This is a genomic window from Deltaproteobacteria bacterium (assembly GCA_026712905.1).
GTDB lineage: Bacteria > Desulfobacterota > Binatia > UBA9968 > JAJDTQ01 > JAJDTQ01.
The window spans coordinates 1-53,879 of the sequence record JAPOPM010000178.1 but is presented as its reverse complement, the minus strand read 5'-3'; the positions used below and the strand labels follow the sequence as shown (position 1 = coordinate 53,879).

The 53,879-nt window shown below is 66.8% G+C and carries 41 protein-coding genes and 1 pseudogene; 20 read left to right on the top strand and 22 right to left on the bottom strand.

Annotated features, from left to right (window positions below):
* The coding region (locus tag OXF11_15165; protein ID MCY4488435.1) for an integrase family protein at positions 1 to 908 on the bottom strand (908 nt) is incomplete at its 3' end.
* 556 nt (positions 909 to 1,464) lie between these two features.
* Complete coding sequence (locus tag OXF11_15160; protein ID MCY4488434.1) at positions 1,465 to 3,021, bottom strand: DUF924 family protein; 1,557 nt, start codon at positions 3,019 to 3,021, stop codon at positions 1,465 to 1,467.
* Between the two features lie 331 nt (positions 3,022 to 3,352).
* Here OXF11_15160 and OXF11_15155 point away from each other — a divergent pair, with 331 nt between their 5' ends.
* The 8 genes from OXF11_15155 (at position 3,353) to OXF11_15120 (ending at position 14,182) form a co-directional block, all read left to right on the top strand.
* Complete coding sequence (locus OXF11_15155) at positions 3,353 to 5,017, top strand: multiheme c-type cytochrome (GenBank protein ID MCY4488433.1); 1,665 nt, start codon at positions 3,353 to 3,355, stop codon at positions 5,015 to 5,017.
* 1 nt (position 5,018) lies between these two features.
* Positions 5,019 to 6,515 (top strand): hypothetical protein, encoded by a 1,497-nt coding sequence (locus tag OXF11_15150; protein ID MCY4488432.1) that lies wholly within the window; start codon positions 5,019 to 5,021, stop codon positions 6,513 to 6,515.
* An 81-nt stretch (positions 6,516 to 6,596) separates the two neighbouring features.
* Positions 6,597 to 7,115, top strand: a complete 519-nt coding sequence (locus OXF11_15145) for a hypothetical protein (protein MCY4488431.1) — start codon at positions 6,597 to 6,599, stop codon at positions 7,113 to 7,115.
* A gap of 112 nt (positions 7,116 to 7,227) precedes the next feature.
* Complete coding sequence (locus OXF11_15140; GenBank protein ID MCY4488430.1) at positions 7,228 to 8,484, top strand: 2Fe-2S iron-sulfur cluster-binding protein; 1,257 nt, start codon at positions 7,228 to 7,230, stop codon at positions 8,482 to 8,484.
* Positions 8,485 to 8,486: 2 nt separating this feature from the next.
* Positions 8,487 to 9,536 carry a multiheme c-type cytochrome gene (locus OXF11_15135; protein MCY4488429.1) on the top strand — a complete coding sequence of 350 codons (1,050 nt, stop codon included), beginning with the start codon at positions 8,487 to 8,489 and terminating at the stop codon, positions 9,534 to 9,536.
* A gap of 31 nt (positions 9,537 to 9,567) precedes the next feature.
* The gene (locus OXF11_15130) at positions 9,568 to 11,187 is read left to right on the top strand and encodes a cyclic nucleotide-binding domain-containing protein (protein MCY4488428.1); all 1,620 of its coding nucleotides are present in this window, start codon (positions 9,568 to 9,570) and stop codon (positions 11,185 to 11,187) included.
* 61 nt (positions 11,188 to 11,248) lie between these two features.
* Positions 11,249 to 12,034 carry a hypothetical protein gene (locus OXF11_15125; GenBank protein MCY4488427.1) on the top strand — a complete coding sequence of 262 codons (786 nt, stop codon included), beginning with the start codon at positions 11,249 to 11,251 and terminating at the stop codon, positions 12,032 to 12,034.
* A 327-nt stretch (positions 12,035 to 12,361) separates the two neighbouring features.
* On the top strand, positions 12,362 to 14,182 hold the full coding sequence (locus OXF11_15120; protein MCY4488426.1) for a hypothetical protein: 1,821 nt from the start codon (positions 12,362 to 12,364) through the stop codon (positions 14,180 to 14,182).
* Between the two features lie 9 nt (positions 14,183 to 14,191).
* Here the strand turns inward: OXF11_15120 and OXF11_15115 are convergent, their stop codons facing one another.
* The gene (locus OXF11_15115; protein MCY4488425.1) at positions 14,192 to 16,315 is read right to left on the bottom strand and encodes a HEAT repeat domain-containing protein; all 2,124 of its coding nucleotides are present in this window, start codon (positions 16,313 to 16,315) and stop codon (positions 14,192 to 14,194) included.
* A gap of 325 nt (positions 16,316 to 16,640) precedes the next feature.
* Here OXF11_15115 and OXF11_15110 point away from each other — a divergent pair, with 325 nt between their 5' ends.
* Positions 16,641 to 17,969 (top strand): ankyrin repeat domain-containing protein, encoded by a 1,329-nt coding sequence (locus OXF11_15110; GenBank protein MCY4488424.1) that lies wholly within the window; start codon positions 16,641 to 16,643, stop codon positions 17,967 to 17,969.
* Between the two features lie 48 nt (positions 17,970 to 18,017).
* On the opposite strand, the gene OXF11_15105 is transcribed toward OXF11_15110, so the two are convergent.
* The 4 genes from OXF11_15105 to OXF11_15090 form a co-directional block, all read right to left on the bottom strand.
* A complete protein-coding gene (locus tag OXF11_15105) occupies positions 18,018 to 20,693 on the bottom strand; it encodes an arsenate reductase (azurin) large subunit (protein ID MCY4488423.1) in 2,676 nt (891 codons plus the stop codon).
* A 12-nt stretch (positions 20,694 to 20,705) separates the two neighbouring features.
* Positions 20,706 to 21,281: an arsenate reductase (azurin) small subunit gene (locus tag OXF11_15100; protein MCY4488422.1), complete on the bottom strand. Its 576-nt coding sequence runs from the start codon at positions 21,279 to 21,281 to the stop codon at positions 20,706 to 20,708.
* A 42-nt stretch (positions 21,282 to 21,323) separates the two neighbouring features.
* Positions 21,324 to 22,418 (bottom strand): c-type cytochrome, encoded by a 1,095-nt coding sequence (locus OXF11_15095; GenBank protein ID MCY4488421.1) that lies wholly within the window; start codon positions 22,416 to 22,418, stop codon positions 21,324 to 21,326.
* Positions 22,419 to 22,534: 116 nt separating this feature from the next.
* Positions 22,535 to 23,599 (bottom strand): c-type cytochrome, encoded by a 1,065-nt coding sequence (locus OXF11_15090; protein ID MCY4488420.1) that lies wholly within the window; start codon positions 23,597 to 23,599, stop codon positions 22,535 to 22,537.
* Between the two features lie 273 nt (positions 23,600 to 23,872).
* Here OXF11_15090 and OXF11_15085 point away from each other — a divergent pair, with 273 nt between their 5' ends.
* Positions 23,873 to 24,283: a c-type cytochrome gene (locus tag OXF11_15085; protein MCY4488419.1), complete on the top strand. Its 411-nt coding sequence runs from the start codon at positions 23,873 to 23,875 to the stop codon at positions 24,281 to 24,283.
* A gap of 110 nt (positions 24,284 to 24,393) precedes the next feature.
* Positions 24,394 to 25,434, top strand: coding sequence for a hypothetical protein (locus tag OXF11_15080; protein MCY4488418.1), 1,041 nt, complete (start codon positions 24,394 to 24,396; stop codon positions 25,432 to 25,434).
* Positions 25,435 to 25,535: 101 nt separating this feature from the next.
* On the opposite strand, the gene OXF11_15075 is transcribed toward OXF11_15080, so the two are convergent.
* Positions 25,536 to 26,006, bottom strand: a complete 471-nt coding sequence (locus tag OXF11_15075) for a DUF3365 domain-containing protein (GenBank protein MCY4488417.1) — start codon at positions 26,004 to 26,006, stop codon at positions 25,536 to 25,538.
* Between the two features lie 235 nt (positions 26,007 to 26,241).
* A pseudogene (locus OXF11_15070) lies at positions 26,242 to 26,394 on the bottom strand (ammonium transporter).
* Positions 26,395 to 28,343: 1,949 nt separating this feature from the next.
* On the opposite strand from OXF11_15070, the gene OXF11_15065 reads away from it, so the two are divergent.
* The 5 genes from OXF11_15065 to cpaB all read left to right on the top strand — a co-directional run bounded on the left by OXF11_15065 (position 28,344) and on the right by cpaB (position 33,755).
* The gene (locus OXF11_15065) at positions 28,344 to 29,360 is read left to right on the top strand and encodes a tetratricopeptide repeat protein (GenBank protein MCY4488416.1); all 1,017 of its coding nucleotides are present in this window, start codon (positions 28,344 to 28,346) and stop codon (positions 29,358 to 29,360) included.
* 32 nt (positions 29,361 to 29,392) lie between these two features.
* Entirely contained in the window at positions 29,393 to 30,832 is a 1,440-nt protein-coding gene (locus OXF11_15060; protein MCY4488415.1) for a HAMP domain-containing protein, read from the top strand.
* A 151-nt stretch (positions 30,833 to 30,983) separates the two neighbouring features.
* Positions 30,984 to 32,324 carry an SPOR domain-containing protein gene (locus tag OXF11_15055; protein MCY4488414.1) on the top strand — a complete coding sequence of 447 codons (1,341 nt, stop codon included), beginning with the start codon at positions 30,984 to 30,986 and terminating at the stop codon, positions 32,322 to 32,324.
* A gap of 24 nt (positions 32,325 to 32,348) precedes the next feature.
* Complete coding sequence (locus tag OXF11_15050; GenBank protein ID MCY4488413.1) at positions 32,349 to 32,813, top strand: prepilin peptidase; 465 nt, start codon at positions 32,349 to 32,351, stop codon at positions 32,811 to 32,813.
* Positions 32,814 to 32,822: 9 nt separating this feature from the next.
* Positions 32,823 to 33,755, top strand: a complete 933-nt coding sequence (gene cpaB, locus OXF11_15045) for a Flp pilus assembly protein CpaB (GenBank protein ID MCY4488412.1) — start codon at positions 32,823 to 32,825, stop codon at positions 33,753 to 33,755.
* Positions 33,756 to 33,776: 21 nt separating this feature from the next.
* Here cpaB and OXF11_15040 read toward each other — a convergent pair whose 3' ends face one another.
* The 13 genes from OXF11_15040 to OXF11_14980 all read right to left on the bottom strand — a co-directional run bounded on the left by OXF11_15040 (position 33,777) and on the right by OXF11_14980 (position 49,775).
* The gene (locus OXF11_15040) at positions 33,777 to 34,757 is read right to left on the bottom strand and encodes a type II secretion system F family protein (protein ID MCY4488411.1); all 981 of its coding nucleotides are present in this window, start codon (positions 34,755 to 34,757) and stop codon (positions 33,777 to 33,779) included.
* Entirely contained in the window at positions 34,754 to 35,707 is a 954-nt protein-coding gene (locus tag OXF11_15035) for a type II secretion system F family protein (protein MCY4488410.1), read from the bottom strand. The genes OXF11_15040 and OXF11_15035 overlap by 4 nt, the downstream gene beginning before the upstream one ends.
* Positions 35,704 to 37,098, bottom strand: a complete 1,395-nt coding sequence (locus OXF11_15030; protein MCY4488409.1) for a CpaF family protein — start codon at positions 37,096 to 37,098, stop codon at positions 35,704 to 35,706. The genes OXF11_15035 and OXF11_15030 overlap by 4 nt, the downstream gene beginning before the upstream one ends.
* Positions 37,099 to 37,129: 31 nt before the next feature.
* Entirely contained in the window at positions 37,130 to 38,290 is a 1,161-nt protein-coding gene (locus OXF11_15025) for a hypothetical protein (protein MCY4488408.1), read from the bottom strand.
* Positions 38,291 to 38,304: 14 nt separating this feature from the next.
* The gene (locus OXF11_15020; GenBank protein MCY4488407.1) at positions 38,305 to 38,628 is read right to left on the bottom strand and encodes a hypothetical protein; all 324 of its coding nucleotides are present in this window, start codon (positions 38,626 to 38,628) and stop codon (positions 38,305 to 38,307) included.
* A gap of 25 nt (positions 38,629 to 38,653) precedes the next feature.
* Positions 38,654 to 39,961: a pilus assembly protein N-terminal domain-containing protein gene (locus OXF11_15015; protein MCY4488406.1), complete on the bottom strand. Its 1,308-nt coding sequence runs from the start codon at positions 39,959 to 39,961 to the stop codon at positions 38,654 to 38,656.
* A gap of 80 nt (positions 39,962 to 40,041) precedes the next feature.
* Complete coding sequence (locus OXF11_15010; protein ID MCY4488405.1) at positions 40,042 to 40,257, bottom strand: hypothetical protein; 216 nt, start codon at positions 40,255 to 40,257, stop codon at positions 40,042 to 40,044.
* 150 nt (positions 40,258 to 40,407) lie between these two features.
* Positions 40,408 to 41,961 (bottom strand): hypothetical protein, encoded by a 1,554-nt coding sequence (locus OXF11_15005; GenBank protein ID MCY4488404.1) that lies wholly within the window; start codon positions 41,959 to 41,961, stop codon positions 40,408 to 40,410.
* 104 nt (positions 41,962 to 42,065) lie between these two features.
* The gene (locus OXF11_15000; GenBank protein ID MCY4488403.1) at positions 42,066 to 42,695 is read right to left on the bottom strand and encodes a hypothetical protein; all 630 of its coding nucleotides are present in this window, start codon (positions 42,693 to 42,695) and stop codon (positions 42,066 to 42,068) included.
* 60 nt (positions 42,696 to 42,755) lie between these two features.
* Positions 42,756 to 43,217, bottom strand: a complete 462-nt coding sequence (locus OXF11_14995) for a hypothetical protein (GenBank protein ID MCY4488402.1) — start codon at positions 43,215 to 43,217, stop codon at positions 42,756 to 42,758.
* A 278-nt stretch (positions 43,218 to 43,495) separates the two neighbouring features.
* Positions 43,496 to 45,409 carry a sigma 54-interacting transcriptional regulator gene (locus OXF11_14990; GenBank protein ID MCY4488401.1) on the bottom strand — a complete coding sequence of 638 codons (1,914 nt, stop codon included), beginning with the start codon at positions 45,407 to 45,409 and terminating at the stop codon, positions 43,496 to 43,498.
* Between the two features lie 3 nt (positions 45,410 to 45,412).
* On the bottom strand, positions 45,413 to 47,557 hold the full coding sequence (locus tag OXF11_14985) for an ATP-binding protein (protein ID MCY4488400.1): 2,145 nt from the start codon (positions 47,555 to 47,557) through the stop codon (positions 45,413 to 45,415).
* A gap of 1 nt (position 47,558) precedes the next feature.
* Positions 47,559 to 49,775 carry a fused MFS/spermidine synthase gene (locus OXF11_14980; protein ID MCY4488399.1) on the bottom strand — a complete coding sequence of 739 codons (2,217 nt, stop codon included), beginning with the start codon at positions 49,773 to 49,775 and terminating at the stop codon, positions 47,559 to 47,561.
* Positions 49,776 to 50,071: 296 nt separating this feature from the next.
* On the opposite strand from OXF11_14980, the gene OXF11_14975 reads away from it, so the two are divergent.
* The 4 genes from OXF11_14975 to OXF11_14960 all read left to right on the top strand — a co-directional run.
* Positions 50,072 to 50,956 carry a hypothetical protein gene (locus OXF11_14975; GenBank protein ID MCY4488398.1) on the top strand — a complete coding sequence of 295 codons (885 nt, stop codon included), beginning with the start codon at positions 50,072 to 50,074 and terminating at the stop codon, positions 50,954 to 50,956.
* A 29-nt stretch (positions 50,957 to 50,985) separates the two neighbouring features.
* A complete protein-coding gene (locus OXF11_14970) occupies positions 50,986 to 52,452 on the top strand; it encodes a UbiD family decarboxylase (protein ID MCY4488397.1) in 1,467 nt (488 codons plus the stop codon).
* A gap of 23 nt (positions 52,453 to 52,475) precedes the next feature.
* On the top strand, positions 52,476 to 53,027 hold the full coding sequence (locus tag OXF11_14965; protein MCY4488396.1) for a TIGR00725 family protein: 552 nt from the start codon (positions 52,476 to 52,478) through the stop codon (positions 53,025 to 53,027).
* Between the two features lie 249 nt (positions 53,028 to 53,276).
* The coding region (locus OXF11_14960; GenBank protein ID MCY4488395.1) for a transporter substrate-binding protein at positions 53,277 to 53,879 on the top strand (603 nt) is incomplete at its 3' end.

The following is a 53,879-nucleotide window of genomic DNA, read 5'->3' as shown; positions in this document are numbered from 1 at the left end:
GCCCGCCTGCGGAGCCTCATCCAGATCGCATCGAGGTTCGCGAGACGCGTTCCGGGCTTCCGCCCCGCGATCACCCACGGGTTGTCTTTCGTCCGCGGTATCCCCGCAAGCACCGCCTCCACCGCCGGCGTGAGCGGCACGCTGCGCCATCCCGTCTTGCCGTCCCTCAGCCGAAGCTCTTCCGCCGCGTGGTCCACGTCGTCCCACCTGAGCGTCAGGATCTCGTTCCGGCGGCAGCCCGTGAGCAGCAGCAGACGGAGCGCGGGGATCGCCGGGGGGAACACCGTGCCGTCGCCTTCCGCCTCGTCGAGCACCCGGCCCAGTTCGCGGTACTCATCGGGCGTCAGAAACCGTTCACGGCGCGTCTCCCTGTAGCGGCGCACCGACCGGCACGGATTGCGCCGCGGCGGCGTCATCCCCCAGGCTTCCGCAAGCCGGAACATGTGCGCTAGCGCCCCCACCGCCGCGTTCGCCTGATAGGGCTTCTCCCGGAGCTTGTGGTGGAGCTCCGAGACTTGCGGGCGGTCCACCTCCGAGAGCCGCCGATGGCCCAGCTCCGGCACGATGTACAGGCGCAGGATGCGCCCAAAGGCCTCCACCGTCGCAGGCCGGCAATTCACCCGCACATGGGCCTCCATGTAGCGCTCGGCGAGATCCGCCACCGTCGGCTCGGGCGCCAAAGGCGGAGGGTCGGGCTCAAGGCCCTGCTTGATGCGGTCTATGGCTAACGCGGCCTTGCGGCGGGCGTCGTCGGGTGTCAGAATCCCGTAGCGGCCGAGCGCGAAGCGCTTCGGCCCCCCGGCCGGTCCCCGGGTCTGCACGCACCAGACCTTGCGGCCCGACGCGTACACGCGAATGCCGAAGCCCGGAAGGTCCCGGTCCCAGACCACGGTGTCGCCCGATTCCACGGTGAGCGTATCGACGGCGCGCTTGGTGAGCTTGACGGGTTAGCGTGTGGGCATGAGGGGATTTCCTCCGGCCTCGGAACTCGAACCGAAAACCGAAAACCGAAAACCGAAAACCGAAGAAAAAGCTATCAGGACCGTAATCGTAACGCAACCTACTGGAATCGTAACCTGGAGTGTAGGATGTCATCAGCTGGCGCGGCTTGACCGAACGGCACAGGAGGATGAGTTATACGGAATCCACTATAAGGGACTAGAATATAGGGGGTTATTGCAAGGCTGTCGTGACGAGACTTGACATGACAGCGCTTGTCCGCTACCCGAGGGAATGGTGAGAATCAGGTGAGATCAGTACACAATATATGGGTCTTTTTCGCCTTGGGCTGCGTTGCTCTTCAATACCGGATCTGGCAGGAACCCGCTACCGTCCAACCGAGTGAAGCAGTCCGTCCGAGGGGGGGTCCAGAGGGCTATCCGGCCCGTCCTCACCATGACGGGCGGCCGGATCACATTCGAAGAGAAGTAGGCCCGGGCGCGTGCGAATTAACCACACGCAACACTAGACGCCCTTGTTGAGGATCAGGTGGTTGAGGCCGTCCTGGCGCCGGTACTTGACGCCGTCCGCGAACTTGAGCACGAGTTGGACCCCGACCCCGCCTCCCTCGACCCGGTCGGCGAGAAATGCCTCGAAATCCGGCTCCAGGGACTCGGCCAACGGATCGAACTCCCGGCCGTCGTCGACGATGTGCACGACCAGATTGCGGGTGTCGTCCTCAAGCTGGAGGTATACACGGATCTCGTGCTCGGCGGCGTCGTTGTATCCATAGTTGATGGTATTCATGACCCATTCTTCGAGAGCCAATTGAATCTCGAACAGGGCCTTGCCCGCGAACCCATGGCGTTCGGCGAACCCCTCGGTCTCCCGGGTGAGACGTTCGAGTTCCGCGCTGTCGTTCTTGAGGACGAGGCTGACAGCCTTGTTCGGATCGGCGACGGCGAACTCCACGGTCTTCTCGACTTCTACCACCGGCGGAGGCGTATGCGTGACAACGGCGTGGATCGCATCTACGTCGATGACCGGCGTCACTGAATACTTGGCGCTCTTCGGCGGCCAGGGCTCGTCGGGGTCCTTCAGAATGAGCGCCTTTATCTGCTGGAACAAATCCTCAACCACCGGCGCGCGGCATACCGCCTCGAACGCCCGCTCCTTCTCCCTCAACAACATGTGACGGTAGAGGGTGGTGTACGCCACGGCGCCGTCACCGCCGAGTTCGAACACGTCCATCAGGGAATCGGGCCCGTCCAGGGGAAGATTCGCCGCCTTGTGAAGCTCCGCCAGAGGCTCCGGCCGGATGCTGTTTTCGTCGAGACCATCCTCGAACCGGCAGAGTGCTCCCAGTACGGCGAAATAGTCCGGTCTCGGCGGCTGGGTGAAGGTCCACAGCGGCCGTACCGGGTCGCTGAGGTAACGGGGCTCGCCGGCCTTGTGCCCACGGCCCAGGATGGCGTTGCGGTGGGGGAAACGGCCGAAGATGAGCAGTGCGTCCGAGTGCTCGATGGAGGCCTTGATGAACGACCAGCTTATGAACTGGTTGAGCCTGCGGCGGCCCGACGGAACCGCTGCCACCAGTACCCTGCTCCATTGAACATACTTCTCGACGCATAATTCCTGCAGGGCGAGTTCCTCGGCGTGGGACAGCGGCACGTACACCCACATGCGCTCCATGATGTTGTACTCGGTCATGTCCCAACCGGTCGTGCAGAGATGTTCGGCCAGTCGTACGGTAACGGGGTCGTTGGCGTATGCCGCCGGAGTGCCGCGGTAGACACTGCGCGGAAACTGGTCCAGGACGATCAGCTTCGCGAGCAGGCCCTTGGGAGTTTCCCATTCCGGATCGGAGAAGAAGCCGTCGATGCCCTCCTTGTGGATCTCCTCGCACCAGTCTCGCTGCGCATCGAAGAACTCCCTGTCTTCCGCGCTACGCGCGAAGGGACCCAGCCGCCACATCAACATCCGGTCGCGCCAATTGTCCCGGCTGGCGTCACCGACGGAACGCATCTGCCCCAGCCAGAAGTTGAAGACTCCCTCGGGCGTCCTCGGAGAGATTGTCGTCATCGCCCTCCCACCGCTCTATCGGAGGAGCTTCAACGTGCCTGACCCTGAAACGTGATGATGGTTCCAGAACCTGAATGACCCGTGAAGTTCACCGATCAGAGGACAATTATGGCACAACGACTCATTTAATGATATATTTTGTCATATTTCGTGGAAACTTCTAATTTACGAACAATTGCATTTAGTTAGAAATAAAATGTTTACATCGCCATCATTGCGAAGTCTCTTCCTGCTGGTGTTGATGGGGGTTGGATCGACGGTCATCGCCGCCCAGGACGTACCTTCGAGAGAAGGAGCGGCGGATGCAACCCAAGCCCGGAGTGCCGCGGATATGCACGAGGCCGTGCTCACCGGGAACCGCTTTCCGTCCGCCACCGTCTGCGCCCAGTGCCACCCCAAGCAGTTCCGGGAATGGTCGGTGTCCCCCCATGCCTATGGCCAGCTCAGCTCCGTGGTCATGGCGTTCCAGAATGCCACCAACAGAAAAATCAGCTCCACCGCCGGCGACTTTTGCCAACGTTGCCATGCGCCGATAAGCGCGGCTCTGGGCACACCCGCCGCCAGGTCCAGCCTCGACCGCTCGGCCATCGAGCGCGAGAGCATCACTTGTGTGGCGTGCCACCGGGTGCGGCGGAACTTCGGCAAGATCACCGGGCGGTTCCCGATCGTGGAGGGGGACATCTACGCGCCGATGTACAGCGTCGACGACGGCACGCGGCTGAAAGAGATCCTGGACCAGCCCGGCAAGTACCCGGTCCAGCCCAGACGCGGCGAAACCGGACGCGCCATCCATGCGGAGATCAAGCCGTTCTTCGAGTTGCGTGAACCCGGCTTCTGCGGCGGCGTCTGCCACGAGGTCATCGCCCAGACCGGAGGCCGCAGCCACGAGATGCTGACCGAGTACAAGCGCTCCCCGGCGGCGGCCAAGGGCGTCACCTGCGTCGACTGTCACATGGGGACGGTCCAGGGCAAGGCCTCGCCGTTCGAACGCGGTCCGGCCGCGGTGGTGGGCGGCGTGCCCACCCCGGAACGGCGGTTGTCCAATCACTTCATGGCCGGCCCGGACTACTCCGTCGTCCACCCCGGCATCTTTCCCCACAATGCCGATGCCGCGAAGCTGAAGACCCCGCGGGAGTGGGTACAGTTCGACCATGAGGCGGGCTGGGGCACCGAGAAGTTCGAGGACTCGGTGCCCGCGGACCACGTCTTCCCCGAAGCGTGGCAATCCGTCGACGATCGCTTCGAGGCGCGTGACATCATCGGGGAGCAGCTCAAGTTGCTGGCCTGGGCCGACGGGCAGCGTCTGGAGGTTCTGCGCAACGGGTTCGGACTGTCGGAGGTCACGGACATCCGCGCCTCGGGCGACGGCCTGGCCTTCTCCCTCGCGGTGAAGAACCTCACCGACGGCCACTACGTGCCCACGAGTTTCGACATCAAGCGCACGGTGTTCCTGGAGGTTGGCGTCACCGATTCGTCCGGTAAGGTGGTCTACCGCTCGGGGGACCGGGACCCTAACGGCGACCTTCGGGACAAGCACTCGCGTTACGTGCTGGCCGGCCTGCTGCCGCACGACGACGACCTCTTCAACCTGCAGTCTAAGACCTACGTGGGGATCGTGCGCGGACCCGAACGCTCCCAGGTCCTGTCCCCGCCCATGTCCCTGACGGCCATGCCCATGGTCCGGCCAGACGGGCGCCCCACCATGCTCTATGGCCGCACCCGGGGAAGCAGGAAACACCGGACGGGAATCCCGGCCGGGCAGTCCCGCTCCGCCGACTACCGGGTTCCGGCGGACCGGCTCCGGCACGGCGAGAGCTACCACATCGACGCCCGGCTGATCTTCCAGCCGGTGCCCGTGAACCTCATCCACGCGAGCCAGCATATGGGATTCGACTACGGAATGAGTCCACGGGAAGTCGCCGACCGCATCGTCAAGGGCGCGGCCGAAGTCTGGCGCCGGACGGCAACGGTACGCTACGCGGCGGAGGGGCGGTAACGTGGCGGCAGCCGGGACCCGACGCAAGAACCGGTATGCTCTGACACTGGCGCTCGCCCTGCTGCTGGCCTTCATCGCTTCGCCGCGGCCGGCCCCGGCGGGTGACGACCCCGACCTGGACCTGCGAAAGGAACCGGTCCCGTTCCTCGATTCCGAAGATCTGCCGAAACGCGCCGGCGCCCTCATCGAACTGGGCCGCGGCATCAACGAGGGCGGACAACTCGACGACGGCATCGAGATCCCGACCGGCGCCGTGTGGCAGCCCGCGCTCTGGATCTACGGGTCGCTCCGGACCGCGGTCCTCTCCACCGACGGCGACCGGAGAACGCGCCGAAACGGCGACGTGTCGGAGTTGAGGAGCCGCCTGGACGTGTTCGCCAACCTGCAGCTCGCGGGCACCGAGCGCATTCAGGCCCATATGCGCCCGGTGGACAAGGCCGGGCGTTTCGCCGGCCAGACCCTATCGCCGTCATCGGCAAAGACCGCCTACAAGGCCGATTGGGACGACGACTTCGAGACCCTCTTCTTCGAGGGCGACATCGGCGAGATGTTTCCCCGGCTCGACCCGCGGGACCAGGGCGGGTGGGACATCGGCTTCGCCGTCGGCAAGTTTCCGGTGGAGCTTCAGAACGGTTATCTCGTGCGGGACGAGATGACCGCCGTCGGGCTGTCCAAGAACAACATCCGGTTCCCGGGCTCTTCCGGGATGCGCGTGCTCGGCCTCTGGGCCTTCCACCACGTCAACGAATCCGGCAACGCCCGCGACCGCCGCGACGTGGACCTGTTTGCGCTGTCGGTTGAGGGCGACTTCCCCTGGGGACTGCTGGAAGTGGACATCGGCGGCACCGTCGCGGACAAGCGGCGGGGCAACCAGATCAACGGCGGCATAGGCTGGACGGGCCATTTCGGCATCCACAACACGTCGGTTCACGCCAACTTTTCCAGCCACACCAACCAGACCATCGACGCGGCCCGGGGCCTCAACGTCCTGCCCAACGGCGTGGAGAAGGACTACGACGGGACGTTGCTGGTGCTGGGCTATTCCAGAGAAATAGGGCTTCAGCATGATCTGATCTACGCCACCGGCTACTGGGCCAACGGCTACTTCGGACGGCTCGCCAGCAACGCCAGCCCGACCCTCGGTCCCATCGGGCTGTCATTCGCCGGCGTCGGGCTCGGCGCCTACCGGCCCGCGCTGTGGCCGGCGCCGCTGGACTCTCTCGGCGCGGTTGTGGGGGTGCAGAGGTTCCTGTTGGAAGAAAGAGCCAACGTGACCCTGGAGTTGGCCCACCGATACGACCTGGCGCAGGACGACCCGTTCGGCAACACCAGCGGGTTCGCCGTAACCACGCGTATCCAGTACAAGATCGCCGAACGCTTCATGTTGCAGTTGGATGCCTTCTACGCCGTCCATTCCGACGACTCCGGGCCGCCACAGGATGCGGAATCGGACGAGGACTCTTCAGCCGTACGGCTGGAGCTCAGGGTCGGCCTGTAGACCAGGCTTTGCTTGCGGGAACGGACGCCGCTCTGGTGTTCGGAAGACAAGGACGAATCAGACGAAACAGAGGAGGTTCTGATGTTGAAGCTTGTACTCATTGCGTCCATGGCACTATGGGTTGCCATGCCCGGCATGGTGGCCGGGGAGGACGTTTGGCATGTGAAGGCCTTGAGCGATGGCAATACCCTCGGGGTCAAGGCGATCGACAGCGACGGCAAGATGCACGGAGTAAAGGCGGCCGGCGCGGGACAGGTCAAGGCCGTTCAGGCCAGGGTCGATGGCGAGATCCTGCCCATCAAGCTGATCGATCAGGGCGGCAAGCACTTGTCGGTCAAGGCGATCCGCAAGGACGGGAAGCTGATGGACATCAAGGCCATCGGCGAGGGCGGCAAGAAGCTCGATGTCAAGGGCGTGGCTCAAGACGGCCACGTGTTTCACATCAAGGCCATCGATGGTGACAAACGGCTCGGCGTGAAGGCCATCGGGCCGGAGGGGACCAACTGCGGCGTGAAGGGGTTGCGCCTGTCCGCGGACGCCCATGAGGGCGAAGTGAACGGCGTGAAGTTCCATGGTCACGTCAAGGCCATCTGCCCCTGACAACCGTCCGGCGAGCCCGGTCACGGCTTCCTGGCGACTCTCGTGTCCTGTCCGGCGAATCGGCCGGACAGGACACGAGACCGCGTTTCGGATAAGAGAATCTCTCGTGAGCATGGAAACGTGGCTGACATCGGCAATCCTCGTGGGCGTCGGAGCGCTAGTCGCCGCAATGGTGGTGGACGCGTGGTCACGCGCCGCGTGGCGGCGCCGGCGTCTGGCCCTCGACGTGGCACGATACTCGGCGCTGGCGGACGTGTTGGCCCGACGCGACGAGGCCATCGTCCAGAATCTCTCCCGGAGCAGGAGTTGGGACGGTTTTCGGAATTTTCGCGTCACCCGCAAGGTCCAGGAAGCGGACAACATCGTTTCCCTTTACCTCCGTCCGCATGACGGGCGGGCGGTGCCGGCGTTTCTTCCGGGCCAGTTCCTCACCTTCCGTTTCCACGACGAAACCGGAGGAACGCCGACCATCCGGTGCTATTCCCTCTCGCAGGCGTACAGTCCGGAGCTTGACTACAGAGTGACCATCAAGCGGCTGGCGCCGCCGCCCGACGCGCCGGCGGGCACCCCATGGGGAAAGTCGTCTTCCTATTTCCACGCGGTGGAGGAAGACAACGTCGTCGAGGTGGGTCCGCCGGCCGGACAATTCACCCTGGACCTGGCCGCGGGGCGGCCCGTGGTCTTCATCGCCGGCGGTATCGGCGTCACGCCGTTTCTCGCCATGACCGAACATCTGGCCCGGCACGAGCCCGACCGCGAAGCATGGCTCTTCCACGGCGTCAAGAACCCTCGGGAACAGGTGGCCGCCGACCCGCTCCGCGCCTGGGCCGAGAAACCCAACTTCCATTTCATCACCTGCTACAGCCAACCGTTGGAAGACGGCCAATCCGCCCAGCCGTTCAACGAAGAAAGCATCGTGACCCTCGATGTCCTGCGGCAGTGGCTGCCCTCCTCGAACTATGAGTTCTTCGTCTGCGGTCCGCCGCCGATGATGGCGGCGATCATGGAAGGCCTTCGGGAGTGGGGGGTGCCGCCCGGCTCCATCCACATGGAGGCGTTCTCCTCCGAGACCGTGCGCGAGATCGGCATGGCCAGTCTGCTGGCCGGACAAACCGCGACGTGGGAGGTAGCGTTCCGGGGCAACAACAAGAAGCTGCAATGGCGCGGGGACTCCGGGACGATACTGGACCTGGCCGAACGGAACGGCATCTTCCTGCCCTCGGGGTGCCGGGCCGGGAACTGCGGCACGTGCGCCGCGCCGGTGCTCGCGGGTTCTTTCACCTATCTCTCCAAGCCCGAGGCGAGGGTGGACCAGGGCAACTGCCTGGTGTGCATTTCGGTGCCCACCGAAGACATGGAGTTCGCGTGATCATGAAGCCGACCGCGCAACGACCTTTCCACGACCCGCGTCTGATAGTCGCAGCCGCGTTCCTGGCCGCCGTGTTTTCCCTCGGCCTCACGGGTCTCGCCAAGGCTCAGGAAAGTGTCCGCATACCGGGGCCCGGCCTCGACATTGGCGCCGTCCAAGGACCCAATGCCTGCGCCGAGTGCCACAAAAAGACCGCCCAGGTCTGGAAACGCACCGTTCACCACCGCGTGATCAAGGAGACCCATCGCTCCAAGGAGGCTCGGGCCTTCGCCAAGAGCCTGCGGGTCCGGCGCATCAAGGACCCCAAGGCGTTGTGCGCCACCTGCCACTACACGGTCCAGAAGGGAAAGAAACGTCCCAAGGCCATTGCCGGGATCTCGTGCGAGTCCTGCCACGGCGCGGCCCGGGACTGGATCAAGGTCCATGGCGAGTTCAGCGGCAAGAAGAAGGAAACCGAGTCCCCCGAGGAGGCCGCGGCCCGATGGACGCAGTCCGAGAAGGCCGGCATGATCCGGCCGCGCAACCTCTACAAGCTGGCGCGGAACTGCTACTCATGCCACGCCACCGGTCATGAGGACCTGATCAACGTCGGCGGACACCCTTCCGGCGGTCAATTCGAGCTCTTGTCCTGGACCATGGGCGAGGTCCGGCACAATGTCTGGTACACACCGGCCAACGACGAGGCCTCGCCGGCACGCAAACGCATGCTGTACCTGGCGGGCCTGTCGCTGTCCCTGGAGACCTCCCTGAAGGCGCTTTCCGAGGCCCGGAAGGCCGACGGCATGTATGCCGCGGATCTGCGGGTCAGGATCGGGCGGGCCAAGGCAGGTCTCGCCAAGGCCGCCGAGCGCCTGGCCGGAGTGGTCGAGCTCAAGGCCATGGTCGACGCCGTGCCGGCCCCGGGGGCCGCCGCGGCGCAACTGGAGGCATCCGCCGCCGCCGTGTCCGAGCAGGCGCGGCGGCTGTTGGAGCGCGACGGGGGCGGCATGGAGGCCCTCGATGGGATGCTGCCGGGCACGGGCGACTACGTCGGCAAAGTCGCCAAACCCTGACCGCCTCCCCGCGACCTGAAGGCGAAGGCGTATGTTCAGACAACTCTCCGCCAGTGAGCAGGAAGCCGTCCGCCAGGCGGTGACGCAGTCCCCACTGCTGTCGAGTATCGCCGCCGACGGGAGCGCGGCGGCCCGGTTCGAGGAGATCCTGGCTCAATACGCGCGACCCGTGCGTTTCGACGCGGGAGAGGTGGTGTGCCGCGAGGGCGACTACGGCAGCGTCCTCTACTTCGTCCTGGAAGGGTCGCTCCGGGTGGTGGTCGAGGACCCGGAGGGCGTGATGGCCCTTGCCGATCCGCCCCGCCTCGTGTCCATCGGACCCAAGCGGCGTTTCTGGGAATTCTGGAAAGCCCCCGAGGAAGAGGAAATCTTCGTGGTGGACGCCAACGTCCGGCAGAAGCTCGCCAACATGGACGAGGTGCTGGAGTCCTGCGAGACCGTCCGGCTCGAACCGTCTTCGGCGGACAACGCCATCGCCGGCGCTTTCGCCGTGCTGACCCGCTCGGCGTTCCGACGCACCGTGTTCGCCGAGACGCCGGTACGGCTCCTGGCCGTGCACTGGCGTGGCATGCGCGACATGACCGCCCTCGGCGATGCCCCGCGCCGGTCCATCAATGCCCACTGCCTGGCCGAGATCGTGGATCTGATGCGTTCGGGCAGGTTCGCCGTTCCGGTCTTCTCGCCGCTGCCGAAGAGCGCCCTGACCGCTCTCATGGAAACCGCGGACTTCCGGTTCGCCGGCGGTCCCTCCTCTGGATTTACCGCCCTCCGACAGGACGAGCCGGTCCGGGAAGTGTTCGTGGTCGTCTCCGGGTTCGGCCGCGTCCGTCATCTCTCCGCCGGCGAGAGCCACAGCGTCGGTTTCGTTCGCCGGGGCGATGTCTTCGGGCTCGCGGCGCTGGCCGCGGGCGGGCAAGGGGCCGCGAGCAAGACCTCCCTCGAGTTCCTGGGCGACACCAGTCTACTGGTGCTGCCGGGGACGGCGCTGATGGAGGACTGCCTCCCCTTCCTTTCCCATGAGGACATCACCCGCTGCGACCCCGCCGCCCGTGTCGAACTGGGCGATCCGGACACGACGACGTCCACGGCCCTGCGGGACCGCTCGCGCGAGGCTTCGCTGATCGACTTCCTCGTGGACAACGCTTTCGTCAGGGGCCGGCAGGCCATGGTCATCGACCAGACCCGCTGCGTGGGGTGCGATGCCTGCGTACAGGGTTGCGCCGATACCCATGGCGGTGTGCCGCGATTCGTCCGCCAGGGTCCCGCCAAGGGCGGCTACTCCGTCGCCAATGCCTGCATGCATTGCGAGGAAGCGCCGTGCCTGGTCAACTGCCCCACCGAAGCGGTGTTCCGGAAGTTCAGCGGAGAAGTGGTGGTGTCGGAAGTGCTGTGCATCGGTTGCGGCACCTGCACCGCGGCCTGTCCCTACGACAACATCCGGCTGGTGGAGATGGGGCTCAACGCCGAGGCGAAGGAACGGTCCATCCCCGTCGCCGCCAAATGCGATCTCTGTATCGGCCAGGAGACAGGCCCCGCATGCGTGCGCGCGTGCCCGCACGACGCCATCGCCCGCGTCGACCTTACCGACCATGAGCTGGTCGGGCGGCTGGCGGCGGGCACGCCGTTGCGCACACTGAACTCCAAGGGATGATGACCTCACCCGCCGGCAGCCAGGGGCCGCGAGCCGCGTCCTTCATCCACGGGCGGGTGCCGTGACGGCACGGATCGCCATCGGATGGCTCGCCGCGGGGGCGGCCGTACTGGCGGGCGCCGCGTGGTACCGCGTCGCCGACACCGCGCTGCTGCCCACGCCGCACTGGACCGGCTGGACCCTGGCCCTGGCCTTCCTGTTGCTGGGAGTGCACGGGATGCGGCGGGTCCAGCGGCGCTGGCCCGGGGCGGCGCGGTTGCGCGTGCACCTGCAACTCGGGTGGGTCGCCGCCCTGCTGTTCCTGGCCCACGGCGGCGGCTTGCCGCCGGGCGCCTTCCACCGCATCCTGTGGCTCTCCTTCGCCCTTGCCCTGGCATCCGGAGCCGTGGGCTTGCTCCTCGAAAGGCTCTGCACGCGCTGGCAACGGGACTGGGACGCGCTCCCTTACCCGCGCATCGCACAACAGCGCGCCGAGCTGGCGGCCGAGGCCGACGAAGCCTTCAACGAGATCGTGAAGCGCGGCTGCCCGCCCCTCATGGCGCGGCTCTACGCCCAGCGCCTGCTGCCGTTCCTGCGCCGTCCGGCCCATCCGTGGCAGCACTGGACCGGTTACGGGCGGCCCCTCGAGGAGGTCCTGGAGGAGCTGTCTTATGCCGGCCGAGAGCTGGCGGAAGACCCGGACTTCCTGCGGATCAAGGAGATCGTTATAGAGAAGACCCACCTCGATCAGCGTTGGGCGCTCTACTGGCTTCAGCGAGGGTGGCTGTTCGTCCACCTGCCCGCGTCCGCGGTGGCCGCGGTATTCGTGATCTTCCACATCGTGATCGTCCACTCGTTCGGGGGGTGAGAGCTGGCGAGACATCCCACAGATGCGTTCATCTTCGCCCACGAGGACTGGGAGTGCGGACGGGAAGGAGTTCCCTGCCGCTTCGGACCGGAGCGCTCGGGGCGGTGCCCGGCACGCGCCGAATGCATCCCGCAACGGAGCGGCGACCGCTGGCTGTGCCGCCGGCCGCTGGCCCGCGGCGGACCCTGCGAGAAGGGTCCGCTGCCTCACGGGGAGTGCTGTTTCCCGCCGACGCCGTGCGTACCTCGGGCGACGACCCAACGCCGGCTGAGAACCGCGTGGCGGCTCGCGGCCCTGTGCGCGCTAGCGGCCGCGATGGTCCTTTTCATGAACCGGCCCACGCTCTTGCCGGGGCCGGTGCTGTCGAACCACGCGGCCTTCGAGAATGACTGCGGCCAGTGCCACGCGAGCGTGGAGGAACCGTCTCTCGCGTGGGCCAAGGACATCGCCGGCGCGGCACTGTTCGGCGTGAAACGGGACTTGGCCAACACGGCCCGGTGCATGGCCTGCCACGACTTCGGCCCCGACGCCCTGGCCGCGCATGGAACCGTCCCGCCGGCCGCTCACCCGGCGGCGACGGACCAGGACGAGAGCCGGCGGGCGTGGTCCGAGACGCGCCGCGCTTCGCTGACGACGCGTCTGGCGGCGGCGGTGCTGCCGGCGGACTACGCGATGTCGGACACCCCGGGAGCCCGGGGGTCCATCGCCTGCGCCGTCTGCCACCGCGAACACGAGGGCCGCGACTTCGTCGCCACCGCCATGACCGACGCCCGCTGCCAGGTCTGTCACACGGGTGCATTCACCGGTTTCGCCGGACACCCTCCTTTCACCGACTATCCCCATCACCCTGTATCCAGGGTCGCCTTCGACCACGGCAACCACTTCAGCCGGCACTTCGCCGCCGCGGCCAAGGATGGCGCCACGCCCCCCGCGACCTGCGGGACGTGCCACACCGGCGAGATGGCCATCGACGGCTTCAGCGCCTGCGCGTCTTGCCATGAGGCCGAGCTCACCCGCCCGGTCGCGGGCTCGCCGGATCTGGAGTTCCTGGCCCCGCCCGGCCTGGACCTCGAAGTGCTGGCCGACGCCGGCATCGGCGACTGGCCGGTGGATGCCGAGGCCGAGCCCAACGCATTCCTGCGGCTGATGCTCGAGGCCGGCGGGTATCTGGACGCCGCCGACATGAAGACCGTCAACGAGGCCGACCTGCTGGATCTGGCCGATGCCGGCGAGGAAGAGAGACGGGCCGCCGCCCAACTGGCCTGGGCGTTCAAGAAGCTGACCCGTGACCTGGTGCGGGAAGGACCTTCGGTATTCGTAGAGGCAGCGCAACCGTCTTCCACGGTCAAGGCCGATCTGGCCGGTTCTCTGCCATTCGAGGTGGTGCGCCACGCGGCGGATCAATGGTTTCCCGAGTTGGCGGACGAGCTTGAACGGCACCAACAGGGCGAAACGATGGAGACCCGCGCCATCGAATTGGACCTGGACGACCCGGAGGGCGTCGAGGACATGGAAGAATGGCTGCGCTACGGCGGCTGGCGATACCACGAGCTGGCGCTGCGCTACCGGCCCACCGGACACGCGGACCGTTTCCTGCGCGGCTGGCTGACGTTGTCCACCACCCCGACCGACACCGGCGCCGCGCTGTTTGCCGTGCTCACTGACGAAGAGGCGCCGTCGGCAGGCTGCGCCAAGTGCCACGTCAGCCGCGTGGAAGGGACTCCCGCCTCCGGTGGCGGAACGCAACCGGTCCCGCGTCTGAACTGGTTCGCCCGAGCGACGCGCCACGTCCCGCCGGCGCGAGTGGGCGAACCTCCCGGATCGGGATCCGGCACGGCGCGCGCAACGGATCCGAGCATCGAGCCGGACACACTCCGGCATCTGCGGACCTTCTCGCACCGGTCCCATCGGCAGGCGGTCCTCCAAAATGGATGCGTTTCCTGTCACCGGGTGGCGGAGAGCAAGGAGTCCCGGCGAAGCGCGGCCGGGTTCGCGCCCGTGTCACCCGCCGACTGCGCCACCTGTCACCGGGAGAAGACCGGGCTGGCCCGCTGTCTGACGTGTCACCGCTACCATTTCGAGAAGGACGGAGACCGACGGCTCCTCACCGGCGACCGTGCGGCCGCCCGCGAGCCGTCCGGAAAGTGAGACGGGCTTCTACACCCCGTCACCGGCCAAGGCCTCCAGGATCACCAGCAGCGCCTGCCCCGCGACCTCGCCGGCGGCCACCATTCGGAGCAGGAGCTGTCGCGCCTCGGGGTGCCGCCGGGAGGTATCGGTGAGGCTGTCGCTCCAGCCGCCGTCCACGAGCTTCCTCAAACCAGCTTCGAGCGCGCCGCTGTCATGACCCGCCGCCATGGCGTCCGCGGCGGCTCGGCGGACCAGCCGCGAAGGGTCGCCGAGGGCGCGCATGACCGCCTCGCGATGGACCCCGGCAACAGCCGTCACCGCTGCCGCGCGCACCGAGGCATCGGTATCGTCAAGCAATGGGACGATCCTTGAAGCCGCATCGTGCCCCGTGCCGGTCACGGCCCGCGCCGCGGCGCAGCGCACCCGCGCGTCGTCGCATCCCAGACACCGAATCAGGACTGCCCGGAGGCCGGGCGGCAAGGGCATGGCCCGCGCGCGTTGGGCGACGGCCTCGACCGCCGCCGCGCGCAGGTCGGGTGTCGCCGCTTCGGCCGCTTCGGCCAGTGACTCGTCGATCCCCTCGGCCGCGCAGTCCGCCGCCAGACGGACCGCCACCAGGCGGATGTCGGCGTCGATGTCGTCCGCCCCTTCCACCGGCACGCGGCGGGAGCGCGCCCGGCCGCCGCGCGACGAGGAGGGCGAAAGCTCCGGGGAAGGCGCCGTCGTCTCCGTTGCCTGAATCGCTTCGAGGGTGGAGCGAGGGTAGGACAAGCCTCCGACATCGCCGTCCGAACCGGCCGCGGCAGCGCCCGGCGCCGGCGCATCCACGGGGACGATGCCGCCTTCGGGCGTAATGGCGACCGGCCCGCTTCCCTCCCCGGTACCTGCCTGGTCCGGAACCTCGTCGTGAAGGGACTCCGGCGCCCGCAGCCGGCCACGCACGGCGTCGACCAACAAGTCGCGCGCTTGGCCGCGGACGTCCTCGGATGCGTCGTGGGTCAGCGCCGCCGCCGCCGCCAACGCGGCCAACCGGACCTGCCGGACCGGATCTGCCGCCGCCGGACGCAACGCGGCCAGCGCGTCACGGGTACCGATCTTTCCCAGCGAACCGAGCGCGGCGATACGTACCTCGACGGCCGTTTCCGCATCCGTCGCCCTCTCCCGCAGCACGCTCAGGGCGTCCTCCCCCTCCACCTTGGGCAGCACCCGCGCGGACGCGGCCGCCAAGGGTGTGTCCCCGTCACGCAACCACGTTTCCAACTTCGCGCCGAGGTCCGGCTCATCCGCCGGGGACAAGCACCCGGCCAGCGCTTCGAGGGCCACGCGGCAGACCGCCGGTGCGGTATCGGCAAGCGCACGCCGCCCGATGTCCGGCCGCCCGGGCACGACCCGCGCCAGCGCGGCCGCGCGAACCGAAGGATCCGGGTCGTTCAGGGCCATTTCAGGCAAGGCCGGGTCGCCGGCATCCAGGTTGTCCGCCGCGAGCCGGCGCACGCCCGCGCTCGGATCGCCGACCAGACGGTCGCGCAGCGGCGCCAGCCGTTCCCGGCCGGCCCGCGCCAGCGTCGCCAGAGCCCGTTGCCGAACCCGCTCGTCGCCGTCGTTCAGGAAGTCGAGGAGGGCCGCGATTCCGCGCCCCGGCATCTTCGCGAGAGCGGCGAAGACCACGTGGTCGAGTTCCTGGCCGGCCTCGTCGGACCGGACCCGGAGCAAGTCATCCGCCGCGGCCTCCGCGCCCATTTCCCCGAGGGCGGCGATGGCGGCCACCTGCACGTCGAGCCAGTCGTCCCAGGAACCCTCTTCCCACGCCACGTCGGACGCGCATCGATCTCGCGCCAGCGCCCGCAGCAACGCCGTGGAGGCTTCGTCCCGGAGCCGGCTCAAGGCCCCCACGGCCGCCGTCTTGACCTCGCCCACCGGGTCGCCCTGCAACGAACGCCGGATCGCGGCGGCGTCCCGCGGCCGGGCGCAGCGCGCCAGCGCCACCATGACATCCGCGCGTACGTCCGGATCCGGGTCCACCAACGCCTCCACCAAGGCCGGCGCCGCCTCCTCGTCGCCCGAGGCGCCGAGGGCGCGGGCGGCCGCGCAACGAATGGGTTCTTCGGGCGCCCGGAGATAACGGGAGATGGCCTGAATGGGATCGTGCATGCGACAAACTCACGCAAGAGTGGAAGAAAGCGTCCTGCCCCGCTTCACTTGAGCGTCCTCCGCATGGCGTACTCTCACGGAAAGACAAACCGCGGTCAAGGTGGCGACGAGCCGAAGCGCACCGTCAGGCCCGCGGGTGCGGCCGTTCCTGCACTCGGTTGACTTCGACACTTCCCTCCAATAATTGCCGAGAGACGGGAAAAGCGGCGCAGCGGCGGGCGCCCGCAAAGGGGTGCGCCCTCCCGGCCGATGACGGGAGTACGAGGCCCATATTGCGGTTTGGGCACGGGGACGGTTCCGTGACAGTGGTGAGACGAGGCCAGGCATGAGCAGGAGATTGCAGCAGCCGAGCGGCTCGGGGCTCCGACATTTGGCGTTGCGGACGTTGGTCCTTGCGGTTACGGCCGCGATGCTCTGGCTCGCGTTGGCGTCGGCGCAGGAAAAACCCCCGCCGAACCAGACGGGTCTGAGCGCGCTGGAGGTATGGGAGGGTGCACCCTTCCGAACCGCGCGGGCGGATTTCAGCGGCGGCTTGGAGAAGGGCCTGGAAAGCCTGGGCAAGGGACTGGTCGGCATGTTCACGCCGCGGCTGGAAAAGCGGCTGGAACTCAGTCCGGTTTTCCGGAGCGACGTAAGCTCCTATTCGGTGCGGATCGGCTACCGGGTGACGGAAATCTCGATCCTGGCGTCGGCGGTGCCGTCTGGCGCGAGGATCGAAGTGACCGGTATCGGGCCGGGCGGCGTCGCGCTGAAGCCCGGTCCGCGCATGGACGGTATCGATATCAGCCTGGGCGACAGGCAACTGCGGGCCGATGTGCTCACCTCCTTGAAAGACTTGCCCGTAGGGAAGAGCAAGGTCACGGTGCGGGTCGCGGGCGGGGCCGGGGACAAGACGCGCAGCGCCGAACTGGCGGTGGTGCGCCTGGACGCCGACTTGAAGGATGCGGAGGAGCGGCTGCTGTACTTCCGGGGGGCAGCGGAAAAGGGGAAGGCGGATGCGCTCTCTCGCGCCATCGAGGCGGGCGCGGACGTCGATACGGTGTTGGCGTTCGGGACGCAGCGGGCGACCGCCCTGGTCATCGCGGCCGCGATGGGTTTCGGAGACGCGGTGGACGTCGCCATCCGGGCGGGCGGTGACGTCAATGGCGTATTTCACGCTCCCGGAGACAGCGCGGACGGCGCTTCCGCGCTTCTGCTGGCGATCCAAAAAGGGGACGAGCGGATCGTGCGGCTGCTGCTGGGCGCGGGAGCCGACCCCAATCTGACTCTGCCGGGTCCCGAGGTGCACAGGAAGTATTCGCTGGCGGGCGCAACGCCGCTGCTACTGGCGCTCGGCAGAAACGAATACCGGATCGCCCGCGTGCTGATCGAAACGGGAGCGGACGTCAACCGGACCCTTCCGGACGCCTTGGCCGGTTCAGATGCGTCGCTGTCAGGTGCGTCTCCCCTGATGCTGGCCTCCTTTCTCGGAAAAGCGGATCTTGTGGACGCTTTGATCGAAGCCGGCGCGGACGTGAATCACATGATCCCCGGGGAGAGGCGGAGAGGTGGCCGGAATCCGCGGACGGCGGGACTGACCGCGCTGAAAGCGGCAACGCGCCAAGGGCACACCGCCATTGCGGATCGGCTGAAGGAAGCCGGCGCGACACGATAATTGCCGGTTCGCCGCGCATCTTTGCAAACCGATTTGTGAGACACCACCCTAGATCATGTCGCGGCGGGCGAACGACATGCTGCGGAACTGGCGCTTGTAGGGGCTCTCGCCCAGGCGCCTCAGCCGTCCCACCCCCATCTTGTAGTTGTAGTTGCCGCTGACCCAGTCCACCACGCGGCCCGAGAGGGCGTTGGCGGGCTGGCTGGTCTGCAGGAAATCCATGAAGCCGACGCCCTTCTTGATGGCCGGAGTCACGATCACCACCGCGGTGATGGCGCCGCGGGTCAGCTCGATGTAGCCGTTACGGAGCAGCGCGGTGAAATCGAAATCATCCGCCTCGACGCCGAGGATCGTTTCCTTCTGCACCGGGATGCGGTCGGAATAGACCGTCGCGTAGTCGCCGCTCTCCAACCCCCGCGCGCGAGCGTCGTCGGGGTGCAGCTCGATCCAGTTCTCGGGCCAGCGCTGCTCGATGTAGGGGCGCCGCCGGTCGTCATAACCCGACTGCCAGCGCTCGTTGATGCGCCCGGAGGTGATCCAGATCTCCCCTTCCCGCGGCTTCATCCACTCCCAGTAGCCGGAGAAGAGTTCCCACGGCGCCTTCTGCAGGTTCAGTTTCCCGGTCTGGGTGTTGAAGTGCGTCAGCTTCTTGTTGAAGACCGTGGCGCCGGCCGGACCGTCGTCCGGCAGCACCCGGTTTACGTCATGGAGGCGCTTGGTCTCCTCCAGGGTGCCGTCGGCGCGCATGAGAACCGGACCCTGGATGCCGTTGTTGCCGAACTCACGGAGCTTGTCGTGAAGGGTCTTGCCCTCGCGTTGGGCGGCCACCTTGACCGCGAAGAAATCCTTGCGCGAGCCCCGTGAGAAACGCGCACCCTCTTCCAGCACCTGGTTGGAATCCTCCCAGTCGAAGCCCTCGAAGCCCATCTTCCGCGCCAGTTGCGCGATGATCCACCAGTCCGGCCGGGCCTCGCCGGGGGCGTCGTAGAACTTGGGGTAGAGGCGGATGCGACGCTCGCCGTTGGCCCGGGTGAAGGTCTCCTCGCCCCAGCCGGCGGCCGGAAACACGATGTCGGCGTAGCGTGCGCCGATGGGATCCACCAGGTAGATATCCTGGTCCCACACCGCCATGCCCCCGGAGTCCACCCGCCGCTTCAGCGTTTCAACGACCTCCTCGCGGTCGAAGCTCCGCACCTGGTGCGGGTTGCGCGTCGTCAACTCGTCGAACTTCTCCTGCAGGGACTGGGTGCCGCACATGCCCTGGACCCAGGTGTTGCCGATGACGTGAGCGAGGCGCGTGTGTCCGGACATCAGGTAGCGGTCGGTATCCAGCGCTCTCCTGCGCCGGCCCGGCAGCTTCTCCGGGCTCTTGTTGCGCGGGTAGCTGCCGCCCCGCAGGCCGCCGCGCTGGTGTCCGCCGGCTCGGCCGACGACCTGGCCGGGCCGTCCCCCGGCGCCGCAGACGATGCCCAGGGAGGCGATGGCGTTGGTGTTGCCGGTGTTGTTGGACCAGTAACAGCCCTTCTCGATCATGATCGAGGTCTTGGGCCGGGAGCCATCGGCACGCGGCTTCGCCATCCACTCGGCGGCGGTATAGATCTTCCGGACGTCGATGTCGGCGATGGCGGCGGCCTTTTCCGGCACCGCGTAGTCCTGGGCCAGCAGCCACTTCTTCCAGTCCTCGAACCCGTCGGTCTGGAACATGCCCCAGGTCGTGCGCCACTGCCACGGCGTGTTGCGCGTGCCCTGTCCGAAACCGGACGAGCTCTCCCACTTGGAGTTGACCCAATCGCGGATCCACTCCCGGTCCTCCCACCCGTTCTCGACGATCACCCGCGCGATGGCCATCAGCACCGGCAGGTCGGTGCCCGGCTGGATGTCGATGTACAGGCCGCCCTGGCTTTCCGCATAGGCGACGCCGGCGGTGCGGCGCGGCAGCATGAAGATGGCCTTTTGCCCGTTCTGGATGCCGGGCATGATCCAGTCGGTGAAGAGGATGGTCTTGGTCTCGTAGGGGTCCGTGCCGCACATCAACAGCACCTCGGCGTCGCGCCAGTCCTCGTAGGACGGCCCGAAGTTGTCGAACCCCGCATCGCGAAAGCCCGGCGTGGACGTGACGTCGGACGGCGTGTCGTGGAACGTGAAGTTCGCCGTGCGCACGTTCCGCAGGGCGTACTTGGTGATGGCGTAGGTGTTCTCGAGATAGCCGTAGGAGAACGTCTTCACGGCGTAGGCGTTGGTGCCGTGCTTCGCCAGGACGTAGTTGCCCACCTGCGCCGCGACGTCGAGGGCGAAGTCCCATGTCACCGGCATCAGCACCCCGAAGATCCGCACCAGGGGAGACCGGAGCCGGTCGCGGGTGGGCTTGTCAGGGTTGTAGACCTTCTGCGCGATCAGGCCGCCCCGCACCGAGGAGTCGCCCTGGTAATTGACGAAGTCCGTGTCCTTGTCCGGGACGATGACGACATGGTGCGGCCGGCCTTCGTGCAGGACGATGTTGTGCTGGTCCGCAACCACCCAGGGGCCCAGGGGCTCCACCGGGAAATCCAGGCCGAAGGCGTTGTCATCGGCCCCCGGGCCGCCGTTCTTCCCGCGCCGCACGGGCCAGCGGTACACCTTGTAACCGCACGCCACCACGCAGTAGTCGCACGCCGTGGAGATGACTTCGGCGTCCGGCGGCGGCAGCGGCACGTTCTGTTCAGGAATGTGATACGGCGTAGCCATGACAGCGAATCCTCACGACTGGAGATTGTCGGACCGGCCGTAGATCAGGCCGAACATGCCGACCGCGTAGATGTCGTCGCCATCGAGCTCCAGCAGCACCTGTGGCAGCGATTGATATGCCTGGCCCGAAATGAAGATGCCGTGGCGCGTCAGGTCGAAGGTGGTGAGGTGCAGCGGGCACGGCCCCAATGCCTTGTCTCCGCCCCGATACGTCCCCTGGAGCGGGCCGCCCTGGTGGGTGCAGGTGTAGTTGAACGCCACCACGTCGCGGCGGGGGCCGATGCCGCCGCCCGCCGGGGTGCCCAGCTTCACCAGGATCGACTCCGCGTAGTCACCCTCGTCCGGATACTCGAAATCGACAGGCTCATCCAGCTCCAGGGACGACAGCTTGCCGATGAGCTTTCGCGGATAGGTGGACACCACCGCCGGCGTTTGCGCCTCGGGACGCCCGGGGATACCGACCATGATCACCGCGGTGGTGATACCGCTCCACAGGAGAAAGCTGCGCCGGCTCACGAGGCAGGGCGTGGAGTCGTGTCTCTCCGGGTCGCCCGAGGTTTCGGCGGGTTTTCGGCAGGATATCGTCATGGTGCTGACCTCCGGGATCGGCGCGACTTCACCTTCCGCACATTATGAGCCCGTCCCGCCCGGCGGCGGGAGCGGCTCCATCACCGGGATGTCCGGTGTCTCCATCAGGATCTCCTCGCCCGAAAGGCTCTCCAGGAAGGCCACCAGATCGTCTTTCTCCGCGTCGGTGAGGCCCAGGGGTCGGATCAACGGACTCTTGGTGGCGGCGAACTCGTTCTCGCCGCCACCTCCGTTGTAGAACTCGACCACGTCGCGCAGCGTCTCCAGCATGCCGTTGTGCATGTAGGGAGCCGTGTACCGGGTGTAGCGAAGGCTCGGGGTGCGGAACTTGCCCAGGTGCTTCTTCTCCTTGGTCCGGAAATAGAGACCCGGGTCGTCCTTGGTCTTGCGGTACATGGCCTCGGTGACGCCCTTGGCGTAGAGCTCGAAGCGGAAGGTGATCTGCGCCACCGCGTCGTCTTCCCAGCCTTTGTAGGGGGGTACGCCCACGTTGTGGTACTTCTCGTCCGTCAGCAGCGACCCGTGGTGACAGGCGATGCAGTTGGCCTTGCCGGCGAACAGCGCGAGGCCCCGCTTTTGCGGCGCGTTCAACGCGGCATCGTCGCCGCGCATGTAGCGGTCGAAGGGCGTGGCCGTCTGGACCAGCGTACGCTGGAACGCGGCGATGGCCATGTACGCGTGGCGGATGTTGGGCCAGTCGTCGCCGAAGACTTCCTTGAAGCGGCGGCGGTACTCGGGCACGAAGGCGAGCCGCGCCTCCATCATGTCGTCCTCGCCGTTCCCCGCCACCGCGCCCCTGGCGGCGGAGCGCGCCTGGGACTCCAGCGATTTGGAGGACCCGGCCCAGAAGAGCTTGCCGTAGTAGGCCGCGTTGATGATGGTCTGGCTGTTGCGCCAGTGTATGGTGCCGGGATAGCCCGTGCTCACGGCTTCCGGCACCGACCAGCCCGCCTCGGGGAAGTGGCAGACGGCGCACGGCATGGCGTAGTTGCCCGAGAGGATGGGATCGAAGAACAGCAGCTTGCCAAGCTCGACCTTCTCCGCCGACATCGGGTTGTCCGCCGGGACCGGCGGCGGACCCAGGGGCTCCAACCCGGGCGGCCGCACGGCGCCCGCCGGCGCCGCTACGGCCAGCATCGCCGCCATCAGGATCACGAGAATCACGTTCACCGCCGTCTCCCCCAATGTCCGGGACGGTTCGCCGGCATGACCATCCGCGGCGCCGCATCTAGTGTTGCGCTTGAGACGCAACACTAGTTGGGTGCCTTGCGCCAGTCTCGAACCGGCTCGTAATCGTAGTCGTCCACGCGCCAGACGAATTCGTCGGTATTGAACGTCCGGCCGCTCAGCGCCCGGAGAAAAGCCACAAGATCGGCCTTCTCGTCCGCCGTCAGCCCCAGGGGCTTGAGCCGCCGGTCCTTGAGCGGGTCGTCGCCGCCGCCCGCGTCGTAGAAGTCCACGACCTCCTCCAGCGACTGGAACACGCCGTTGTGCATGTAGGGGGCCGTCCACTCAAGCTCGCGCAGGGTCGGGGTGAGGAAGCCGCGGCGGTCCTCCGGCCGGTGCGTGCGCACGTACGCGCCGGGATCCTCGCGCAGGCTCATGTAGTTCTCGATCCCCATGAACTTGGCGTAGGTCACGAAGGCCGAGTGCCGTCGCGGATCGGCCCATATCTCCGGATTGTCCGGGACGCCCGTGTTGTGCGGCTTGTCGTCGGTGTATCGTGCCCCCGAGTGACACGCGGCGCAGCCCGCCCGGCCCTGGAACAGCGCCTGTCCCCGCCGGGCAGCCGCCGAGAGCGTACCCGTGTCCACCGGCGCGCCGTGCGAGACGAGAGTGCCCAGGAACACGGCCAGGGCCCTGCGCGCGCCGCCGTTGGACGGCTCGCCCAGCCCGGCGGCGCGGAACATCTTCACATAGACCGGATCCTGCTTGAGACGTTCCTGCATGAGCCTCATGTCCATGTTCATGAGGTAGGTCTCGGTGATCATCTCGCGAATGACGTCGTTGAGGTTCGTGCCCAGGCGGCCGTCGTGCATCCACGCGGCGCGGCCGCCGACATTGGCGAGGGTGGGAGTGTTGCGGAAGTGGGCGGCGCCCGTGTAGGCGGCGGACAGGGGCTTGCCGTCGCTGAACGCCTTGTCCGGTTGGTGGCAGGTCGCGCAGGCGAAATTGACGTCGCCGGACAGCCGCTCGTCGTAGAACAGCCGCTTGCCCAGTTCGCCCCGGGCCGCCGCGACGTCCTTTCCGCCCTCGGCGGCCGCGTTCACCACGGCGGCCGAACACAGCAAGGTCGCCAGGACCAACGCGAAGGTCATTCTCGTAAGCACCACCTGCCGAGCCCCCTGTTGCAAGAGACCTTCTTCAACCGAGTCGAGCCAACCGTGCCGGGCGCCTCGAAACCGGCACCAGGGCAGGTATCCGACAACATCATCCTACCACCGGCAGCGGCACCGAAACAACAAGGAAGACGCTCCCGCGGGTCCGTCGTTCTCTTTCAATTCCCGCCGGCAGTACCTAAATTGTAGGAGGAAGGGCCACACCGACCGGTGGCCGGCAACCCATACACCATGAGCACGGGAGGCTTCACGATGGCACCAGGCATTCTCCTGTTGTCGGCACTTATGACATGGGCGGCTTTGGGTGCGAACACGGCCTTGGCCGAGCCGGACCTGGCGGCCGGCAAGAAGGTCTTCAAGCGGTGTCTCGTGTGCCATACCGACGTGGCGGGCAAACACAAGACCGGACCCACGCTCCACAAAGTCCTGGGCCGGCCCGCGGGAACGGCCGAAGGATTCCGATACTCGGCTGCCTACGTGCGCGCGGGCAAGGAAGGCCTGGTCTGGAGCGACGAGACCCTGTCCCAGTACCTCAGGAACCCCAAGAAGTTTCTCCGGGGCTTTCTCAAGGACCCCAAGGTCAAGTCGCGCATGACGATGAAGTACTTCAAGGAAAAGGACCGGCGTAACGTCATCGACTACATGAAGTCCCTCGACGAATGAACCGGGACAAGGCCCGTGCGCCGTTGACACCGGTAACCCGCTTTGGTATCGGCGTCTCATGGCCCGCAAGCCGAGGAACACTCGGGCTGGCAGCCGAAGGGAGGCAAGCAATGACCACACAGGAACCGCGCGGCGTCGTGCATTGGATCGATCACTTCATCGTCGGCACCAACGACATGGTGAACTGGGTGGACTGGGCGGTGAACGCCACCGGCATCACCCGCCGGCCCATCAACGGCATCACCACCAAGGCGCGACAGAAGGATGTGCCGATCATGTGCTTCCTGTGGTGGGAAGGCGAGTCGTGCCGCATCGGCGCGTTCCTCCAGCCCGAGGTCTACCCGGAGACCAAGCCCCTGGGCGAGGAGTTGCCGCGGTGCGGCTTCTACATCCGCGCCGAGGACGTCGACCGGCATCTCAAACGGCTCGACCGCCACGACATCCCCCATACCGACCCGGTACGGACGGCGGACGGCGGCGACGAGGGCACGGTGATCTACTTCGCCGATCCCGACGGCAACCAGTTCGAGTTCTGGGCGCCGGAGCACATGCCCGAGGGCGCCATGGAGATCTGCACCACCGAGGGCGTCGGGCGCATCAGCCACGCCGTGTACGGTTCCCGGGACCTGGGCCGCACCGCCGACTTCTTCGGCAAGTATTGCGCCCTGGAACCGGAAGTGAACCCCAACGTGGCCGAGGGCAACCTGGTGCTGCGGCTGCAAGCGGGCGGCCGGCTCATCTACAAGCTCGCGGACCAGGTGGACGAGCGCGTGGCCGGACACGGACCGTGGTGGGACATGCATACGGCGCTGACCGTGCGGGCCGACGAGTTCATGCCCAACTACCGGCGCATGTGGGAGACCCTGCCCGAAGAAGCCATGGCCAAGGAGGACGACACCCTCACCCTGGAGCAGGAGGACGCGCTGCCCGCGCGCACCGGCCTGCACCGCAGTCCGGTGGGCTACCGCTGGAAGGCCATCTTCGAGCGCGGCGACGAGTTCTACGACTGGGACGGCCACGCCTTCCACTTCTTCGGCGGCCGGCCCGTGAAGGACGACGGCTCGCTCGCCTTCTACACCATCGTGGAGCAGGAAGAATACCTCACCGACGTCGTCATCGAAGCCGAGAAGGCCCGCGCGGCGCAAGGCTGACGGCCGTTCCCGTTCCCGGTCGAGATTGGCGGCGGCGGTTTCGAGCAGAGGAAAATGGCGCGCCCGCGCTGCTCTCGAAGCGCCTTCGGCCGGCGTGGAATTCAGGGCAGCGGGATACGGACCACGATGCCGCCCATGACGTCGCCGAGCTTGAAGTCCGTCCGCGGGCTGTTCTTGTGGGCGTTGTGGCACGTCACGCACGAGGGCGATACGGCGACGTCGGCATACACCGCGATGAGATACTCCCGACCGTCGCGGGTCTCTCCGCCATAAAAGGGCCTTGACGCATTCTCGGCGACACGGTCCAGCCCGGTGCGTTCGACCTCGGTTCTCGGCTTGCTGTTCTTGTTGATGGGCCACTTGGACAACAACGCGTAGTCGAACGCATCGGTCGTCTTGGCCGCCAGTCCCGCTCCCATTTTGAACATCTGAGCCGGCAACGGCAACACCTTGTCCCGCTCCCAGTGCTCGCTGGCCTTGAGCACCTCATCCACGTCCTGCAGGCGATAGACCACCTCGTTCGCATAGACGGTACGGTCCGACGACAAAACCGCGAACAGCGCGTCGGCCATGACCCTCGGGGAAATCCCCGTCGATTGTTTCGGTTGCTCTGGCGGGGGCTTGCTGTCACAGGCGGCCACACCCGCGACGAAAACAGCGGCCGCGAGGCGGAGAAGACTCCATCTGGTCGGCAAGTATTTCATGGATCACTACTCCCTTCTTACCCTCTCGATGACCGCGCCAGTTTCGCTAGCCCGAATTCCGGGTAGGCGCCGTTGTCATGTTCGGCGGCGTCCAGACCGGCCATCTCTGGCCCAGCACGATCACACCCGCCAGGGCGAGCCAGCCACCGGTGGAGTGCACTACGGTGGCGCCGGCGAAGTCCACCATCCCGCGAGCCGCGAGCCATCCACCACCCCGGATCCAGTGCCCCACGATGGGATAGAAGACGAGCGAGATCGGAAACGGACTATCACCCTCCCGTCTCGCCCTTGACGTCGCTCACGGCTCGAAAGCCCGAAGTTCACCCTGTTCCGCGTGCTCACGACATAATGGATAAGCATTTCTTGTTGGAAATTAAAAGCGCTATATTGTTCTTAAAGGGAAACTTGATCTTTAAGGATAATTTGATATAGATGTATTCTTTTTGGCGCAGACATCCGTCAGCGTCTCGTAGCCCCGTCCTTGCGGGCGGGCCGGCGCCGGAGGTCTGTGGCAGGGCGGAAGTCCGTCGGGACGTGTCTTCGGCCGACACTTCGGGTGCTCCAGGGAGAGGGTACATGGAACACAGAGAGCGAAGAGCCGGACTCGATCCGAACGCGAACAGCGGCGCGGAAGAGAAGCGCGACCAAAGCCGTCGCGACCAGGGCCGTCCGGCTCGCGTGGGAGTACGAGAGGCGCCGGATTCCCGGAATACCCCGGACCGGGAAGTCATCGGCGCCCCGTGGTGGGATGACGACCCGACGCCCCCGGAGACCCCGGAGGCAGAGCCCGATGCCGGCAAGGCGCCCCCCGCCGCACCCGGCGTGTCCTCGCGTGGGGGGTATCTGTACAGAGGGGTAAGGTACGACGAGCCCACTCACGCGCCAGGGTCTCACGCGCCGGACCGCCACGATGAGCCGGCGCACCGGGCCGTGGCAGCCACGAGTCCGCAGTCTCCCCCGGCCGTTCCTCCGGCCCAACGGGAAACACCGGCCGAGATGGGTCTCGGCCCTGGCTCGTGGTGGGAGGACGATCCGAGGCGCCTCGTTGGGATCGAGGCCAGGCCCGGAAGCGAAGAGGCAACCTCCAACATGCCTCCGAAGTCCGACTATGCGTCCAGCGATGCCAGGTACCGCGAGCCCATCTCCGAACCGCCCGTGCCCCGTCCGCCCGCTCCCGAGCGAGGGTCCTCGGCAGCGAAAGGAGCCGGTGGGAGGGCCGACACGGCAGCGTCCGCCGCGCCGTCGGAGGAACCATCGGCCGTTCTTCCGGCCAAGGAGGAACCGGCCGCCGCTCCCCCCGGACGAGCCGGGGACGAGAGTCCCGCCGATGCCTCTCCATGGTGGCCGCGTGCCCGGCCCGAGAACGTGGCCGAGCAAGCATCCGATCCCGAGGAGGCGGCCGGCGCCTTCTCCGGCGGAGCCCCCCTGCTGTACAGGGGCACGGGAGACACCTCGCCCGTTCCCGACCCAAGGTCCGGGAAACCCGAAGCCGGCCGTGAACCGGTAGCCCTGTCCGTGCCGGCCGCCCCGGCGGAGGAACCGTCGACCCTTTCTGCCTCACAGGGGGAGGCAAGCGATCCCACCGACGCTTCGCCCTGGGGGCACGGCCATTCCTGGCCCCAGGACCCGGCGGGACCACAATCCGATGCGGGGGAGGCGGACGACGACCCCACCCCTGCCGCGCCGCTTCTCTTCAGGGGGACCGGTTCTCCCGCGCCCGTCCCCGACCCAAGGTCGCGCGAGCCGGAAGAAGACGGTGAACCGGCGCACCTGTCGGCGCCGGCCTCCCCACCGGAAGAAGCGCCCACGCTTCTGAGTGATCCCGTCGACGCTCCGTCCTGGCGGTGGGGCCACTCCTGGCCCGAGAACCTGGCCGAGCAAGCACCCGATCCCGGGGAGGCGGCCGACGAGCGCGCTCCCGCCACGCTCCGTCTCTACAGAGGAACGGGTTATCCCGCGCCCGTTCCGGACCCGAGCTCCCGGGAGCCGGAAGAAGACAGCGAACCGGCGCGCCCGAGCGTGCCGGCCTCCCCGCCGGAGGGATCAGCCGCCCTTCCCCTCGCCGGAGTAGCGCAGACACACGCCGAAGCAGAACAACGTTCGGGGGAAGGCCGGTCGGGGAATCGCGAAGAGCCGGACCGGGAGCCTGCCGCTGCACCAGCCGGCTCGCCCGCGCCGACGCTTCCCGACGGTTCACCGGGCGAGTTGATTCGCGCCATTGTGGCCCGGGTCTGTCCCGGCGAACTGCTGCTGGTCGATACTGCCGAGGCCCCGTTGCCGGAGTGGGTCGACGCGGCCGTGACCGGGGCGGCGAACGACCTGGACCGACGGCTGGCCGCGGGCGAGTCGGTCGGTGCGAATGACTACCTTCGGCTGGCCATCGTCGAGAACGTCTTGGGCCTTCACGTGGAAGCCGAGAGCCACCTCAAGGAGGCGTTGCCGCGGAGCGACCAGTTCGGCGCCGTCCTGAACGCGCTGGCCGTCACAAGCCTGGCGCGCGGGAAACTCGGTCCGGCCATCGTCTACAGCCGGGAGGCCCTTCGCGAAACCGGTGGAGACGATTCCATTCGGGCGGCGGCGTCATCCAACCTCGGCGACTTCTGCCGTCTTCAGGGAGACGCCGCCCAGGCGGTCGCGGCGTACGAGACCGCCATGGACTGCCTTGGACCGGAAGGGGACGCCCGCTGGCTCTCACGGTTGCACTTGCGCGCCGGCCGGCTCTACCGGGGTCTCGACCAGAAGGACAAGGCGCGTTTGCACCTTGCCGATTCGGTCCGGCTGCTGAAGGATTCCGGCGACGACATCGCGCACGTCCGCGCACTCGCGGAGCTTGGCTCGGCCTTGAACGACCTGGGCCTGCACGACATGGCCATCAGACACTTCGAAGGGGCGATCCGGATTTGCCTGAAGACCGGGGACAAGCACGGCGCCGCGCTGGTGCAGGGCGAGATGGGAGTTGCCTACATGGCCCAGGAGCAGCTCACGCGCGCCCTCACGTACTTCGACAGCGCTCTCTCGCTTTACCGCGAGTTGGGCGACCGCGCCGGTGAGGCGGCCACCCTGGGCAACATCGCGAAGATCCACGATTTCCGGGGTGACGCCGACGAGGCGCGGAAGTTTCATGAAGCTTCCTTGGGGATCCGTGACCAGGGTCACGAAGCCGGCGATGAGGACGGCGCGGCGGCCCGACAGCCGGAGCAGAAGGAAGAGGACCATCAATGACTCAGTCCCTTGGTATTCGTTTCGGGTTGGCCGTGTTTCTCCTCGTGTGGATTCCACTGCTGGCCGTGACCGGGTGGGGAGCGTACTGGCTGTGGCTGCGAGTGGATAGCCGGCCGGCCGCCGCTCTTGAGTCGCTTGCGTTGCGCGGCGACGCGCAAAAGCTCACGGAGGCCGCTACGGACCTGGCCGCGTCGATCGACGGGTTCCTGCTCGATCGCATCACCCAGGTGCAGACCTGGGCAACGTCCCCGGTGGTGATAGAGTCGGTGCACGAGGTGCGGGCCGCCCACGAAAAACAGGGGTTCGACGACCTTGCGATTCCGCAGATCGAGAGCAGGTTCCGGGTCAGGAAAACCCTGGGACTGGCCCCGGCGGCACGCGCATACCTGACCGAACAGGTCAGGATGTCTCCCCATTTCGCCGAGGTCTTTTTCACCGACGAGCAGGGCTTCAACGTGGCGTTGACGAACCCGACCTCGGATTTCGTGCAGTCCGACGAGACTTGGTGGCAGCAGGCGTGGTCATCCGGATTTCACGTAGGGGATATCGAGTTCGACCCCTCCGCCAACGTGTGGTCGGTGGACCTTTCGGTGCGCATTCATGACAAGGGCACGGGGAACGCGATCGGGGTGATGAAGGCGGTCCTGCCGGTGCGCTTCGTCCAGTTGTCTGCCGACCGTCTCGCGCGCCGCCTTTCCGCGCCCGGCCAGCTATTGCACACCCAAGTCCTGGACCCGGCGCAGGATGGCCGCGCCTCCTCGGCGGATCGCGGGGCGCGAACTTCCCAAGGCTCGGAAGGGGTGCGGACCCAGTTCCTGGTCGTGACTCGCAACGGGTCCTTGATCGCGGAGACGCGCTCCGCCCACGCCCGCGGGCGCATCATGCAGCCGGAGATCAGCCTGCGCACGGATGCGTCCCTCGCACACTTGAACCGTTCCTATGAGGGCGATCGAAGCGGCGCATTCATCGCCACGCGCAGGGACTCGCAGAATCGCCAGGACGACCCGTTCCCCAGTTCTCTGATAGGGTTCGCGCGTTCAGCGAGTACGGGCTTTTACACGTCAGTCATCGAGAACTTCTCCGGCTTCGACTGGATGATCATCGTGGAGGCACCGAATCTGAGTGATCGCACCGTCTTGCCGGAACTCGGCGGGACAGGATGGCAAGACCAACAGAATCGGGGACGCGATGTCCTGTGGCTCGCCGTGGCGCTGTGGGGGGCGTTGCTGCTCTCTTCGGTCGTGCTGTGCTGGCTGTTCGGCAAGTGGGTGCTGGACCCCGTACGCACGCTGATCCAAACCGTGCAGCGCATGGAGCAGGGCCACATCGGCGACCCGATCGCCGTGTCATGGAAGGGCGAGTTCGCCGAACTCGCGGCCGCCCTCGATCGCATCCGCAACATGATCAGCATGATGGCGGACCGTGTACGCCAACTGAGGACCGCCCAGACGCAGCCAAGGCCACCGGAGTGATTCGACGCCACATCACTCGTATCCGGGAGTCTGCCGGATGACCCTACGCTGGTGTCCCGCAAATTCCCGGCACAATTTGCTGGTCTTTTTCGCCGTCGGCTCCGTTGCGTCACCCCGGACCTGACCCAATGGACGTTCAGGGATGACCAGAATGTCCGTGATCAAGAAGTTCTCCGCGACTGCGCGACTGGCGACCCTGACGGCAGGGCTCACGTTGTCAGTCGGCGCATGCACCGGGCTCCCGGTGGAAGGGGAACCGCTCGGACCGGCGGAGCAACGGCAGTTGAAGAGCAGTCTGAACGTGGCCGCGGCGTCGGCGGACGCCGGCCAGACCCAGGCCGCGGAGCGACTCTACACGCAACTCGCGCGCCACTACCCGAGCGCGCCGGAACCCCGTCTGGGACTCGCCTACCTAGCGTTGGGGGAGGGAGACTTCACCCTCGCCGAGCGACTTTTCGGCGAAGCCGACGAGAGATCCGCGACGCCCGCCGTCAAGGCCGAGGCCCTGTTGGGGGCGGGCCGAGCGAGTCTTGGAATGGGAGACCCCGCGGCCGCGAAGAGCCGTTTCGTGGCAGCTTCGAAGGTCGCCAAGGGCACCGCCGCCGAGGCCTGGGTGGCCAACGGCCTAGGCGTGGTGGCCGCGCTCGATGGCGATCACGCGCAGGCCCGGACGCACTACGAGAAGGCGGTCCGATTGTCGTCGTCGCATCCGAAGATCACCGCGAATCTGGTGCGCGCGCTTGCCCAATCGGGCGCGGCACGGGAGGCACGGCAGCTCTACTCCAAGTTCCCCGCTTCCCATTGGCTCGAAGGAGACGGCGAAGCCTTGGCGCGTTTGCTCGACGAAAGGGAAACCGGCGCGGCGGTTGCTTCCGGCGCCAAGGTGCAGCTTTACGCCGCCCGCTCGCGCAAGGGGGCGCTGGCCGCCTGGAAGCAGCTCGCAGCGGCGGAAAAGGACCTGCTCGGTGCGCTGACGCCGCGCGTGGTGAAGGCGGACGTTGCGAAAAGAGGCGTGTTCTACCGACTTCGCGCGGGTCCCTTGGCGGACAAGGCAGCAGCCCGGCGCTTGTGCCGCCTGCTGAAACGCCGCGGCCGCGACTGCTTCGTCCCGGCGGGGAAATGGCCCGGCGGAAAGGCGGCGGAAAGGCCGGGCTCGCCCGAAATCGCCGGCAAGCACAGCGGCGAACGCGCGAACGCGCGCGCCGCCAAACAATCGGCGGGGAAGCAGGCGCCGGGCGCGGCGGGGGCTTCGGTACAGATCTACTCCGCGCGTTCGCACGCCGGGGCTCTGGCCGGGTGGGGCCGGCTCGTCGCGATGGAGAAGGACTTGCTGGACTCCTTGACCCCGCGCGTGGTGAAGGCCGACGTGCCGAAGAAGGGCGTGTTCTACGGCCTTCGCGTTGGACCCTTCCCGGACCGGGCCGCCGCCAGGCGGTTGTGCGGACTTCTCAAGGCCCGTGGCAGGGACTGCTTCGTGCCACCGGGGAAATGAACGGCGGTGGAAGCAAGGTGTTTGATGCCTGAACTGTTGCTGGTGCTGGCCTGTTGCATGCTGTTGGCGGCGGCGGTGATCTTTGACGTCGTCCGCCGGGAGATCCCGAATGCGATTCCCGTGGCCCTGTTGGGACTGTTCGCGGTCCATGCCGCGGTCGTGGGTCAAAGGGGTGCGACGCCGCTCTGGGCCGACGCCTTGACCGCTGCGCTGCTGCTGGCCCTGGGCTTCGGATTGTTCCTCATCGGAGCACTCGGGGCCGGAGACGGCAAGCTCCTGGCGGCGGCGGGGTTGTGGATCGGGCCGGCCGGGGTCGGCAGCTTCCTGCTCGGGGTGGGCCTCCTCGGCGTGGGCCTCGGCCTCTTCGCACTGTTGCCGTTCGACGCCACCCGCCGGTTGCGCGACAATCTCCCTTTCGCGGTCGCCATCGCGCCGCCGGCCATCGCGCTCCTTGGACTGCGCGCCTTGGGCGCGGCCGGGAGCCAGTAAGGATACGTGATGCAGAGAGCTCGCCTTGTGCTCATCGTCCTGCTCGTGGGCGTGGTCCCGCTGGCCGCCATCGTCGGCGGCGCCTGGTGGTATTTCCGGCCCGCCCCCGAGCCGAAGACCGCCGCCAGACCCCGGACACCGCCACCACCACCGCTCAAGCCCCTGCCGGTGGTCCTCACCGCCGCCAAGGACCTGGAGGTCGGGAACCTGATCACCGCCAGCGACGTCGTCTGGGCTCCGCTCAAGAACGGCGCCGTCCAGTCGATCCACATGCTCAGGGGCAAGACCCAGACGGCCGACGTGATCGGGGCGGTGGTGCGCCGGGCCATGTACAAGACCACGCCGTTGTCCTGGTCCGCCATCGTGCGCCCCGGACAGTATGGCTTCCTGGCCGCCGCCCTCAAGCCCAACCACCGCGCCGTCACCATCTTGCTCAACCGGGCCACCAGCCAGGCCGGGCTGATCTATCCCGGTGACCGGGTCGACGTGATCCTGACCCTGAAGGTCGCCGAGGAAGGGGCCGGCAAGGAGAACACCTTCACCGGCACGATTCTCGAGGACGTCCGCGTCGTGGCCGTGAACCGTCAGGTGGAGAGCAGTGCGGGGGCTCAGAAACCGGCGGGCAACAGCTCGCGGAACGGGGTCAGCACCGTCACCCTCGAGGTGTTGCCCGCGGAGGCTGAGCGCCTGATCCTGGCCACGTCCAAGGGGAATATCTCCCTCGCCATGCGCTCGCTCACGGACGGAGGGCGACTGGAAGACCGGACGCCCGTCGCCTTCGAACACCTGTTGCCGCTGCCGTCGAACGAGGTCGAGGAAAGCCCGCCCGCGCCTCCGCCGGTGAGCGCCGTCACACCCGCGCCGGCAAAGGAAGTGTCGAATCGGGTGCGGGTACAGATCTTCCGAGGCGGCGAACGCCAGGAAGTGTTTCTGAAGGAGTAGCGGCAGGTTGCTGGTACGGCCTCAGTTGCCGCCTAGCCCCTGGATCGCCTGCACCGCCATCATGAAGGCCGGCCCTCCCATCAGGAGGAGGATTCCCGGAACCACGAGCAGCAGCATCGGAAGGCTCATGATCACCGGCAGCCGTCCGGCCTGTGCCTCGATCCGGGCCGCTCGTTGCGTGCGTTCGTTCTGGGCGATGTTCTGCAGCGATTGGCCCATGGGCGTGCCGTAGCGCTCTCCCTGAATGACCGTCATGGCGAAATCCCGCAGGCCTTCGGCCTCGGTGCGCGTATAGAGGTCCTGCAGCACCTGGCGGCGGTCGGCCCCCACGCGCAACTCCGACTCGACGGACGCCAACTCCGCGGCAAGCTCGGGCGCGAGAGGCTTGAGTTCCTGGGCGACCATGGCCAGCGCTCGCTCGAACGTGTATCCGGCGGCGACGCACAACACCATGAGGTCGAGGGCGTCCGGAAGCGCACGGGACATCCGGTTCAGCCGGCGCCCACTCAGGCGCCGCAGGGCCATCTCGGGCAGCACCCCGCCGAACACCGCCCCGGCCAGACCGGCGAAGACGACAAAGACGAGGTATTCACCGTACTTTTCCACACCGGACGCGAGGAATCCGGCGAACACGCCGGCCACCAGCGCCAGCAGCATCTTGAGGGACAGGAATACCGCCAGCGCATCGCGCTGCTGAAAGCCGGCCTGCGCGACCAGCGCACCGAGCTTGGCGCGTTCGGACGCCCCCACCGGCACCAGCATGGCCGCGACGCGGAGCACACTGGAAAACACCAGGGACAGGTACGATAGCGTGTCCGCGGCGTCTCCCGAGCGCCGTGCCGTCTCCCCGAGCGTCGACCGTGCGCGGGCGCGCACGGCCTGCAGGCGCCGGTCGAGGACCAGCGCCCGTCGGCTCTCACGGAACAGGGCATGGACGCCGACCGCCACCCCGACCAACGCCGCGACGCCGGCAAGAACCACGATCCAGGGCAACCAAGTCATCGCGCAAACCGGGCGGCAAGGCCGCGCGCGATGGACAGCCCGGCGACGATGAGCCCCACGCCCCAGCGCAACAGCGACCCACCCGACTCGGTCTCGAGCAGGATCTCCAGCGCCTGCGGGTTGGTGAAGCTCTGTGCGCCCAGAACCACGACCGGAACCGCGGACAGCACCCACAGCGTGATGCGCGTTTGCGCGGTCGAGGAGTGCGCCTTCATCTCCACTTCCAGACGGGCGCGCAGGGTCGCCGACAGATTGCCGAGGGCCGCCGAGATGCCGCCACCGGTAGTACGCTGAAGGCAGAGTGCCGCGGAGAAGAGCGTGAACTCCGGTATGCGCAGCCGCGTCGCCGTCTCGCGCAACACCACCTCCGGATCGAGGCCGCCGGCGAGGTGGTCGGAGACCTGCCGGATGATTCCCTTCACCGGCTCCTGCGCCTCCTCGGCGACCGCCGTGATGGCCTCCACCGCCGGCAGACCGGCCCGCGTGAGACGCACCACATGGTCCACCACCTCGGGGAACTGCTTGACGAACTGGGTGCGTATCGCCGAGTTTCGTAGCGCCAGGAACAGCCACCCTCCCGCCACCCATCCGGCCGGCATCAACAGCGGGAGATACACGCCGAGCTGCAAGAGAAGCGCCGCCACGGCTACCGCCAGCATCGCCACGAAGCCCAGGGCCACCGCCTTGGGGAACGCCTTTCGCACCTCGAGCATGGGGAATCGTCGCTGTATCCAATCAGACAGCCGGGATTGAGCGCGCTGGCGGCGGAAGACGTTGCCATCCGCCTCGCCGGCACCGAGCCCCGGGCCTGTGGCGAGCACCCCCGCCACCGAGCGCAGCCTGCGCTCGAGGTCCGCATCGGCCGGGGCGGACGTCAGCCACAGGACCACGCCCAGCCCGACCACCAGCAACAGGCCCCCCGTGGCCACCGCCGTCAGCAACGGACTCACCGCCGCGCCTCCGCGCCGTTCTGACCCACCTGCAGCGCCGCCTGCAACTCGGACCGCAGTCCTGCCCGCTCCACCGCCTCCATCCATGAGGGCTGCCGGCCCGAGCCCTCGAACTCTTCCTCCTGCGTGAAACGCCACATCTCCTCGGTGGTGACGATATCGTCCTCCATCCCGACCACGTCGGTGATGCTGGTCACGCATCGGCGGCCGGATCGCAGCCGCGCTACCTGCACGACCAGATCGACGGACGATGCCACCTGCTGGCGTATCGCGGACAGCGGCATGTTGACCGCCCCCATCAAGAGCATGTTCTCGAGCCGCGTGAGCGCGTCGCGCGGGGTGTTGGCGTGGATCGTGCACATGGAACCCGGGTGGCCGGTATTCATCGCCTGCAACATCTCCATGGCCTCCGGGCCACGCACCTCGCCGACGATGACGCGATCGGGGCGCATTCGCAGGGCGTTGATCAGGAGCGAACGCATCGTCACCTCGCCCGTGCCCTCGGCGCTCATGGTGCGCGTCTCCAGGCGCACCACGTGGGGCTGCTGGAGCTGCAACTCCGCCGCGTCCTCGATGGTCACCAGCCGCTCCCGATGACTGATCTCGCGGGACAAGGTGTTCATCAGCGTCGTCTTGCCCGCCCCGGTGCCGCCGGAGATGAGGACGTTGAGCCGCGCCTTGACGGCGACGCGGAGCAGCGCGGCCATGGGCGGCGAGAACATCCCGTTGGAAGCCAGGTCATCGAGGGTGCCGCCGGTCATCAGGAACCGCCGGATGGAGATGCTGGTGCCGTCGATGGCCAGCGGCGGTATGATGATGTTGACGCGGCTGCCGTCCGGGAGCCGCAGGTCCACCATCGGGCTCGCCTCGTCCACCCGCCGTCCCACCCATCCCGCGATGCGGTGCGCGATACGCAGCAGGTGCTGACCGTCACGGAAACGGACCTCCACCGGCTCCAGCCTGCCGCGGCGCTCCACGTAGACCGAGCGCAAACCGTTCACCAGGATGTCGGAGATACTCGGGTCCTGGAACAGCGGCTCCAGCGGCCCCAGACCCTTGATGTCGTTGATGAGACACGCCACCACCCGCCGCCGGTCGAGAGGCGTCAGCTCGGGGACCCCGGCCTCGTCGGTCTCGAGGAACGCCAGGAGTTGCGCGGCGAGCGCGTCCGGGCTCAATTTCGCCGCCTGCGACATGTCCAGCGCCTTGGCGACGACCGGATGCACCCGCGCCGCGATGTCGGCGATCACCGCGTCCCCGGTCTGCACACGGGCGGGGGCGGGGGCGGGGGCTGGGGCCGCCCCCGCCACGGGGGCCGACGCGGCCGCGGGATCCCGGCGTTCGGGCTGCTCCACCGCTTTGGGGCGCCGCCCGAAGGACCTCAACGCCATGGCACTCCCTGCTTCTCCAGACAGTCGATGCTCATCCCTTGACCTGGTCCGCGACGGACACCTCGGCCAGTGAAACCGCCGGGCGCGTGAGACGCTGGACCAGGAGGTCGAGCCCCTTGCGGAACTTCTTTCCGAGCGATTCATCGGGCTTGCCGCGATCCGTCGCGCCGGGCAGCTTCGGCTCGAACGGCAGGGTCAGGTCGGGCTCGCGTCCGGCCAACGCTTCGCGCACCTGCCTGGGGGCGAGCGCGCTCTTGGGCGCGCGCGTGTGGTTCTCCACCAGCACGACGTCCCGCCCTTGACCGAGCAGCGTGAGGTTGTGGCTCACATGGTTGAGGCTCGCCAGGGTGGGCTCATAAACCAGCACCCGCTCATCCGCCTCGCCGAGCACCGCGGACCGCGTATCGGCGTCCGCCATTCCGTCCACCACCACCAGATGGGAGCGGTTGGCGAGATGTTCCGTCAGCCATTGGATCGCGCCCGGAGCGGGCGCGGGCGGCACCGCCTCGCCCGTCCGGTAGCCGTAGACGGAAACCCTCGAGCCCGCCGCGGCGCCCAAGGAGCCCACCATGTCCGAAGAAGCCGCGGACTTCCCCTGCACGACCAAGTCGAACAACTCGTCGAGTCCGGCCGGAGGCTCCACGTCCAGCATCCACGGCAGGGCGCCGAACGTTCGCGCCAGGTCCAGCGCCGCCACGTAGCTGCCGTGCGCCGCGGCCGCCTGCACGGTCACCGCGGCCAGCGTGGTGGCGCCGCAGCCGCCGCCGCAGCCGGCAAAGGCGATCACCCGGCCGGCGTGCAGGCGCGGCTGCGCGCCGTCGCCCTCCAGCGCCAGCACCACGGCCTCGCGGATCTCGTGCATCGAGAGAGGCTTGGGCAGGTAGTCGTGGACTCCGGTGGTGAGCAACTCCCGGGCGAGGCGAGCGGTGTCGTTGGAGCCGACGGCGATCACGCAGGTGCCGAACTCGCACACGCCCGCCAACTCGTGAATGCTGCCGGCGGGGAAGCGGGTGCCGTCGAGATCGACGACCACCACCCGCGGCGAGGACGCCCCGGTGAGATGCTTGATGGCCGCGGCCATGTCGCCGCGGTGCACCCGCGCCTCCGGGTGGCCGTCGAGCGCCTCCCGCATGGTGCGCTCGGTGCCGGCGTCGGCGGCGAACGCGCAAATGTTCTGTTCCTCTTCGCTCATGGGTGTACGCGGGGTTACTGGCCCGTCGTGGTGACGCTCTTCGGCAACTCCCGCACCTTGTCCGTGCTCCACCGCTGGTAGGAATCGTAATAGGCTCCGCTGGAGCCCGCCGGCCGGGGTTCCGCGCCCGCCGCGACGTTCAGACCACCGTAGGCCCGGCTCCGGTCGAGGGCGAGCCGCGTCTCCACGGCCGCCCGCGCCGCCGCCGCCGGGGCGGCCGCGAAGTTCGCGCGCTCGGCGTCGATGGCCGACCGCGAACACCCCCACAACGACAACACGAGCCATCCCGTCGCGGCAAGCCCCAACACCCCGCGCCGTTTTCGTAGACATGCGCCCATGGCACCGCCTCCCGTATCAGGCCGCTCAATAGTGATAACCCTTGACGCGGAGGCCCGACTTCCGCTTCTGCCTGTTCTCCGCGCGCACCCGCGTGGAGGCGATGAGCCGCGCCGTGACCACGACGATGAGCTCGGTGGAGTTCCAACGGGACGTCCGCTGGCCGAACAGCGCCCCCAGCGTCGGGACCTCCTTGAGGGCGGGGACCCCTGCCTCCGTTGAATCGCTCTGGTTGCGGTACAACCCGGCGATGACGATGGATTCGCCGTCCCCCACCTCGATGGTGGTCTCCGCGCGCCGCACGTCAATGACCGGTATCTCCGCGTCTAGTATTCGGAGCGAGTCGGTACCCACCCGCTGGGACACTTCCGGACGCACCCTCAGCGAGATCCGCCGACTGTCGATCACCGTCGGCACGAAGTCGAGCAGCACGCCGTACTTCTTGTACTCGAAGGAGACCTGTCCGTCCCGAAACCCGCTGGGCAACGGATACTCACCGCCGGAGAAAAAACTCGCGGTCTGGCCCGAGACCGCGGTCATGTTGGGCCGGGCCAGCACGGTGGCGAGCCCCGCCGTCGCGAGCGCGTCGATCAACCCCCGCACCGACGTGTCCGAGCCCTGCACGGAGCCGCCCAACGTCGCCGCCTGCCCTTCGGGGAGAACGGCCCCCTGGAGTGCGTCACCCACGATCAGGCGGCCCACGCGGAACCCGAAGTAGCCGTCGGCGCGGGTGCTGAAGGCCTCCCAGTTGATGCCGAGGGACTCGCTCACGGTGCGCTGCACCTCGGCGATCTGCACCTCGAGATTCACCTGCTGCGAGCTCGACACGGAGAGCCGGTTGACCACCGACGTCTCCTTCTCCGGCAGGGCCGCCTTCACCAACTGCAGCGCCCGGTCCGCGGCTTCCGCGGACGCCACCACGCCGCTCACCTCCACTCCCTGGCGCCACGGGCGGACCTTGAGGTCCCGGAAGTCCGGTTCCTCCGCCAGCGCCGACCGGACCGGCTCCAGGTCCAGCGTCACGGTGACCGTCCAGCGCGCCACGAAGGCGCCGTCGCTCCCCAGGGCGGCCAACGAGGTTCGCCCGACCGCCTTGCCGAACACGAACAGCACCTGCGATGCCACCACCTGCACGTCGGCGGTCGCCGGATCGGCGACAAACACCGACGTCACGGGTGCGTCGAGCCGGAGCATCCGGCTCTGGCCCAGGTGAAGGGTCAGCGGGACGTCTCCACGTGCGCCCTGGCCGTGGCCGCCCGCGGCCAACACGGCGCCCACGATGAACGCGACACCCAGCCGGCTCAGGACGCGCCGGAGACTCTCCACCCGTGGCATTCACACACTCCGCCGGAACATCTCACACCATGCCCACGCCGCGGCCGGGCCGCGCTCGCATCGCCGCACGCACGTGGATATCACTCGTGATCCTTTGAGATACCTGTACGAGTAGTCTTGAGGTCCGCCGTGACATCGGTGATGATTCCCACGATCTCGTCCTGGAACAGGGCCACCGCCGTTCCCACGCCGACGACGACCACCCCGACGATGATCGCGTACTCCATGGCCGCGATGGCGCGCGTGCCCCGAAGATAGCGAACGAGCATTCCCAAGGACCGCTTGACTCCATTCATCTCTCTTTTCTCCTTTGTTCGGTTCCCTGACGGGAAAGACGATCATTGCGCCCACTTGAGCGCCCACTTGAAAAACCAAACCGCCGCGCGGCGCCGGTTTCCGCCGAACCGCGTCCGCGTGTCTTCAAGACTTCAAGACCCGGAGGCGCCTCAGCTCGATCTCCGGTATCCGGCCACCATCCGGCCGATCTGGCGGAAAGCCGCCTTCATGGTGTCCGGTTCGCTGTTTCTGACAAACGCATGATCCGCGGATGTGGCACAGTCGGTGAGCCTTTGCGCCAGTTCCGCCTCCTTGGGGTGGCCCGTCGGCACGGCCGAAACGGTGAACACCGTAATGCCGTCCGCCTTCGCGAGATCGCACGCATCCAGGAAGATGGTATTGAGGGTGTTGCGGTCCTCGGCGTCGCTCGTCAAACCGCTGAGACGGGTCCCGCTCCGATAGCCTTCCGCGACGGTGCCGGTCCCGGCCCGGCCGTATCCCGTGTAATGCGAGGAATACTCGGCACGCCAATAGTCACCGTGCTTGTAGTTGCCGGGATAGGTGCGCCTGCTGTCGTAGGCATCGTTGACGCCGTCCGTCAGCAGCACCAGAACTCTCTGCCTGCCCGCCTCCGCCCGGTCGGCCGCAAGGCCCCACGACGTGCGCCATTCCGCGGCCAGGAGCCGCCTTCCCCACACCACGCCGAGATGCGTCATGGTGCCGCCACCGGTCCAGGGTCGCAAAGCCGCCACCGCCTGCTCCACCGCGGCACGCCCGTGGTTCAGGGGAACGATCTCGTCCAACGGACAGCCGTAGTGGGGACCCTTGCCATATTCCCTGGAACGATCCTCCACCGTCTCCTCGGTGCCCTCTTCTTCGGAAGGCCAGTCGTTGTCGCCACGAACGGTCTCGCCGACCTCCGCGGCAATGGCGTCGCGTTCCGCCTTGCGGAATTCCAGCGAATTCGGCCAGAACCATGAGGTGAACGGTGTCACGTCGGGCGTCACCAGCGAGAGGTCGAGGTCGCCCTCCATGGCGCGGTGTTCGACGCAGCCGCGCCATGGGCCGAACCTCTCGGGGATGACCTTGTGTCCCTCGCCCAGATCGCGGACCCAGTCCGTTCGACCCGCGCCGATGTTGACGGTGGTGTTGAACGGGACCAGCCCCACGGCTACATACCCGGTTTCCCCCCCTTGGTCGTACAGCCCCTTGATCAGCGTTTCCGCCGCCTCCCGGACCACGTCCATCCGGGTTTCGGTGGAGGCGGCGCCCCCTGCATTGATGCTTGACCTCATGGAACCGGTGACGTCGATGGCCAACACCACGTCGACGGGGACCACCACGCGCTCGCCGCCGCTCACGACGCTCGTCTTCTCGATGAGCGAGCCCCAGATGTGCCGGCCGACGATCGCGCCGCCGAGGTCCGCGGATGCATCGACGCCGACGACGCCGGCCTCACGGTCGGGCGTGACGGCCAACTCCAGCGTGCGTCTCGCCAACTCGCGGCGTTCCTCGGGAAGGTTGGCCAGGACGTAGCGCCTGGCCATGGGCTCGAGCTGCGCGGTCAACTGCTCCACGGTCAGGTCGTCCGGAAGCTTGCCCATCTGCCGCGTCGTGGCAATGCTTGCGGCGCCGGCGGCCGCCTGCAGGACATCACGCTGATGGAGCAACACGACGTGATCGCTGACGAACGCGGTGCCCGCGAGGCACATCGCGGTCAGCAAGACCGACGCCACCCCGACCGCACCGGCCGTGTCTCGGGCGAAACCGACAGCGGCTCTCCACGCAAGGCGAAGCCCGCCCGGCACCTTCGCCGCGAGACCATGCATCACGCGGGCTCCACGGGCAGGTTCGCGCCGCGCACGGGGAGGATCTGATGCTGGTAGAAGCGCGTCGGATACACGTGGCCGGCAATGAACCCGCCGCTCGCGAACGCCTCGGGCAAGAGCTCGACACATACCTCCACCACGACGACCATCTCCCCGGGGGCCATCTCCAGTTCCGCCTGCACCGCCGCCTGCCCTTCTTCCAACTCGCCCAGCCGGCCGCAGGACTGGCCCAACGACAACGGAGGGGAATCCGGGTCTTCGGCCACGGTGGTGGTCCGGGTCCACCGCACCAAGGCCGGGGGATCGGCCTCCCCATCGGTCACCGGGGCGCGACTGACCGCCGACATCACGAAGGCGGCGTGCGCGGGCAGGGCGATCTCGTTGCGATACAGAAATCTCGCCAAGTCGTCGATGAACGCTCCGCTCGGAGCCGACTCCTGCGAGACGTAGTCCGCCATGGTGACGGCCGCGCGCAACGCCGCCGATTGGGCATCCACAAGCCGGTACAGATCCATGCCGGCCAGGGTCGTCGTGACGATGACGACTGTGCCAACGACGAACTCGATGCTGACCGAACCGCGCCTGTCCCGTATCCAGCACAGGAGACATGTCGAGAGCCGCGCGGTCATATTGTCGAAGAAGGCATTCATCTACACGAACAAGGCAACTTGTCGAGATCGGGTGGGCCGTCACAGGCCCGGAGTCAGCCCTACCGTACGTTCATTCCTGACCACTGCGAGCACCCGGAAGCCCTCTCCATCGGACAGGAGGGCCTGCTGTATCCGGCCAAGCGGCGTCGACGGCATGTAACCCATGCGTACCACCACCATATTGCCCGCGTCCCCACCAAGGGCCGCGTTCTCACCCCCTGACAACTCATCGCCCAACATCGTCGAGGGGTCGTCATAGACGGCGACCTGTATCCGGAGCAGATCCGGTTCCAGCCTGTCCCCCACCTCGGCCCGGACGGCGGCTTTGGCGCGCGCAAGCAACTGTTCCGCAGACGCCGCCGGCTCGCCACGCAACGCGTTGTCCCTCGCCACCGCGTAGGCCGCGCGGTCGAGAATGTCGCTCATGAACAACGTGCTCACCACTTCAAATACGCCGCTCACGATGACCGCGACGAAACCGAGGTAGAACACGCTCTCCAAGGTGGTCACCGCCCGGCGCCCAACCCAATAACGCCGCGGGGCGGCAAGAAAACGAAACTTTTTTATCATACGATTGTTAGATTATTAAAGGACTAAAATAGACCTATCAGTAATAAAGCACGAAGTATGCCACATATTCCACAAAACGAAAACCCTTGCAGGTTGCGGAGTTACGGAGTTGCACTCACGCTGGTCGGAAGGAACTGCGAAGGGGTGTAACTGTTGCAGTTTGTTATCTAGTAACAATCAGCAACATCGCCGGTTGCGTCAATCGGGTTTCAGTCCCTTGAGAAAAGACCGTGCCTCTTCAGCTTCCGGTGCAGGGTTACCCGGTTGATGCCCAATGCCCGGGCCGCCCGCGTGACGTTGTTGTCCGAGGCTTCGAGCGCTTCGGCCAACGCCCTCCGCTCTACGTCCCGCAGCGGCAAGATCGACACGCTTGTAGAGCGATGGTCCGCGGTGGAGCCATCCTCCGCGGCAAGGCGGGTTGTCACGAAATGAGGCGGCAGGCTATCCACTTGCAGCACGTCGGTTTTCTCCAACAGGACCGCACGCTCGATTGCGTTGTCGAGCTCACGCACGTTGCCCGGCCAATCGTATTGCAGAAGCGCGCGCAACGCCGCCGTGGAAATGCCGCCAAAGACTCGCCCGCTGCGTTCGGCGTGTTTGTTCAGGAAGTGCTTGGCCAGCAAGGGAATGTCCGTGGGATGCTGCCTGAGCGGTGGAATCACGATGGGGAACGCGGCGATTCGATAGAACAGGTCTTCCCGGAACTCCCGCGCCTTGACCAAGGCCTTCAGATCCTTGTTGGTTGCCACGATCACCCTGGCGTCGATGGGAATGGTAGCGGCGCCGCCCACACGTTGGATTTCCCGCTCCTGCAGCACCCGCAAGAGCTTGGCCTGCATCGCCAGCCGCATGTCGCCGATCTCGTCAAGAAAGATGGTTCCCCCCGTGGCACGCTCGAAAGCGCCGAGCCTCTGCCGTGTGGCCCCGGTGAAAGCCCCCTTCTCGTGACCGAACAACTCGCTTTCAATCAGGGACTCGGGAATGGCGGCGCAGTTGATGGCCAGAAACGGTCCGTTCCTCCGCGGGCTGTTGAGATGAAACGAGCTTGCCACCAGTTCCTTGCCGGTCCCGCTCTCGCCCTGGATCATCACTGTAATGCCACTTTCCGCGGCCTGCCTCATCAGCGCGTACACCCGCTGCATCGGAGGGCTGTCGCCCACCATGCCGTCAAAGGAGTAGGTGGTCGCCATCTCCGTGCGCAGGCGCAGCACCTCTGCCTTCATCCGCTCCGCCTCCACCTCCCTGGATACGTCCCGGTACACGTAGAGGCTGCCGATGACCGCTCCCTCCCCGTCACGCACCGGCGCGACCGTCCGATGGAACAATCGCTGTTCCGGCAGGCTGCCCGCGGCGCTTTCCTCAACCACGTCGCCGCCGTCCCTGAGCAAGAACCTGCTCTTCACGTCCGACAGATCCGGCTCCCGGAAGCGCTCCTGGAACTGCTCGGCAAGCGCGTCCGGCGACAGCTTCTTCAAGTCGCTTTCCGTCAGGTCGGCCAGCGTTTCATAGCCCTGATTGGCGAACAGAAGGCGCCCGTTGAGGTCGTACATGGCCATGGCCTCTCCGGTAGCGTCCAGCACGGCTGACAGTCTTCGATGCCCTACGGCGAGTTGCCGCCGTTCCCCCCCCAACTCCTGCTCCACGTTCCACTTGCCCACCAGGGACAGGGTCATCTGCTGGATCTCTTCGCGCGCGAAGGGCTTTCGGATATAGAGAACCTTGTGAAGCGGCTCCACACTCTGGATGATCTCGGGCAGAGACCTGTCGGTGTAGGCGGTCATGATGACGACCTCGACGTCCCGGTCGACCTCCCTCACACGACGGATCGTTTCGATACCGTCAATCCCCGGCGGCATTCGGACGTCGATGTAGGCAACGGCCACGGGACGGGCCCGTTCCATTCCGGCCCGCACGATGTCGCACGCCTCCTCCCCGCTCCTCGCGTGCAGCAGATCGAAATCGGGCAAAAAGGGCGGCTCTTCCTCGGTGATGAACGCCGCCGCCAGCTTGTTCGCCCGAGCCGCCGGAGGCTGCGGCCTCAACATCTCTCGAAAGTCGTCGTGGATCTCTCTCTGATCGTCGACGATCAGAACGCGCCGGTTGGCATATTCGTCCAAATCCATCCGTCATTTCCCCGCGGTTGCCACTGAACCAGACGCCACCCCAGCGGGCCTCGGGTCGAGGGACGCGAGTCGCAGCCTGATGTGCGCGGTCGCGCCCTTGCCTACGCCGTCGCTTGAAAGGTCGATCCGTCCCCCCGATCGAACGACGAAATTGGCGGCCGAATGGAGACCGAGCCCGGTGCCCGATGCCTTCGTGCTGTAGCCGGCGGCAAAGAACATCCGGCTGTCCCTGGCCCCGAATCCGATGCCGTTGTCGCTCACTTCAAGATCGAGAAACTCTCCGTCGACACCCGCCCGTATCCGAATGCGCGGCGTTTCCGCCAGTTGCTTCGAAGCCGCAAGCTCGTGGATCGCTTGCGCCGAATTCTTGACGACGTTGACCATCATCTGATGAAACTGACTCTCCTGCGTCCTGATCTCTGTCGGCGCTGCCCCGCAGTCGATGTCGACCCGGATTCCGCCGTCGTCGAGCGAATCCCGCATCACGTTGACGGCCTCCGAGAGCGCACTCCGGAGATCGACGCCTTTCCAGCTCACGCCTGAACCGTCGGGCGACTTCTGGGTACGGACGATGTCGGCGATGTGCTCCGCCCGGTCTCTGACGCGCTGCACGGTGTCCATCAACCGCCTGTTGTGCCTGATGAAGTCTTCGGAGAGGGCGACAATGAACGGCCTCACCTTCTGGCCTTGCGGATCGTTCTCGATGTAGTCGACCCAATCATCCGCGTGTGGTCCAATGGCGTCGGCGAGGGCGCGGAGGCGACGCACCAACGGATCGTCCAGGAGGTTCCGGTGGAGGGTCTCGGCACCCGTGGTTACGCTGTTGATGGCGTTGCCGATGTTGTGCAGGATGGTATCGACTACCTCCAACCGTCCTTGCGCGAATGCCCGCGTCAGTGCCTCCTCGGCAAGCACCCCATGGGTGACGTCGCGAAATATGATGACGCCCCCTCTGATCTGGCCGACTTCGTCAAGAAGCGGCCGCGCGCTCACCGAAAGGAAGATTCCGCCGTTCGGGTGGTCCGGCCTCCGTACGAAGATGTTCATGTCGTCGGTGGACTCGCCGTTGAAGATGGCGCGGGGAAGCGGCAGGTCCTCGTTCTTGATGGGCGTCACGCGGTCGGGATAGTAATAGACGTCGGCTGGTTTTTCCGACCATTTGCCCTTGCGCCTGACGAAGTACTCCTGGTCGAGAATCTTCTTGGCGCCGGGGTTGACGTAGAGAAACTCCCCGCTTTCGTCGCTGACGATGATGCCTTCCCGGATACTGTCGAAGATGGTTTGCAGCAGCTCGCTCTGTTCCCTCAGCTCGCCTATGGTCTGTTGAAGGCGGATTTCCGTCGCCTTCTGTTCCGTGATGTCCCTGAAGACGACCAACCCGCCTCTATGGCTGTCCGAGGTGTCCTTCAGAGGCCGGCCCGTGACGCTGACGTAGACGCCCTGCGGCTGCTCCTTGTTGCGCACGAAGACCTCGCATCCGTCCGTCGCCTGACCGCGCACGGCGAGCACCAGCGGATTCTCGTCCACCGGCAGGAGCGTTTCCTTGTCGAGCCGGTAGACACCATGCAGAGCGGCCCATTCATCGACGTTGTTGGTGGGTTCGCGCACACCTCCGATCCGTACCGCGCCTTCATTGAATATCAGCCGCTCCCCGGACTTGTTCGAGGCGATGAGGCCCTCGTCCATGCTGTTGAAGACGACCTCCATCATGTGGAGTCTTTCGCGCATCTCATCCAACTCGCGCTCCAGCCGGCTCTTGGTCTCCCCATGCCTGATTTCCCGCTCGCGCAGAGCAAGAGCGGCCCTGCTCCCGATCCTCTCGGCCGCTTCGAGGTCGCCATCGATCAAGACCACATCGGGAGCTGTTTCCTCCACCCCTTCAATGGCCTGGGTCGAGGACGCGGCCACCGTGCACACGTAGTAACCCAGACCTCGCAGGCATTCCTCCAAACCTTCGGTACCTGAATCGTCGCCGCGGACGACCAGTACGCGAGCTTTCGTCATCCTCATCCGTTCTCTCGCGGTCAATGATGTTCTGAGTTCCTTGACCGTACTGTTTAATTTATAATTGTTCCAATTACTACCATTAATTATCAAAATATAGATTTCTCGCCCCCGGAGGAAACCGAATCGAGTCCCGAAGGCCACGCTACCACCAGCGGATGAGGGGCACGATGCTCGTGTAGTCGTCCGTCCAGGCCCGGACGCGGTCGGGAGATCCGAGAGAAGTCCGCCCCGCGTCGAGATCAAGCGCCCGCAACGTGTCTTCGTCCCGGGTCAGGACCACCACGGTGGAGGACACTGACGGCCGCGGCGGTGGCAGCTTCGGAGCCGAATAGCGCTTGATACGCGCAACCAGTCCGACGCGGTCGGCCAGCGCCGCGAGCACCGGCTCCAGATCGAGCACCCGATTGGAGATGTGGACCGCGAGGATGCCGTCCCGGGCAAGCACGCGACGGTAGATCCGGAACGCCTCCAGTGTGAGCAGGTGGACCGGGATCGCATCGGAGGTGAAGGTATCCAGGGCAAGGAAATCGAGGGTTCGCCGCTCGCTATCGAGAAGAAGTCGCGCGTCGCCAATGGCGATGGCTGCATTCGGCGCGCAGGTGCGGAGTGCCGCGAAGTAGGTTCGGGCGAGGCGCACCACTACAGGATCGATCTCGTAGATGCGTACCTCGTCACCCGGTCGCGCGTAGCACGCGAGCGATCCGGTGCCGAGCCCCGCGAGTCCAATCACGACAGGCGACGGCCGGCGGGTAAGCGCCGAGAGCAACTCGGAATACGGGGTCCCGATCCCGTAGTAGGTCGTCCTGCTCTCGGTGGAGCCGTCGGCCCGGAGATACTCCGTGCCGTGCAGCGTGGTCCCATGATAGAAGGAGCGTACCCCGTCATGTTCGACGACCCGGTAAACGCCGAAGAAGGTGCGCGCGCGGGCGACCTGCAAGTCGAAGCCGCGCGCGATCATGGACGGACCCAGGAAGACGGTCAGCAGGGCACACCCGAGCAGGGCCGGCCGGGCACGCAGTAACATCAGCGCCGGCGCGCAGATCAGGACAAGCACGACCGCACCGCCAACCACGAGCGGCAGATCCTCATCGAAGCCGGCGAAGCCGATATGAATGACCGAGAGTCCAGCAACGACGACGACAAGGCCCACCGCCGCCACCAGCAAACGGATGCCGCGCAGGCCGAAGGGCCCCAGGGGCAGAAGAGCCGCGACGAGGGCGATGGCGATGGGATACTCATGGATGTCGACGAACACCAAGGGCGCCGCGAGCGCGACCAGCAGCCCGCCAATGAGTCCGCCGATGGACACCAGCAGGTAGAAACCTGTCAGGTCGGCGGCGGGCGGGCGAAGGCGTGCAAGGGCGCCGTGACAGTAGAGCGCGGCGAGGGTGAAGGCGAGAAGGTGGACCACGGATGCCAACACGAAATACTTCGGCCCGAGCTGATACACGATCGTGAGGAGGATGAGTGCCCGCGGCAACAGGCTCGCCAGGATCGGCTGCGGGATCATCTCGTGGCGGGCAAATGCATGGATGAACGTGGCGAGGTACAGCGTCAGCGGCACGATCCAGAAAAGCGGTACCGACGCGATGTCCGTCGTCAAGTAACGTGTGAGTGACAGGAGAAGCGCACTTGGAACCGCCGAGAGCCCGAGTATGCGCGCCCACGGCAAGGGTGCGGCGGACAGGGGCGAGTGCGTGGCGGCCGCCGGCGCGCGCTCACGGGGCAGTGCCAGCCACAAACCGACCAGAAAGGGCGCGAGCCCCAGCAAGGCGGCGCTCCACAGCCAGGCCTGTCGCTCCAGACCGATGAGAGGTTCGAGGAGGAACGGATACGCGAGGAGGGCGCCCGCGGAGCCGGCATTGGAGACCGCGTAGAGAAAGTACGGGTTCACGGACGCGGCGCCGGTGCCCGTCCGGGCGAGCCAGGCCTGTACGAGAGGGGTAAGGGACGAGGCTGCCACAAAGGCGAGCCCGAGCGACCCCGACAGCGTGCCGAGAAGCCACAGGACCGGCGGAAGATCGCCGGGTGTGTCTCCCAGGAGACGCAGTCCGCCCACCGGAACCGTGAGGGCGACACCTGCCCACAGGGCCGCCAGGACCGCAAGCTGTCCGGCGGGCGACGCTCGGCGGATCAGGAGATGCGCAAGGGCGTAGCCCGCCAACAGCGCCGACTGGAAGAACACCATCGCGGTATTCCACACCGCGGGCGAACCGCCGAGGACAGGGAGTACGCCGCGCGCCGCCAGCGGCTGAATCCAGAAGACGAGCCACGCGGCGGAGAAGACGACGAAGCCGTAGAGGGAGACCCGTGTTGCGTCGCGCGTTGTTCCAACGCTGCCTTCGCCCCGACCTCCCACGGAAACCGCCGTTCCGCCGTCATTGCTTACCTTCACCGAGAACCTCTAGCGTATGCCGTTTCCAATTTATAGAAAACTCTCCGATAGTTACAGTAGTTGTCATTTCCAAGAAACCGCGAAACGGCGGCTTCCCCCAACTCTACCCCGCCTGGATTCCCGCTTTCCCCGGGAATGACGATTCGGGGTGCCGGTCATCGACGTCTCCGCCCGCCGCGAGATCCAGTGAACCGTTGAAAAACCCTCCGCGATTTGCAACGATTCCGCGACGAGCACGTAACAGCGCGAGGAGGCTTCTCATGGAAGTGATCAAAGTCGACTTCAAGGGTACCAAGGGGATTCCGCCGTCGGGTCTGTGCGTGGGCGTGCACCGCGCCGGCGCCATGCACCAGAAGATGGTGGAGAAATACGGCGACGGTATCGCCGTATGGTCCCTGAGGCCGGAGAACGATTTCATCGCGTTCAAGTCGCTGGAGGACGAGGACGGCATCCGCTCCACCAACGACATGGACTCCATCAAGGACGAGAAGCTCATCTACGGCGTCCGCGGCGCGCCGCCGGAGATTCGCAAGCAGGCGAAGGAGCAGGGTCTCGAACTTCTGGCGGACGCCACCTGCCCGTTCGTGGTGCAGCAGGAGGAGGCGGAGCTGGAGCTGCTGGACCAGGGCTGCCACCTGGTGATCCTGAGCAGCCGTACGCACCATGGCATCCCGCGCCTCATGGGCATCGCCAAGGAGAAGGAACGGGAGGTGTTCATCGTCGAGAAGGAAGAGGACGTGGCGGACATTCGGCTGACCCGCTTCGAGCCCGTCGGCGTCATCGTCCAGACCACCTTCTGGATGGAGAGCTACACCGGGATCATGAGCCGGATCCTCGAACGCTTCGCCAACGTGCGCATCCGCAACACCGCGTGCATCGACTCGCTGCAGCGGCTGCCCAAGGTGGAGGATTTGGCGCGCGACGTGGAAGCGGTGGTCATATTCGGCTGGACCGAGGGCATGACCAACCGCATGGAGGAGGTGGCGCGGGCGTTCAACGACAACGTCTACCGCATCGAGAAGGTCGACGACCTGGAACGCTCCTGGTTCACGGGCATGTCCCGGGTCGGCATCGTCGGCGCCAACGAAACCACCGATGAACTGGTGAACGAGGCCGTGGACCGCATCAAGTCCATGGCCGCCTGAAGCAGAAGCCACCCGAGAGGAAGCCGTACATGTCCACGACCGACACCATGGAAGCCAGACTGCCCTACCACGACCTCCGCCAATGGATGGCCCGGGCCGACGCCCTGGGCGAGCTGCGCACCGTCACCGGCGCGAGCTGGGAAGAGGACATCGGCTTGGCCGCCGACGCGGTGATCCGCGTGGACGATGGGCCGGCGGTGCTGTTCGACGACATCCCCGGCTGCCCCAAGGGGTTCCGCGTCCTGATCAACGCCTTCGCAGGCAAGCGCCGGAACATGACGCTGGGGTTTCCCGACCACCTCACCAAGCAGGAGCTGAGCCAGGCGTTCTTCGACCACTACATCAAGGTGCAGCGGCGCCTGCCCCACGTGGTGGTGGACGACGGCCCGGTGTTCGAGAACATCCTCACCGGCGACGACATCGACTTGATGCAGTTCCCCACCCCCAAGTGGCACCGGGACGACGGCGGCCGCTACATCGGCACCGGCTGCTTCTGCGTCACCATCGACCCGGACGAGCGCTGGATCAACGTCGGCACCTACCGCGCCATGGTGCAGGACCCGAAGTCGGTGAGCCTGCTGTTCGTGCCGGGCAAGCACGCCTACATGCACCGCAAGAAGTACTTCGACAAGGGACAGCCCATGCCCGTGGCGCTGGTGGTGGGCAGCGACCCCATGTCGTTCTTCGTGGGCGGCACGGAGTTTCCCTACGGCGTGTGCGAGTTCGACGTGGTCGGCGGACTGCGCGGCACCCCCGTGGAGGTGGTGCGCGGCAAAGTGACTGGACTGCCCATCCCGGCCAACGCCGAGATCGTGCTGGAAGGCTTCCTGACCCAGGAAAAGCGCGCGGTGGAGGGCCCCTTCGGGGAATGGACGGGGTACTACGCCGGCGGCGCCAGCGAGCAGCCCACCCTCGACATCCGCGCCATCTACCACCGCAACGATCCCATCATCCTCGGCGTGCCGCCGCTGGGCGCCGGTTCCGACGAGATGGCCCGCTACCGCGCCATCATGCGCTCGGCCATGCTCAAGCACGAGTTGAACAACGCCGGCGTTCCCGACGTCTCCCAGGTGTGGTGCCACGAGGTCGGCGCCTCGCGCCTGCTGCACGGCATCGGCATCAAGCAGCGCTACCCCGGCCACGCGCGGCAGGCGGGCGTGCTGGCGTCGTCCTGCGGCTCGGTGGTGTACGGTTGCAAGTTCGTCATCGTGGTGGACGACGACGTCGACGTGTCCAACCTGGACGAGCTGATCTGGGCCATGCTCACCCGCACCGATCCCGAGACTTCCATCGAGATCCTGCGCAGGATGCGCACCTCACCCGCCGATCCGCGGGTGACGCCGGATCAGCGCAAGGTCCAGGACCTCACCAACTCCCGCGTGGTGGTGGACGCCTGCCGTCCCTACGAGTGGTTCGACAAGTATCCCAAGGTGAACGCGCCCGCCCCGGACGTGGTCCGCAAGGCGCGCGAGAAGTTCGGCTACCTGCTGGACTGAACGGCCGGGGCCGCGCGAGACTCATGACCACCGGCGCCGGACGCTTCGCGCAAGCATCCCTGATCGGGGACTCGGACGCCTCCTACGACAACCTCGATCTGGCCGAGCAGGCCGGCGAGATGCTCGCGCGACGCGGCGTCACCCTGGTCACCGGCGGCCGCGGCGGCGTCATGGAAGCGGCCGGCCGGGGCGCCGCCCGCGCCGGCGGCCTCACCGTAGGCATCATGCCCGGCACCGACGCACGCTCGGCCAACCCTTACTGCGATGTCGTCATCCCCACCGGCCTGGGCCACGCGCGCAACGTGCTGACGGCCTTGGCCGGCGACTTCATCGTCGCGGTCGGCGGCGGCGCCGGCACCCTCTCGGAACTCTGCTTCGGATGGATCCACGGCCGGCCCATCTACGTGCTTGGGGGCTCCGGCGGGTGGTCCGACCGCCTCGCCGGCGGCGCCCTGGACCACCGGACCTCCTCGGTGATCGTCCCCTGCAACGGCATCGAGGCGCTGGAAGGCGAAGTGGTGCGGTTCTGTGCCGCCAAGGGGCTGCGGCTTCGGGACCCCGGCGCCGGTTCATGAGCCCCGACCGCCTGCCCAACTTCTGAACAGTTGCCTAGATTCTGGATAGCGGCGCCGGCCTGCGCACCGGGCCGGCCCCTGCCCCGCCGCTACGGCGCAAGCCGCCTGTTTACGGACGTTTGAGCCCCCCGGCACCGGCACTTGGGCATTTGGCACGCATGTTGCGATTCCCCTCTCACAAATCACACCAAGGGGGATCTCATGCGAAAGTCTCTGAACAAGCCCGCAAGGTTATTGCGATTATTGCCGATGGCGGCCCTGGCCGCCCTGTTCGCGGCCCAGACGGTCCAAGCCGCCGACACCATCAAGGTCGGCGTGCTGCATTCGCTGTCCGGCACCATGGCCATCAGCGAAACCACGCTGAAGGACACCGTGTTGATGATGGTGGACGACCTCAACAAGAAGGGCGGCCTTCTGGGCAAGAAGGTGGAGGCCGTGGTGGTGGATCCGGCCTCCAACTGGCCGCTGTTCGCGGAAAAGGCGCGCGAGCTGCTGTCCAAGCACAAGGTGGACGTGGTGTTCGGCTGCTGGACCTCGGTGTCGCGGAAGTCGGTGCTTCCGGTCTTCGAGGAGTTGAACGGGTTGCTGTTCTACCCCGTCCAGTACGAGGGCGAGGAAAGCTCCAGGAACGTCTTCTACACCGGCGCGGCGCCGAACCAGCAGGCCATTCCGGCGGTGGAGTACCTCATGAGCGAGGACGGCGGCAGCGTAGAGCGCTGGGTCCTGGCGGGCACCGACTACGTCTACCCGCGCACCACCAACAAGATCCTGGAGGCCTTTCTGACGTCCAAGGGCGTCGCGTCCGAAGACATCATGATCAACTACACGCCCTTCGGACACTCGGACTGGCAG

What these genes read in the sequence shown, in the direction of transcription:
- OXF11_15095 (MCY4488421.1), bottom strand. Translation starts at nt 22,418, where the DNA reads ATGCTGGCCGTAGCGGCGCCGGCGGGCGCCGTGCGGCCGCCCGGGTTG.
- OXF11_15050 (MCY4488413.1), top strand. Translation starts at nt 32,349, where the DNA reads ATGCCTGAACTGTTGCTGGTGCTGGCCTGTTGCATGCTGTTGGCGGCG.
- cpaB (MCY4488412.1), top strand. Translation starts at nt 32,823, where the DNA reads ATGCAGAGAGCTCGCCTTGTGCTCATCGTCCTGCTCGTGGGCGTGGTC.
- OXF11_15055 (MCY4488414.1), top strand. Translation starts at nt 30,984, where the DNA reads ATGTCCGTGATCAAGAAGTTCTCCGCGACTGCGCGACTGGCGACCCTG.
- OXF11_15115 (MCY4488425.1), bottom strand. Translation starts at nt 16,315, where the DNA reads ATGCACGATCCCATTCAGGCCATCTCCCGTTATCTCCGGGCGCCCGAA.
- OXF11_15100 (MCY4488422.1), bottom strand. Translation starts at nt 21,281, where the DNA reads ATGACGATATCCTGCCGAAAACCCGCCGAAACCTCGGGCGACCCGGAG.
- OXF11_14975 (MCY4488398.1), top strand. Translation starts at nt 50,072, where the DNA reads ATGGAAGTGATCAAAGTCGACTTCAAGGGTACCAAGGGGATTCCGCCG.
- OXF11_15155 (MCY4488433.1), top strand. Translation starts at nt 3,353, where the DNA reads ATGCACGAGGCCGTGCTCACCGGGAACCGCTTTCCGTCCGCCACCGTC.
- OXF11_15105 (MCY4488423.1), bottom strand. Translation starts at nt 20,693, where the DNA reads ATGGCTACGCCGTATCACATTCCTGAACAGAACGTGCCGCTGCCGCCG.
- OXF11_14970 (MCY4488397.1), top strand. Translation starts at nt 50,986, where the DNA reads ATGTCCACGACCGACACCATGGAAGCCAGACTGCCCTACCACGACCTC.
- OXF11_15030 (MCY4488409.1), bottom strand. Translation starts at nt 37,098, where the DNA reads ATGGCGTTGAGGTCCTTCGGGCGGCGCCCCAAAGCGGTGGAGCAGCCC.
- OXF11_15130 (MCY4488428.1), top strand. Translation starts at nt 9,568, where the DNA reads ATGTTCAGACAACTCTCCGCCAGTGAGCAGGAAGCCGTCCGCCAGGCG.
- OXF11_15085 (MCY4488419.1), top strand. Translation starts at nt 23,873, where the DNA reads ATGGCACCAGGCATTCTCCTGTTGTCGGCACTTATGACATGGGCGGCT.
- OXF11_15120 (MCY4488426.1), top strand. Translation starts at nt 12,362, where the DNA reads ATGAACCGGCCCACGCTCTTGCCGGGGCCGGTGCTGTCGAACCACGCG.
- OXF11_15025 (MCY4488408.1), bottom strand. Translation starts at nt 38,290, where the DNA reads ATGAGCGAAGAGGAACAGAACATTTGCGCGTTCGCCGCCGACGCCGGC.
- OXF11_15075 (MCY4488417.1), bottom strand. Translation starts at nt 26,006, where the DNA reads ATGGCCGACGCGCTGTTCGCGGTTTTGTCGTCGGACCGTACCGTCTAT.
- OXF11_15015 (MCY4488406.1), bottom strand. Translation starts at nt 39,961, where the DNA reads ATGCCACGGGTGGAGAGTCTCCGGCGCGTCCTGAGCCGGCTGGGTGTC.
- OXF11_15160 (MCY4488434.1), bottom strand. Translation starts at nt 3,021, where the DNA reads ATGACGACAATCTCTCCGAGGACGCCCGAGGGAGTCTTCAACTTCTGG.
- OXF11_15140 (MCY4488430.1), top strand. Translation starts at nt 7,228, where the DNA reads ATGGAAACGTGGCTGACATCGGCAATCCTCGTGGGCGTCGGAGCGCTA.
- OXF11_15010 (MCY4488405.1), bottom strand. Translation starts at nt 40,257, where the DNA reads ATGAATGGAGTCAAGCGGTCCTTGGGAATGCTCGTTCGCTATCTTCGG.
- OXF11_15000 (MCY4488403.1), bottom strand. Translation starts at nt 42,695, where the DNA reads ATGACCGCGCGGCTCTCGACATGTCTCCTGTGCTGGATACGGGACAGG.
- OXF11_14965 (MCY4488396.1), top strand. Translation starts at nt 52,476, where the DNA reads ATGACCACCGGCGCCGGACGCTTCGCGCAAGCATCCCTGATCGGGGAC.
- OXF11_15040 (MCY4488411.1), bottom strand. Translation starts at nt 34,757, where the DNA reads ATGACTTGGTTGCCCTGGATCGTGGTTCTTGCCGGCGTCGCGGCGTTG.
- OXF11_15080 (MCY4488418.1), top strand. Translation starts at nt 24,394, where the DNA reads ATGACCACACAGGAACCGCGCGGCGTCGTGCATTGGATCGATCACTTC.
- OXF11_14990 (MCY4488401.1), bottom strand. Translation starts at nt 45,409, where the DNA reads ATGGATTTGGACGAATATGCCAACCGGCGCGTTCTGATCGTCGACGAT.
- OXF11_15145 (MCY4488431.1), top strand. Translation starts at nt 6,597, where the DNA reads ATGTTGAAGCTTGTACTCATTGCGTCCATGGCACTATGGGTTGCCATG.
- OXF11_15020 (MCY4488407.1), bottom strand. Translation starts at nt 38,628, where the DNA reads ATGGGCGCATGTCTACGAAAACGGCGCGGGGTGTTGGGGCTTGCCGCG.
- OXF11_15110 (MCY4488424.1), top strand. Translation starts at nt 16,641, where the DNA reads ATGAGCAGGAGATTGCAGCAGCCGAGCGGCTCGGGGCTCCGACATTTG.
- OXF11_15135 (MCY4488429.1), top strand. Translation starts at nt 8,487, where the DNA reads ATGAAGCCGACCGCGCAACGACCTTTCCACGACCCGCGTCTGATAGTC.
- OXF11_15090 (MCY4488420.1), bottom strand. Translation starts at nt 23,599, where the DNA reads ATGACCTTCGCGTTGGTCCTGGCGACCTTGCTGTGTTCGGCCGCCGTG.